Origin of the sequence: Nocardia mexicana NBRC 108244, assembly GCF_001613165.1 — a bacterium.
In the GTDB taxonomy this organism is placed as follows: Bacteria; Actinomycetota; Actinomycetes; order Mycobacteriales; family Mycobacteriaceae; genus Nocardia; species Nocardia mexicana.
Genome location: NZ_BDBV01000036.1, coordinates 115344 through 173014 on the forward strand (window position 1 = coordinate 115344; position 57671 = coordinate 173014).

General features: G+C 62.3%; 22 protein-coding genes and 2 pseudogenes (1 of these 24 only partly in view). 6 read left to right on the top strand and 18 right to left on the bottom strand.

Going from position 1 to position 57671, the window contains the following annotated elements:
• The 6 genes from NM1_RS15360 to NM1_RS41110 form a co-directional block, all read right to left on the bottom strand.
• Window positions 1–28666: the 5' portion of a GNAT family N-acetyltransferase gene (locus NM1_RS15360; RefSeq protein ID WP_068019996.1), read on the bottom strand. 3134 nt of this gene lie to the left of the window's left edge; 28666 of the gene's 31800 nt are visible here — the first part of the coding sequence; its start codon is at window positions 28664–28666; its stop codon lies beyond the left edge, outside the window.
• 144 nt (window positions 28667–28810) lie between these two features.
• Window positions 28811–29257 (bottom strand): YbaB/EbfC family nucleoid-associated protein, encoded by a 447-nt coding sequence (locus NM1_RS15365; protein ID WP_068019998.1) that lies wholly within the window; start codon window positions 29255–29257, stop codon window positions 28811–28813.
• A gap of 37 nt (window positions 29258–29294) precedes the next feature.
• On the bottom strand, window positions 29295–30950 hold the full coding sequence (locus tag NM1_RS42255; RefSeq protein WP_147289095.1) for a WXG100 family type VII secretion target: 1656 nt from the start codon (window positions 30948–30950) through the stop codon (window positions 29295–29297).
• Between the two features lie 223 nt (window positions 30951–31173).
• A complete protein-coding gene (locus NM1_RS41105) occupies window positions 31174–32445 on the bottom strand; it encodes a sensor histidine kinase (RefSeq protein ID WP_169814264.1) in 1272 nt (423 codons plus the stop codon).
• A 161-nt stretch (window positions 32446–32606) separates the two neighbouring features.
• Window positions 32607–33290 (bottom strand): response regulator transcription factor, encoded by a 684-nt coding sequence (locus NM1_RS15385; RefSeq protein ID WP_068020007.1) that lies wholly within the window; start codon window positions 33288–33290, stop codon window positions 32607–32609.
• A 62-nt stretch (window positions 33291–33352) separates the two neighbouring features.
• Window positions 33353–34498, bottom strand: coding sequence for an alpha/beta hydrolase (locus tag NM1_RS41110; RefSeq protein WP_169814265.1), 1146 nt, complete (start codon window positions 34496–34498; stop codon window positions 33353–33355).
• 827 nt (window positions 34499–35325) lie between these two features.
• Here NM1_RS41110 and NM1_RS15395 point away from each other — a divergent pair.
• On the top strand, window positions 35326–36252 hold the full coding sequence (locus tag NM1_RS15395) for an RNA polymerase sigma-70 factor (RefSeq protein ID WP_068020094.1): 927 nt from the start codon (window positions 35326–35328) through the stop codon (window positions 36250–36252).
• A 79-nt stretch (window positions 36253–36331) separates the two neighbouring features.
• Here NM1_RS15395 and NM1_RS15400 read toward each other — a convergent pair whose 3' ends face one another.
• The 6 genes and pseudogenes from NM1_RS15400 to NM1_RS41120 form a co-directional block, all read right to left on the bottom strand.
• Window positions 36332–37327, bottom strand: a complete 996-nt coding sequence (locus NM1_RS15400; protein WP_068020011.1) for a GlxA family transcriptional regulator — start codon at window positions 37325–37327, stop codon at window positions 36332–36334.
• A 535-nt stretch (window positions 37328–37862) separates the two neighbouring features.
• Window positions 37863–39119: a hypothetical protein gene (locus NM1_RS15405; protein ID WP_147289098.1), complete on the bottom strand. Its 1257-nt coding sequence runs from the start codon at window positions 39117–39119 to the stop codon at window positions 37863–37865.
• Window positions 39120–39124: 5 nt separating this feature from the next.
• Complete coding sequence (locus NM1_RS15410) at window positions 39125–40237, bottom strand: hypothetical protein (RefSeq protein WP_068020015.1); 1113 nt, start codon at window positions 40235–40237, stop codon at window positions 39125–39127.
• 227 nt (window positions 40238–40464) lie between these two features.
• Window positions 40465–42105, bottom strand: a complete 1641-nt coding sequence (locus NM1_RS41115; protein WP_147289099.1) for a hypothetical protein — start codon at window positions 42103–42105, stop codon at window positions 40465–40467.
• Between the two features lie 810 nt (window positions 42106–42915).
• Entirely contained in the window at window positions 42916–44619 is a 1704-nt protein-coding gene (locus NM1_RS42260) for a hypothetical protein (RefSeq protein ID WP_147289100.1), read from the bottom strand.
• 1060 nt (window positions 44620–45679) lie between these two features.
• A pseudogene (locus NM1_RS41120) lies at window positions 45680–46224 on the bottom strand (IS701 family transposase); the annotation flags it as partial.
• Here NM1_RS41120 and NM1_RS41125 point away from each other — a divergent pair.
• The 3 genes from NM1_RS41125 (at window position 46184) to NM1_RS41130 (ending at window position 50460) form a co-directional block, all read left to right on the top strand.
• Window positions 46184–46654: a transposase gene (locus NM1_RS41125; protein WP_084519658.1), complete on the top strand. Its 471-nt coding sequence runs from the start codon at window positions 46184–46186 to the stop codon at window positions 46652–46654. The pseudogene NM1_RS41120 and the gene NM1_RS41125 sit on opposite strands and share 41 nt — an antisense overlap.
• A gap of 407 nt (window positions 46655–47061) precedes the next feature.
• A complete protein-coding gene (locus tag NM1_RS15430; RefSeq protein ID WP_169814266.1) occupies window positions 47062–48186 on the top strand; it encodes a CHAP domain-containing protein in 1125 nt (374 codons plus the stop codon).
• A gap of 360 nt (window positions 48187–48546) precedes the next feature.
• Window positions 48547–50460, top strand: coding sequence for a type VII secretion target (locus tag NM1_RS41130; RefSeq protein ID WP_084519659.1), 1914 nt, complete (start codon window positions 48547–48549; stop codon window positions 50458–50460).
• A gap of 74 nt (window positions 50461–50534) precedes the next feature.
• Here the strand turns inward: NM1_RS41130 and NM1_RS42265 are convergent, their stop codons facing one another.
• From NM1_RS42265 to NM1_RS15460, 5 genes are all read right to left on the bottom strand, one after another.
• A complete protein-coding gene (locus NM1_RS42265) occupies window positions 50535–51653 on the bottom strand; it encodes a transglycosylase SLT domain-containing protein (RefSeq protein ID WP_114699766.1) in 1119 nt (372 codons plus the stop codon).
• 425 nt (window positions 51654–52078) lie between these two features.
• Window positions 52079–52309, bottom strand: a complete 231-nt coding sequence (locus tag NM1_RS15445; protein WP_068020032.1) for a nuclear transport factor 2 family protein — start codon at window positions 52307–52309, stop codon at window positions 52079–52081.
• A 173-nt stretch (window positions 52310–52482) separates the two neighbouring features.
• Window positions 52483–53631 (bottom strand): DUF2306 domain-containing protein, encoded by a 1149-nt coding sequence (locus NM1_RS15450; protein ID WP_169814267.1) that lies wholly within the window; start codon window positions 53629–53631, stop codon window positions 52483–52485.
• A 53-nt stretch (window positions 53632–53684) separates the two neighbouring features.
• On the bottom strand, window positions 53685–54638 hold the full coding sequence (locus NM1_RS15455; protein ID WP_068020036.1) for an NAD-dependent epimerase/dehydratase family protein: 954 nt from the start codon (window positions 54636–54638) through the stop codon (window positions 53685–53687).
• Window positions 54635–55099 (bottom strand): hypothetical protein, encoded by a 465-nt coding sequence (locus NM1_RS15460; protein WP_068020039.1) that lies wholly within the window; start codon window positions 55097–55099, stop codon window positions 54635–54637. The genes NM1_RS15455 and NM1_RS15460 overlap by 4 nt, the downstream gene beginning before the upstream one ends.
• 63 nt (window positions 55100–55162) lie before the next feature.
• Between NM1_RS15460 and NM1_RS15465 the strand changes: the two genes are divergently transcribed.
• Both NM1_RS15465 and NM1_RS43990 read left to right on the top strand, forming a co-directional pair.
• Window positions 55163–55801 (top strand): TetR/AcrR family transcriptional regulator, encoded by a 639-nt coding sequence (locus tag NM1_RS15465; protein ID WP_068020041.1) that lies wholly within the window; start codon window positions 55163–55165, stop codon window positions 55799–55801.
• Window positions 55802–56167: 366 nt separating this feature from the next.
• A pseudogene (locus NM1_RS43990) lies at window positions 56168–57214 on the top strand (transposase); the annotation flags it as partial.
• Window positions 57215–57346: 132 nt separating this feature from the next.
• On the opposite strand, the gene NM1_RS44640 reads toward NM1_RS43990, so the two are convergent.
• Complete coding sequence (locus tag NM1_RS44640) at window positions 57347–57664, bottom strand: TetR/AcrR family transcriptional regulator (protein WP_373864045.1); 318 nt, start codon at window positions 57662–57664, stop codon at window positions 57347–57349.
• Window positions 57665–57671 lie beyond the last annotated feature (7 nt).

Here is a 57671-nt window from a genome sequence, read left to right on the forward strand (position 1 = left end):
CCGGCTCGAATACTTCCGCAATCTGATATTGGGACTCGGCAACCTTCCATGCCGGCGGCGGTATTCCACCCGCTGTCACGGCCTCGTTGACCTCGGCCCGCGTTACCCGCTGTATCTTTCGGGTCTCCGCCGCGTATTTGAATGGTATCTCACCGATGTGGCGCACCGCACTGCCTGCCAATAGACCGGCCACCGCCCACCAGAAAGGACCGAGATCGAGATCGAGCAACGCCGACACCAGAGTTCCCGAGACGATTCCTGTGGTCTCCGCGGCCGCGATAATCGAATTGCGAAGCGCAAAAGCCTTCGGACTCGGCTGCCGAGACTTATATCCCTTGCTGAGGAGTGATCGGATTCGCTGGTCCATTTGATCGTGAATCTCTTCCCGGCTGGCATTCTTGCCGATTGTGAGAACATACTGCTCTTTCTCGATCCACTCGGCCCGCACTACCTCACCGTCCGGCAACTCTTCGGTACGAAGCGGTATCGTAGGCCCCGCCGTCAAGAACCAGCGGTCGGAAAAAAACGACACCTCGAAGGTGATGCCTTTCTCCGGATTCAGCGCACTCTGCGGATCGGGCTGCGGAAACTGATCTAGATCAAAAAAACGTGCGATCACAGACCGCGATTCAGTCAACCTGGCACGAACCCTTGTAATCTTGCGAGAAGGGGCTTGGATACCGCCAATTTTCGCATTATGCATCCATTCGATCGCATAGGCCAACGCGGGGTCCGAATGCTGGTCGAGCGCACGGTAGCCCTCGAGCCAGTACATCATCAGCGGGGTGAATCTCGGCAGCCTGGGGTCCCTTCCCATTCGCAGGCACCGGATTCGCCGCTCGGCTTCCTTGCCCATGACCGAATTCAGTTGGAGACCGTGACGCCAGCCCACCATCCGGCCGTCGACGAGCTGGGGTTTTCCACTCACGAGCTCACGGATTCGACCTTCGTTCTTCGCCAGGTCCGAGAAGCATCGCTTGACCTCTGAGAGTTCCGCAGTCTGGCTCACTCCGGATAGCGATTCGATGTGGGGAGCGAATTCCTTTGCCCACCTCCGTCTCACCCCGAGCGCTGTATTGAGGTCAGCTACGAGCGCTATGTTTTCCTCAATTCTGTCGGCCAGTTCCGTCAAGGCGTTCACATCCTCCGGATGGCCCGGCCACCTCACTGGCCCGCCGCCTGACAGTGCACGGCCGAAAGCACCGCCCGTGGCATATACCGTCCCGAGGGTGCGAGGGCTATCCGGGAGTAACAGCTCTCGCCGCCCTACCTCACCGTCCCGTCCTCGATCGCCAGAGACGTATTCGGCCTGTGAGGAACCTCCCCACGGCGATGGTCGGCCAGCTTTCTCCGCCGGTGGCTGCTGGCGCCTGTCGCCCGGTCGCGGAGGCACCAGCGCGCTGCCACCATCGCCGTAGGTGGAGTGAGCGTCACGACCCGGACCCTGTTCGGTGGCCGATGGTCCTTTGGTCTTCTCGTACGAATTCGGCTGCGCCGTGCCGCCGGGTGCGAGGACTTCCCTCCGCACATTAGACCAGGGCGTCGCGCCCGTCCGGGGGGAGAGACCGCCTCGGTCGGCGATCGCTGCCGGTGTGTCCGGCTGCGCAGATGCGTCGGACCCTGTCGACGCGCCCGGAGTCCACGGAGTCCGCCCAGTGCCCGCCGAACGGCTTGGCGTTGTAGTCGCCGAAACAGCATTCAGCGCTGGACCCGCACTGCCCCCGGCACCTGGACCATCCTGCGCCCCAGCTGCCGACGTCGCTACCGTATGGGACTCCGGGCCTGGTTCGCGGGAATCAGCAAAGTCGCCATCGTCCTCGTCCCGCCGCTGCAGCACAGCGGTGACAACGGTGCCGTCACGGATGCCAAAGGTTCCGATGACGATCTGCGTCGGCTGATCGGAGACCGCAGTGTCACGCAGTTCCGCAAGAAACATGCCGGTGAAGGGGTTCGTGGCATCGCGCTCGAGTACGATCTCGACTTGATCGCGGCGCAGCCGCTGTCCGGTCGAGCGATGGTGGATGTCAAGCGCGATGTCCTTGGCCGAAAGCGCAACCTGGTCCCAGTGCACCTCCGGGTTCTCCTCGGCAAGTTCGCGGATCCGAGCCTGCTCGTCATCCCGGATGGCGGCGGTCACCATGTGTTGCGGAACCGCGACATTCGGCTTGGCATCGAGACCAATGGTTCGAAAGACCGCGGCATCGGCGAGCGCAACCCCCGCGAACCCCTCCGTCCGGGCGGTCGCTCCGATCAGCCCCCGCGGCCACTGCGGTTCACCATCCGGCCCTATCAGCACCTTCCTCAGACCGAGATCCTGCGATGCTCGGTCGGCGCAGCTAGCCACGTCGCCAGCGGAACCGCTTCCACGAAGTTCAACGGTGTACACATAATCCGGGAGAATGTCTCGAATCAGACCCGTATTCGCCTGCGGCACTACATGTTCAGGACGTATCGCCGCCATCGCCGCGCCGGGGTCAGGGTCCGGAGACCCATGCTCATCCAAGCCATTCTCCGCATGTCGCGATGCCGACGGGACTGGCGGCTCAGGCATCTCTTCCGCTCGGAGTTCCGCAGCGGGCACACGCAGACTGATTTGGTCCGCTCGTCGTCGAGCCTCCCCTGCGTTGCGAAGGGGCAGAACCGAAGGCCCCGACGCGCCGGGGGTGTCCGGTCCCAGTTGCCGCTCTCGGAAGGCGGCGGCGAACCGTTTGGCAGCTGCGTAAGCTTCGGTCGCTGTTTCGTCTTCGTCGCGTCTGAGCAGTTGCCCACCAAGCCTGCGGGCCATCTGAGCGTTCTCAGCGCGGAGCTGGGGATTGTCCAGCGTCCACGTCGGCGGATACTCGTGGCCGGTGGCAGGGTCACTGAATCCCGCGTTCGCTATGAGTCTGCGCGCAAATGACTCCATTACCGTTTGCTCCGACGGTCTATCGTCGATCATCGGGCGATGGTCGGCCAGCTCATCAATGATGGCTATGCCTTCTTCAATGCTGCGAATGCGCCGGTTGGCGTCCGCCAGCGCACGGCCGAGCACTCGGCGACCCCTGGGGTAGCGTTCGGAAGTCAGGTCCTCGATGGCCAGCGCCATAATGCCCACCAGGTATTCCGGGTCAGCGAGCGTCTGCAGATCGACTCCGGCGATCGCTTGGACGAGTGGGTCCGGATCGTCTTTGCCACGTTGGCTTGGGGGGTCCTCATCGAATGTCGTGCCGACGACCATGGCATGTATACGGTCGGCTCTGCTCGAGTCGAAACCGAGAGTTCTAGTGTGCGCACGCGCCAGAGCGGCCGAACGTCCTTCGTCGACGCCCCGGCCGTTACCGTAGACAGAGTCGCTGTAGGTCTCGGCGATCACCGCATCCAGACATTCCTGCGGACTGAAGTTGCCAACGACCAGATGCCGCAACAGATGCTCTACATCGTGTAGCAAGTCGAAGCCGTTGTGGTAAGTCGCGGGGACTCGGAATTCTGCAAGTTCGAGATCTCCGATGATCTGGTTTACCCGCCCGATCCTCGGATCGCCGTACAGCGTGGACACGATGTGTAAACCGTTGGCCGCCAACTGGATCGCACGATGTGCGTCGGGATCGTCATCGAATGACACGTTGGACAGCACTCGCTCCACGGCCTCGACCTGGTGCACCAGGACCTGTGGGTGCAGCGGAGGTTCACCGGGATCGAGCAGGCGGCGCCGGATCTCGGTGGCGTCATGCCGATCCTGCACCGTGTCCCGCTCCTGCAGCTGGGCGTAGATATCCGGCAGTCCGGCGACATGCAATCCGCCGGGTGTGCGCCATGAGCGGCTCCGCACACCGGCGTGTGAGGGATCTGCTGCCGTACCCTTCACCACGGTGCAGTTGCCATTGACCAGACAGTCCGCACCGTCAGCCGACTGCTGCTTCGACCATTCCGGCTGTCTTGACAGATGCCGGTAGTCGGCGTCGGAGACAGAGATTTCCACACCCCCCGGTGCCGCTGGGGTACGGCCGAAAGCAGCGGCGACGGCGGTGGTTCCGAGCACCACACACTCCTCGGCGATTCGGTCGCCGAGCAGCGGACGAATATCGGCCTCCCAGTTGACGTGGTGCACGGTCGGCGCCGGTGCGGTGTCCGGGGAGGTCACCAGGTGCGTCAGCCGCTGCAACGCGGCCTCGGATTCAGCTGTCAGCTCGTCCTCGAGCTGTTCGAGGTTCTCGTAGAACAGGTGCAGGAACAGCCGACCGACGAGTCGGCAGTCACGCTCGCCGAGCGAATCCAGAGCACGATCCCAGTCCATTGCGGTCGCAGAGGTCAACCCAGTGGCCCACTCGTACCGATCCGCGGCCCAGGCGGCGAATTCCGACATCCAATGACCGTCCCGCCCGCTGCTCAGGACGTCGAAGGCCTGTGTGCCGTATTCACGCCAAACGCGCGCTACCCGCGCCGGCGTCCGCGCGTCGATGTCGGCTTTCACCTTCTCGAGAGCCTTGGCCTTCTTGTCCTCGAACGTCTGCCCCTCTACGAGCAACTTTGTCAGCTGCTCCCCGTCGAACACATTCTGCAGCAGATTCGACTGGTCATGCCGGAACACCAGCGGGAACAAGGTGCCGATGTAGTTTAATGCTCTGCGCGCCCTTTCGCGCATATGCTGTGGAAGGATTACTCCCTTACGGGCGTAGTCCTCCAGTCCTTTAATTTCGGAAACAATCGATTCGAGATTGAATTTCTGATCCGGAAAATCCTCAGGGTCGAAAGAATACGCTTTTGTGAATAGTCCGTCCTCCAGAAATACAGACAGAGGCGGGCCTGGCGTAAATATCGCAATATTTCCGATCGTGGGCGCATTTTTCTCAGCCATCCCCAGCACGCGGGGGGGCTGCACGTCGGTGCAGAAGACGGCAACGTTCACGGGGTCTCCGCCGCCCTCCAATAGCCTACTGGTGACCAGCAGTGTGCTGTCCTCGTACAAAAGATCAGCGATAGCCTGCCGTTGATCCTCGTCCAACAGCGCACCTACATCGATGAACTCCTTCTTCGCGAGGAAATTATTGATGTCTCCCAGCCTGCTGAGATCGAGGCGCTGTCCGAGCTCTATGACTTTCTGGAGGTTCGTCATATTTTGCAGGGTGGTCAGGGCTTCGCTGTCCACCAGAACCGTACCCTGCCACCGCAACCCTGCCTGCTCCGCTGTCAGATGCAACCACCAGCCTTCGCTGGGCGCCGGGAATTTGGGCGGGTCTATCCTGCCGTCCGAGAATCTCCGTGGCACCCCACCTGAGTCGATCAGCACGGCTTCCTGGAGTTCGCGAAGCGACTCGAGTGTGTTCGCAGCAAAGGTGCCCTTATTGGCCTCCGGGCTGCTCACCACTTCGACATATGCAATTTCGGTGTCCGGCTTGTAGATACTGTTCTCCGGAACCTTCTCGAAATACTCCTCCCAGATGATCCGGAGTTCTTGCATCAACAGTTCCGCATAGTCGGTCGGCTGATCGGTGTCCCCTTGCGCCTGTTCCCGGAACGCATGTGCATCGAGACGGTCGTTCAGCTCGTTCTTCCAGTTCTGCAGCCTCGGGGTGGCAACAGCGCCGTCGGTGTCGTGCACATTCGACGGCCGCCACCTTTCCACGGCTTGACCGGGCGGTACGGCCCCCTCCGGACGGCCGGAATCCGAGTCCGCGGAGTCTGGCGGCGCCTGATCGGAGCCGTTGACGGTGGCGGGTTGCGCTTCCACGACCACGCTGGGGTCCAAAACGTGCAGCGACTGGTGCTCGGGCCGGGCAGGATCGCCGATGGTGTAGCCGCGGTATCCCAGTGCGGCGGCGAAACAGTCCAGATCACTGTAGATCGTCCACGCGTAGCCCAATTGCCGTATCAGTGCCTGGTTGTCCGGTGCCGCCTGTTCCTGGGCGGCGATGATCGCGTCCAGGACCAACTCCTGCATGGCCAGGAGTGCATCGATATCGGGCAGTGACGCGATGTCGGCAGGACGCACCGCCACACCTATAACAAGGTCGTCGTTACCATCCGCAAGACGGAGCGCGCGTTCCCGAGACGCCCATACCCGCGTCCCGTTCTCGACGTTCCTGCGAGCATTCGCAGTCTCACCACCGTCGCTGTCGGATCGCGCTGTGCCGAGCGGTGTTTGGGTCGTTGCGGTCGGGACGCCAGCGCAACGATAGTAGATGCGGCCACCCGCAGCTTCGATCTCCTCGAGGTGCGCGGGATCGGCCACGCCCGGGTAGCGAGTGAGGCCCCGCGCGCGGCAGACGCTCGCCCGCGCCGAGTCCGGATCGTCAGTCAAACCGGACAGATGGTCGCTCAAGCGCTCGAAGTCCAAGCCCTCACCCGCGTCGGGATTGGGAACCGGGCCAACCTGTTCCACGATATGCCGCAAAGTCTGACGAGCCCGATCGATCGCCGCGAGCACGACTTCCGCCTGTGATCCCCTCATCTCATCGTGTGGCGCAAGAGCTTCCGTCTCCTCAGATGATTCGTGCGCCTTCGGCTCGGGCCTCGAGGACTCATCTGGACCGGGTCGGGGATGTCTTGCCGAATCACTGTGAGCTGCTCGGCGCTCATCACCCGATGGCGTGTGATGGGCAACACTCGGGGTCCGGTCGTCCCTCTCCGCGGAGGAGCTCGGAGTATCCGGGGAATCCTGTTCACCGTCAGGTCGACCGAGCAGTTGGACTGGGTGCTTGCGACGCCGGGATACGGGATCGTGTGCGGGCGCGAGTGTGCCATTTATTGTTGTGAAGTAGGCATAGAATGCTTTCTTATATTTTACATAGGAGGGTTGCCATTTGTTTTCGCCATTTTCGTCGCCGTCATAGTTGCGGACGTGGAGGAGGTGTTGCTTGCGTCGGGTGGCTGCTGGATTGTTGCCTGCGGCAGGGTCGGTCAGGTCGTCTATGAGGGTGTCGAAGATTAGGACCTGACCCTCGACCTCAACGACGTAGTGGATATGTCCGTCGACGGCGATAGCGGCTCGGTCGATATTGTTGTCCGGGTTGCGGATGGTCTCGACAGCAAGGCCGACGGGTTCCGCGCCCTTGGTCTTCATAGGACGGAGCTGGGCACCGAGGGTTTCTTCCGTGATGCGCCAGTTGTCCCGAGCTTTCCATCGAGGATCGGTGTCGACAGGTTGGGGTGCTCTATTGTCACCCAACGCCTTGTGAACTCGTCCGATGTGGATGGCGCAGTTCCTTATTACTTCGGGGGCAGGGGCTTCCGGTAAGCCATTTTGTATCGCCGGACTCTGCTGGGCGACATTACCTGGCGCCTCTCGTCGCAACATCCGGTCGGAATACTCCAACCATCGGTCATTGGACTCTAGACCGGCATCCCTGTGCAGCGCCGCTTCTTCCAGATCGTCGAGTCGTTGCGCCACCATATCGAGATATTCTGCCAGAGAATCCGTAACATCCTCTGGGCTCCATTGTTGCATCTGAGCGTGTAGGTACAGTTTGATCACAGCATCCAGGGAGACAACATCGATCGGATCCTCCCCATGATCTTCGGCATCCTGTTTCAGGATCGCGAGGTCTTCCCGCAACTGCCTCGGGGATAATCTGCAATTCAGATGCAGCCTTGCTGCCAACTGGTCGCCGCGCCGCTCTAGTTCGGCCAGAGCCTGTCCCTTCCTTGCGGTGTTCGGAGGCACGGCCACTTCCTGCGCGGACTGCTCCAGCAGCGTCAAATTGTCCAGTACCGTTCGGAACCAGTTCTGGCGGTTCAACCGCGCGAATTCGGGCTCCAGATCCATGATTCGTCGGCGGTCCGCCGCCAGTTCGGCCAGCGGTATGTCGTGCACGATCGGTGTCCTGCCGTCTGCGGTGAAGCGCGAGACGAACCCGTCGATATTCCAGTCTGGCAGGAAGAGAAGACTGTTGTCGTAGCCAAAGACGTCCGCACGGCGTTCACGGATCCCCCAGTTTTCGTTGCCGTGACGGTCGAATGCATGGATCAGGAAGTCCCCCTTTCCGAGTCTTCGCCCGCTCGGCGTATCGAAGTGGCGTCGCCATGCCTTCGGTTCCCCAAGCGAGTTCGCGTCGGTCCCCGGAATGAACTCCATGGCAATAACCTTCTCGCCGAGGCGCACCACCTCCGGCGCCGGTGCGCCGACCGCCCGCAGGACAGCTGCTCCCAGCACCTCGGCGTCGGCGTGCTCGATCTGACGAACTGTCTTCTGTATCTCCTGGAAGCCGTTGTGGTAGGTGACCAGTTCGATCTTCTTCGACGCGTTGACATGGTCGTTGATCTCAATCTCTTCACGTGGAAGCTCGCCTCGCCGGGCGGCTTCGGCCCTCTTCTGCGCGAAGCTACGTTGATCAGGGAGCTTGTTCATCCACGCGATATCCGCCCCGTCGATGTAGTAACGGATACCAGGATCGAAGCTGGTTTGCCTACCGGATACCGGTTCGACTGTCAGCTTGCTATACTCGTCGATCTGCACTCGCCAGTACTCGATCGGGATACCAGCCTGCTCCCACTGCTGCCGAAACCCCGGCTTGACCACATCCAGCAGGTACTGCTGATTACGTAGCGGGGAGGCAACCACGACGCGCGGCGACTCTCCGAAGACGAATCCAACGCCCTCCGCAATAGGTTCGGCATCCTCGGTCTCCAGCACCGTCCTGGCAACCACTATGGCCAATGCCTGACGCACCTGCGCCGCGTACCAACTGGCCGTATCGATGTGCTCGGTCGCCGTCTCGAACCGTTTGACCATGGTGCGCACCCGCTCGTTATCGAGGAAGACCCGAACGGCGGCGTCATTAACGGTGAGCCCCCGCAACACCGCCTCGTCACGTGCCCGCTGGCGGCGCACCACCTCCGCCACGTCGCGCGCGATTTCGGGCACGGACCGATTCGTCACATCGATACCGAGGTGACCGGCCGGGCGCAACGCATCAGTACGTACTTCGGCGGCATGACGCGCGGCATCCTCGACGACCTTGCGCACATCCGGCGGCAGCGGATCAACGTCGACGTTGGCCTCATCGATTCTCCGGGCTAGATCTGCCAGATATTGTTCGACTCGTTCCGGTGCCGCCCCGGCAAGGTCCTCGGCAGCATCCAAGGTGCGACGTTCATCCGCCTCGTCGTCCGCAGTGGTTTCCCCCAACCGCAGTGACCACTCCGGTGGGGCAGGATTCGGATCCCCAACCCCCTCCACCACCCGACCACCACGCCACACCGCCGCCCACGTCTCCACCGTCTCCCCCCGAGAACCACCCACCAACTCCGCCAACGACACCCGACTGCCCCCAGGACCGACGAACCACTCCGGCCCCTCATCGTCAAGGCCGTAACACGTGACCAGCCACCCATCAACGGTGAAAACCCAACCCCCGTCACCGCTCTCACCCACATACGTCAGCGCAAACGAATGACCACCCACACCACTCTCATCAACCGGCTGAATCACCCCTTCCCGGTCCACAAACACGCGCCGGTCCACAACCCACGCCGTCGACCCCGGCCCCGCACCCTCACCACGAACCAACGCCTCAACAAGCCGGCCATGACCTGTCATCTCGCCATCCCACGCAAACCCCTCCAACACCGCACCACGCAACGACGGCCCCAACGCACCCACCAACCACCCACCCGACAGCTCCAAAGGCCCCGCTGGCACCCCGACCACCTCAACACGCTGACCGTTATTCACCCACGCCAACGACCGCACACAACTATTCACTTCTTCGCCAGACCAAACACTCGGCGAAACAGTGGCCTGGTTTGATCCAGGCGGGGCCGAAACATAGCTGTTCGCGGTCAGCCGTGCGACGGTATCGGCGATCGCAACCAGCTGTCGTTGCTTCGCCTGCACTCCTATCCAGCGCAGCAGACCCTCATCGATGTCCGCATCCGGATTTCCCTCGGTGGCGTCCTCCCGCAATCCCTCGGCGATCAAATTGTCCAGCTCGAATTCCCACTCTTCGCGCCGTTCCTCGGCTGCCCGCAACGCTGCCGCGTCATGCTCGTCCGTAGCCGCGGACATCATTTCGACCTCGGTGGCCAAGAGACCATATCTGGCTATCCATCTCACCAGGCGCGCCGACCACTCGGAATTACTCGCCGCTTCGGCTATCGCCCCAAGATTTCTCTTATCCCAGTGCGACAGGTTCTCATTCACCAGTTCGACCGCCCGCGACAACGCATGCGCCGCAGGCACCAGGTCCAGTTCCACGCCGAGCAGTTCCGCCATCCGCAGCCGGGCCGGGTCGGCATGGGTGGTTACGCCGACGGCCTCAGGCACGGGGTCCACAGCCGCCACAGCCGCCAGCCAAGGCCCATCGGCCTGAACCAGACCAGGCTCGGCCCGCGTGGCGAAACTGTAACGGTATGGGGCACCATGCTTGTCGACGAATTCCCGCTCCTTATGACTCACCCACTCTCTCTGCACGACGAAGACGCTGCGTGAGGAGTCCCAGTACAAAGCTGTGCCTTCGGGGAAAAGCACATACTCGAGGTCCCCGGCATTCGGGTTCGGCGGCACACGATAGGCGATGGTGAAGCCACGGTGGAGTCGCGTGCCAAACGCGGTATCGAAGTCCTCAGTATCCAGTTGGATGGCGAGAACAACGGGTCGTGTCAGCCGTCCTTCCTGCAGCACGCTGTCGACTGTCTCGATGGCGCCCCGGATCGGATCGTCAGGTGTTCGGGCGCCCGGTAGTGTATTCAGATACGCGTTGGCAACGGCGAATCCACCGAACGGGTCATTGCCATCCCAGCCCCAAACCTGTTCCAGCGCTTCATGTCTCCCGGGTTCGAGCGGAGTCGACCGCGTGTAGTCATGTCGTGCCTGGGATTGTGCAGCGTCCTCGAGCCGATCGACATACCGGCGAATTTCGGCAAGCGCCACCACATGTTTGGCCGCCGTGGACAGTCCTGCAAAGACGTTTTCGCCGACTCGTAGACCTGAACTGGACAGTATCCGTGCCAGTCGTCGAACTTCGAGATCCGCATGGCGGGAAGCGTTGTGGAGAGGGTTCTGTGCGAGATCACGTTTCCGCACGGCGGCGTCTATTCTCGCGGCCAAGGTGTCGACATCGGCCTGGTCGGTGCGGTCGGCAAGGAGTTGCAGCGCGGTCAGCTGTGCGACGGTATCGGCGATCGCGACCAGCTGCGATTGCTCCGCCTCTATTCCGATCCTGCGCAGCAGACCCTCATCGGTAGCAACATTCGGATCTCCCTCGGTAGAGTCCTCCCGCAATCCCTCGGCGATCAAATCGTCCAGCTTGAATTCCCACTCTTCGCGCTCTTCCACGGCTGCTCGCAACGCTACCGCGTCATACTCGTCCGTAGCCGCGGACATCATTTCGACCTCGGTGGCCAAGAGACCGTATCCGATTATCCATCCCACCAGACGCGCCGACCACTCGGAATTGCACGCCGCTGCGACTATCGCCCCAAGATTTCTCTCACCCCATCGCGACCGGTTCTCATTCACCAATTCGACCGCCCGCGACAGCACATGCGCCGCAGGCACCAGGTCTGGCTCCACGCCGAGCAGTTCCGCCATCCGCAGCCGAACCCGGTCGACATGCACGGGTACTTCCTGCCACGGCACCTCGATCTCAGCAGCCAACAGGTCACGATCACTTCGCAGCCTTTGACGAATCCACTCAGGATTCTCGCGCAGCACGTAAGGCGGCTCGGGCAGCAACCGGGCATTCCTTGTAAGTAGGACATCAGCGTCGGCGATGATCAACATACTTTGCTCCAGCGCGCGGACGTATGCCTGTGCGGCGGTTGAAAGAACGTCGAGACGGGACTGCTCGACTGGTGCCGCGGACAGCCGGGTGAGCAATTGGCCGATATCGGTCCACGAGTGCAGTACCGAGGTCGGATCATCGATCAAACCGGCCGCTGCCGCGGCGAGCTGTTCGGCTCGCTGCCGAACTAGCTGGTGCATCTCCTCGGCAAGCCGTTGCAGCTCGGCGCGCGTCGCGTCAGGTATCGGTAGCATCGGCACCTTGTGCCTGTCGTAAACGACTGCCTGCCTGGATATCAAACTCCCCCCGCGTATTTCCGGCGGGAAGTCGTGAACGAACGAACCGTTATTTTCGACGACCACGATGTGACGATTATCGTTGATCAACACGTAGGTGTAGTAATTGTCGACGTCACCGGAACTGCGATAGGTGTCGGTGACCACCATCATGGCACCAGACCCCAAGCCATGCAGGACCCCTTCGATGGCATCGGGATCACGGAACACGTGCGGCCGGTGGCCGAGTGCCGCAGCCACCTCGAACGGCGGTATCACACCATCACCGGACATCCGCACCGGCACCAGAATTTGCCCGAGACCTCCGGGTCCGGGGACCAAAGAATCAGAAAGCCCGGCCGCAACTACAATCGCCGCAAGAGCATCAGTGGAGGCCAAACCGCCCGCGGCGACGGCGCTGCGGGCGCCCAGCGCCCGCTTCAGCCACAAGCCGAGATTCTGCAGGCTCGCTCGGGTCGTTTCGACGGTGGTCGATAGCTCCACCAGTTCGGTCAATCCATGATCTCGCAGATCCGCTGTATCGAGCAAGTCAGGATCGCGGCCCAACCGACCAGCCGCGTCCTGCAATGCCGAACGGTGACGGTGCAACGCCAGCGATTCCTTCACCAGTCGGCCGTTCATGGAGCACAGGTCACGTACCTGATCGACGACTTCGCCACTCGCCTCCACTATGGCCGAGTAGATCACCAAGAAATCCGAAAGCCTGGACTCCTGCGGTTCAATCCGTGAGTGCGGCATCACCTGGCCGCCCTCGATGGTCACCGCGAAGTCCCGCGCTTGCAGCGACGACGGCGCGTCCGCATGATTTGGGTATTCGCGTACCCGCGCGTCGATCGAGTGGAGCGGTCGGCCGGCGCGGTCGTAAAGGACAGCGTATACACGGGTGGCATCCGACCGTGTACCGCCGCCCGGTGCGTTGTCGGTGGTTGCGGAGGCCACCACACTCAATGCACCGTCTTCCCGGGTCACCTTGACAACCGCCTTCCGGCGGCCGGTCAATACGTACCTCGCGGTTTCACCATCCGGACCCTTCTCCATCACCAAGGCCGACCCTCCGGATTTCAAAGCGTCGACAAGGGATTCCAGCCGAACAGCCACCAGCCGCCCATGTGCGCGTGCCTGCAGTTCAGCATCGGAAAGGTGAGTAATCGGGCCCCCGATGGTGTCGACCGCATCCTTGCCGTGAAGATCGGCCAGGGTCTGCAACGCCGCGGCACCATCTTCGACCCCGTCGCCGGGCGCTCCTGCGGCGGGCAGCGCCTGCACAGTGGGTGCGGTGAGTGCTGCGTCCAGCTGGTGCGCGGCGCCGTTCAGATCGCTGGAAGCGAGCAACTCACTCAGTTCGAGCAGCAGTAGTCGCAATCGAGTTCCGCGAGCCTGCGCAGCTTTCGGTGACAATTCCCTGCCACCTGGCTGCTCCGCTGCTTGTTCCTCGTTGTGCAATAGGGCAACCACGCGTTCCCGGATCTGCGGCAAGGTCTGCACAGTGACCGGCATGTCGAGCCCGACGGCCGAGGCATTCTGGGCGATAGAGGCCAGACCAGAGACCTGATCCACCATCGCCGTGAGGTACCGGCTGCCTACTTCGTCCAGTGTCCGCAGAGCCTGCTGCATGGCGCCGTATGCCTCTACGTCACCAAACCGATCTTTCAGCCCTTTGATTTCCATGTTCATCAACGCTGCCGCTACCGACATCTCCGGCGAGAGCCCTGCCGCGTCGAAGGACCTCAGTAGCCGCGAAAGCCCGGCCCGCAGAGCATTTTGCCTTCCCGCCAGCTCCTTCAGACGCAGTGTCTCGATGTCCAGCGGGCGTGAATGTGGTGCAGGGTCAGACGCCGACAGGGCGAGGCCGGTCAGGTCGATAGCGACGGCCCGGTCGACACCACGTCCCTGCTGTACTCCCGATGCCGGGCTTTGCTCATCCGGGTTATCGAAGGGATCGGTCTCATCGCGCCCGAACCGGATCGCGACTGGGTCGATCTGATCGCCGGGCGTTGACCCAACATTCCGTTCGAAATGGTCAAGCGGCTCACTGTCCGCCGCTGTGGAATCGGTGTCCGCCGTCAGGTCTTCGAACAACGGCACCCACGGACCGTTCAACTCGGCGAGCGGATGCAGTACGGGATCAGCGGCAAGCCGCTCAGCGGCGGAGCGAACTTTTCGCGTAGCTTCGCGAAAACGCGTGTTCTCACGATGCGCCTGAGACGCAGTCCCCGATGACGCAGACATGTCGAGGGGGCGCGCCCTATACCATTCCCCCACCGCCGCCCCGAAACGCTGCAGGTGCTCGCGTTGACGAGGCAAAAGCCCGTCAGGCAGATCCCTGCCCAACAGATTGGCGAACGCGTCGACCTTACGCTCCTGGCTCCTCCAATCATCGACCGCCGACTGCGCCTCCGCCCGCGCAGCCTGCTCGTCCGGACCGGGCACGCCGTGCTCCGGATGCTCGTTGTCATCCTCCTGAGCAGGTGCGTACTCCATCTCCGCGTACTTCATCTCCGCACGGTTGAACTCCTCCAGCGCACGGTCTCGAGGGGCCTGCCGGTCCCGCTCACGCGCTTCCCGCACACGAGCGACCGCAGCCTCCATCTCCTGCCGGGCTTCGTGGCAAACGATCAGGGCGTCGAGCCCGTCCCACAGGAGTTCCTCTTCGATCGGCTCGGACGAGCTCGGTCCGACGCCGCCCTCCGACACCGACGGTTGCTCAGGAATAGGCCGGACCATCGCGATTTGGGGCGTGGTGATGCCGTTGAATTTTTCGGTGTGGGTTGAATCGCCGACCTGCCGAAAACCGTAGTTCTTGTATACTTCGACGGCCTTTGTCCCTAAAGTTGTTCCGACCTCGATCTCGACATCACCGAGATAGTTAAGCGCTCTGCGCATCAAGAGGCTTCCGACGCCGGCGCCATGCCAACGCGGTCGCACGTACCAAGCCTTTATCAGTCCGGCGACATCGTCTCGTGTGGCAACCCAGATAAATCCGACAATCTCACCGTCAGCGGTCTTCGCAACGAACAATCCCGGATCATCTCGTGCTACTCTCCGAGTCCACTGCCAAGATTCGGCTGGGGCGAACCGTTCGAGGAGAAATCTGTCGAGATCTTCGTCCGCACCGAGCAATTCCCCGAGGGCGGCCCGCGCCCCTAGAACGTGTGTGCGTGCGATGCCAGGTCCGTCACCATCGGCGGCCTGCTCGACAGTTTCCACAGGTGACGTCGAAATATCCCGCTCCAGCAAATATTCGGGCGAAAAGAGCGGAAGGGCACCAATCTGCAGTGCTCGTGCGACTGCCGCAGCTCTATTCGGAACATCGAGCAGTTCAAGGATATTTTTGATGTGGTTTTTTACAGTGTATTCCGACAGGTTGAGCTCTTCTGCTATTTCCCTATTCGGCATTCCTTCTGCAATCAGACTGAGCACTTCGACTTCTCTGGCGCTCAGCTTACGCAGTGCAGGTTCGCCGCTGTATGTAAGGTCTTCGATTTTGAGATGACCGGCGCGAAACGCACGGGCTACCAAGCCTGCTTCAGCCTTGATATCGAGCTTTTCACCGATCTGCGCCAACAATCTCCTGACGCCAATTCGTGACTGGTAGAGTAACGCTGCTATTTCGTTTTGGGTGTAGCCTTCCGCGACCAGGCGTATCACCTCGACCTCACGCTCGGTCAGCCGAGGGGCTGTGTCGTCCCGAGCTGGCTTGCCACCGCCATCCTCAGCAGCCAATGGACCCAACGCAGCGATCACTGGAGGATTCTGCCCAGGAACGGATACCGTCGCTGAACTTCTACGCCCAGGTTGGTGCACAGCTCCAGAATCATCGGTCGAGTCCCAGACGTCGTCATCCTCGTCATATGTCGCGGGCGGTGTCGTGCGCGGGGCAGTACCAGCGGCACCCATCTCGTCCCCGTCCCAGGGAAGTCTCCGAGACTCCCGCGCAATCATCTCTTTGACTGCCTCATATGAGCCCCACACCTCCGATGAAATCGAATCTGCGCCGTCCCGGTCACGCTTGTACTCCACATGTCGCAGATACAGCGTTGCCTCCCAGCCGCCCGGTACGCTGATTCGGGACCCACGCCACGACACACTATTGCCCGCATGCTGGAGATCTTGTTTTTGCCCGGAGAGCTCCAGCCATCGTTCGTATTCTACAATATCCTCGTCGGAGAATCCCCGAGCACGACTGAATGCTTTCCAATCATCGGCCAGAAGCATCTGCTCTTCATCACTCAATGGTCGATAATTGAGAAGATAATGTGGATCCAGACCGCCCTTCTTTTCCTTGGCCGCTACCGCCGCCATAACTCGATGATATTCGGCACGGAAATCCTCGAACATCATCGTCGCGGGATCGGTCCCCTGCGCGCTCTCGCTTTCGCCGTTAGGCTCCGGATCCGCCTCGGTCTCATCGGAACCGAACCGGATCGCGACTGGGTCAATGTGATTGCCGGGCGTCGGCTTACGTTCCCGGTTACTGGGTGTGGGGTTGGAGGCTGAATCGGTTGCGGTGCTGGGTGGTTCGGTAGCCGAAACATGGCGATGCCCTGGTGTCGAACCTTTCTGTACGTGGTCTCCGTGCCGCGGAGTAGCGTCCAGTGTCTCGCTCGGTACAAGGCGAGCCCACGGGCTAGCGTGGAGTCTTACCGTGACCTGATCGCTGGGACCTTTGATCTCGTCGGGTTCAGCTCGACTCATCCCCTCCCAGTCCGATCGATGGAGCTCGAACCAGACCGCCTTTCGCCAGCCTGCCGGATGGTACCGGAGAAGATCGACACCCGAACGAATCCAAGTCCAACTGTCGATTTCCTCGACCGGGCCGGGCACTGGGGCAAGATCGACCTCGGCATCGAAAATATTCTTCGTGTCGAAGACCGCGACACGAAGCAGATCACCGGTAGTTTCCGCCACCACCTGCACTTTGCCATTGGTGTATTGCCCCGCGTTTGCGACCATTTTGTAGAGCATGTCCTGGGCGTCAACCACTTTCCAATCAAGCCAGCCGGGCAGTTGGTCGGCCAGCCAGAGCGCCGCCTCTTCCTCCGACAGAGTCGGAGACCCCCGCTTCTCGCGCACAACCAGCTCTGCCCGCCGCGTCGAACCATCCGCCCCAGACACGCTCCTGGCTCGAGGCTCAGCGCTGTCCCAGGTAAGCGCAGCGTTGTCCTCGCGCCAGACTGCCCCTGACACAGTCATCCATGAGGTCAATCGGTCTTGAAGCTCCCGTCGCACGGCGGCCACCCGCTCCGGCTCTGCACCTGGATCGAAATCGCGGAGCCAGACCGTATCTACGCCACCCACACGCCTCATCACCAGTGTGACCCGGCCGGGTCGACGGGGATTGCTGCCGCCAACGAGGCCAAGTGTCAATGTCACCGCGACACCGTCACCTTCAGACTCCATGCCGACGAAGTCCACCCAGAAGCCGTCACCATGTCCGACGAGTAGCCGAACGAGGTCGCAGCCACGACGCCTGAGCACGTCGTCGAACGACACCTCCGCGAACTCGTCCCGCCACAACAAACCCTGCGGCGCATTGAACTCGATTGTCGCGAGATCAAAACCAGCCAGAGCAAGGTCGAACCGAATAGTCGCAGCGATCTTCGGATCGGGGGCCGCATTCTTGAAGAGTCCGCTGCCCACATCAATCGTGGTGGGCTTCCCATCGGACATCCACCATATTCCGAAGCCACCTACCCCCAGCCAGTGTTCCCCCTGCTCGCCTTCCCCCTGCTCGCCTTTCCCCTGCTCGCCTTCCTCCGACAGATAGGTTTGGTAGGCGCGCTGGTGCGGACCTCCGGTGTAGTAGTCATGAGCGGTCCGTCCAAGAATGAACGCCTCACCACTCGCACTCGCACGATAGGGCCCATCATCCGGATCCTGTCCACGGAAAAACACTCGGGGCCGCCCGTCAGGATAATGCCCATCCGAGTCCACGCGGAGTCTGATCGCCGTAGGGTCATGGTAATTCTTGAATTCCATTCGTTCGGGGGCCACGGTGTCGTACTCGACATCACTCGGCACGGGATTGCGCGGTTCACGTAGCATCTCGGCGATATTGCGGACCGCATGTTCGGCGATGCCAAAGTTCTCGCCGGTTTGCGCGAGGCGTCGTTTCCGATCGGTCGCAGCAGCCAGCACCGCGGCGGCATCGTCACGAGCCTTGGTCGCCGCCAACAACTCCGAGATCACGCGGAAGTGGTCGATCAAGAACGCCAGGCGCTCCCGACCAACCCGAACGGTGTCCCACCTCCCTGCCAGGACGAGCAGCTCCTCCAACTCCTCCAGCAACTGGGACATCTCCACCAGCGCGCCATAGCGCCGTGCCACTTCGGAAGACTGTTCCGGGTCTCTGGTTGTCACCGAATCGGCCGCTGCCGAGGCGGCCGCGACCTCCCTGAAGATTGTGCTGACTACGGCATGCAGCCACGCCGGCTCCTCGGGACGCAGATGGTCCGCGGGCCGAGTCAGGATCGGAATATCCGTGTGCGGGAGGGTCTGTGTCCAGACCTGCGCGACGGCGGCGAGAGCCGATTCGAGCCGGACCTCTGCAGCGTCCTGCCGAGCCTGCAGGACGGCCGGTGTCCCTTCCCGCAGGCCGTACTCGTAGGTGGCGTTCGCCTCGTCGGCATCGTCCGCGCAGGCCAGCCACGCAGACATCTGGTGTGCGAACTGCCCGAGCAGCCGCAGCCGCTCCGCCGAGACCTGCCCAGGCTCCCCTCGTGCGGCCACCAGCTCATCGATAAGGGCAGGTGCGTCATTCAGAACAGGATCATCCGCTGTGCCTTCCAGTCTCGCGGCGACCGCGGCACGCAGTGCCCGCAACTGTTGTATGTCAAGGGATTCCGCGTTGTGAGGGTGACGGTCTCTAGGTGGGTCGTCGCCGGGGCCGAATTCGATGGCAGTGTCGGGTCCGGGGGGGTCGTCCGAGATAGCGGCTCCGGGGCTTTGGGATCCCGCCGCAATGGTTTTCTCTGTCGCGGCGATTTCGCGAGCGAATCGGTCGTCCCATCCGTCGTCGGGCTGGGGCGTGAGATCGGTGACTCCGGCGCGTGGTGTCGCGAAAGCGGTCGATCCCGATGTCAACGCCTTGGTGAACTTGGAGAGCAAACCCTTCGATGTCCGTGCGCTCAGTTCGGAGAACCAATATGCGACGACGTTCTCGGTACTCCGGCCATCACTGTCGCGCGGTTCGGCAATCACCCAGCGCCCGTCGGCGTCCATCGCGACCGGAACGGTGATGCGCATGCCGCCGACGATGATCTCGGGCATCCACGTAGCGACTTTCCGTCCATGTCGCAGGGGGTAATGGGTGGCGGCAACCGTCCACTCCCGGGTTGCCAGACTGCGGGCGACCTCCTGTGCGCTCAGTGGTCCATTTTCTTCGAGCAGCGACGCGATCTGACGTTCGAGAGACTGTTCGTACCAGGATCTTTCGCGTTCGGCCAGGCGTCGTCCGATCTCGACAACGGCGTCGGGCTTCAGCTCACCGATGCGAGAGCTTCGGTGGCGAATCTCATCCGGCTGATAGAACGCATCCGGCCCGAGACCCGCGAGCCACTCCGGGAAGGTGGTACCTCCCAGCAACTGGCCCGGCTTTCCGGTGGCCGCATCGGAGTCCAGGTAGGACGCGCGCATATAGGCCTCGAGCAGTGCAGCCGCGGGCTCGTCGTGGTGCAATTCATCCAGCTGAGGATCATGAGAATCGCTTGGACGCTCGTACAGAACATTGTGATCCACCGTGCCGTCCGGCTTGGGTATCAGCTCGACGTACCTGAGCTTGAACCGCCGCCGGGGTGGATAGACATCCTGGAATTGCGGGTGATTTTGGGCGAATTCGCGCAGCACTCGAGCATGGCGACCTTGTGATGCCGCCACAATCAGGGTGCTGTGCCCGTTCCGACCGCGCTCCACCGCGACGTGCGGACTCGCCTGGAATCTCTCGATATCGAACCGCGCGTCATCAGCCGACCGGCCCTCGAAATACGCCGTCGCCATCGACGTGTCCAACTCCTCGGACATGGCCTGCATGCGCTGCCGCGCATTCCGATACCGATCGAGAGGTTCGCTCAACAGCCGAACCTCTTCCTCACCGCGTTGGATTCGATCCAGCACCACCGGGTCGGTCGACTCCGGTCGCGCGTCGTCCTCTGCCGCCGTTCGCAGCGCAGTGAGTTCCGCTTCGCACCGCGCTACGGTCCACGCGCGTGGCGCCGGACGTTCCGGGATCGGCAAACCCACTCGGCGCAGCAGCTCGTCCTCGGCCCGAATACGTTCGGCTGCCACCTCTTTCGTGACTTGCCCCAATTCGTACGCCAACCCGTAGACCTCATACCGCAAGGTGCCCAACTCCGCTATTCGCATACGAATATCGGCAGGCGATTGTTCGGCGGTCGCGGCGGCCTGCGCGAGCGTGCCGCGGTGGCCGGGCTCGGCCGGCATCGGCTCGCTGAAATCGGGGGTTCTGTTTGTACGCGGGTCTCCAGTGATGTTGTCGCCAGGGCGAATCGGTGACTCGTCGAGTGAGGCGTTCGGCGCATCTGACGCTGCGGGTGGGGCGGGGTTCCGCGTGCCCGATTCCTCGGAGGTCGGCTGACGGACCTCTGTCGCGGTGCCGTCGTCTGAGGATGGCCGCGCCGACGACTCGGTTGCGTCCGCGTCGGCGACTGGCGCGTCACTCGACTGCTCACGCTGCGGTGCGGGGTCGGACTCGTCGGGGTCGCCCAGGATGATGGGGAGTGGAACAGCCTCGGGCGCGCGGAGCTGGTCGAGTTGCTGCCAGAACATCGGTGGGAACGCCGACCTGCTGTCAATTGGTCCGGGCGGCACTGACGCTGATGAATTGTCGTGGGGCGCTTCCGGTTCGGGCGGCTCCAGGGTGAGGTCCGGGGATGATGCGGTGGCATTGCGCTGCGCGTGGAGCCGCACCAGCTCATCGAGCACGAAACCGGTGTCGGGATTCAGGTCTGGTGATTGCAGTTCCGCGTAGGCGGCGCGGTCGGTGGGGGACATAGCGCGCCATGCCACGGCCAGGGACGCGGCCGGGCCGCCCGAGACGATGCTGGGGCCGGACGCGGCCGGGACCGGGCCGCGATAGTTCAGTTCCGCCAGGGCATTGCGCTGTTCGGCTTCCTCCAGCACCTTGGCGTACGGGATGTCGCGAAGCAGGGCCTGCAGGACGTAGGCGGGATGAGTGGGATCGGCCGGTGCTGTCTTGCCGAAGGCGTTGTTCGCCTCGGCCAGCGCTTCCGCCGGATCGAATACCTTCTGTGCGCCCAGCTCGAGTTTCTTCGCGGTCAGCCCGAGCTTCGTCGCATCCGGGTCCAGAGCGGCGCGACGTAGTATGCGTTCCTCGCCTGTCTGTATCCGGTGCCGAGCGTTGTCGCCGTGTTGGCGAAACCATGCGTTGTATACGGTCTCGAGGTCAACCCATCCCCGTCCGTCTTCGGTTTCCGGACGACCGTTGTCGGCCGGGCGCCGCGCACTGTGAACCTTGGCATCGTCTCGACGTGAGATTCCGGAAGCCCGCAGCCATGCGTCGAAGTCCGCACGGTTCTCGAATCTGCTCAACCACGATTCGAAGGCCTTGAACAGGCGGTCTTCCTCTACGTTCCGAGGCTTCTTCCTGCTGCTGCTGTAGGCGTCGAGCTGCCCCAGCCAATCATCGAAGTCGGTGTCCGGCGGCAGCGACCCGAACCTTTTGAATTCGACGAAATGCGTGTACAGGAAGCCGAAAGCCCGCGCCTCTTTCGAGTCCTGGTAGTTCTCGTCCTCACCCTCGACAGCCCCGTCTCGCAGATGAGCAATCGGCTTTTTGTTGTAGAGCTTCTTCCGGGCAGCTCGATCTCGAAGATGCGCCATCTCGTGGCTGATGGTGTCGTAGGCGGGATCGCCGGTCGGGGCCATCAGGCGGCCCGCCTCGACATCTTCCCGCATGGTCTTTCGGAACTTCTCCGGGTCACTGAAGAGGGTCTCGTTCAGGACCATGAAGGTTGGTGCGGGGCCAAGTCCGCCCGGGGTCCAGATGCAGGCCCCTACCTTGCCGCGCAAGGGGGCCACGAGTACGACGTCGAGCTTGATCTTCTGGCCCGAGGCATACCCATCGACTATCGCGTTCCTGATCGACAGCGCCGTATCGACGGAGATCCCCGGCTTGTTCAGCCCGAGCACCTTGAGCCCGTATGGCTCCTTGGACAACTGGTCGGCAATGCGCTCTTTTTCCTTCCGGTCATCTGCGGCCTTCCTTTCAGGGTCTGCTCCGTCGCGGTACCCGGCCGAGGACTGCCGTTGCCGACCTGTCGAATCGGCCGCCCTCACTGCGATCTCCTGTGCGGCCCACCCGATCAGTTCGACCTGAGCATCGGTGAGGTCATCGCGGGACCGGGATTTGAGCGCTTCGGTGACGAGTCGGCGGACTGTGGGGTTGAGTTCATTGAGGCCGTCGGGAAGTACTTCGTGCACCGCCTTGCTGAGTAGCCGGTCGCCGACGTCCACGCCCGGGTCGAACTGCCACCCACCGGCATCGGCCGCGGCGAGCGTGGCGCGGGCGACGGCGTGAGCCAGGACTTGGACGGGAGCGGGTGGCGTACCGCGCTCGCTACCCCACAACACGCTGCTGATGCCTTGGGCGGTGAGGGGGCCGAAATGACGGTCCAACGTCCGAGCGGCGGCCCGGTCTCCCTGCTGCGCCAATTGCACCGTCTCTGTGCGGTCGTCGGCGGACCACTGGCCGAACGGAATGGGGGCTACCGGTGCGGCCGCGAGCAGGTGCTGAGCGGTGGGTACGTGTCCGACCAGCTCGGCCACCGCCTCGGTGATGGACCGCATGACGCCCTTGCCATGCTCGGTGTCGAGCTGACGGCCTTGCTGCAGCGCCTGTCCGGCGTCGGTGACCAGCTGACGCTGCGCCGGATCGAGTTGATTCAGACTGGTATCCAACAGGTTTCGCGCGGTCTCGCGCACGTGGTCGGCGACGTCGGTCCCGATCGGGATCCCATGCGACTCGATATGTTCGAACAGCGCATCGTGAACGGCCCGCGCCACGGGCATCAAGGGCGCGGCCGCCTGCCCGCCCGGTGCGTCCAGCTGCTGCAGGAGGTGACGGAGGGCGTTGTCGCCATATTCGTCACGCAAGGTGGAGGCTGCCAGGTTACCGGAGGACGTGGTGGTCGCCGTCGCGACCGCAAGGCCCGCGATGCTCGGCGCGGAGACACCGTCCACAACGGCGGGGGTGTGCTGTGGCTGCGGGGCTGTATGCGCGGGTGCCGTATCGGTAGCTTGGGAATCGGGTGGGGCGTTGGGCGGGTTCCCGCGCCGCAACGAGCGCTCCACGTACGCGCGGTCGGCAGCCTCCTGCTGCAGGATGGGGGTCATCTCGCGGATCTGGTCCTCGGTTGCTCTCAGATCCGCTTCGGCGTCAATGATCTTCTGTTGCGCGGCCTCGCCGACCGTACGGACATTTTGTGTCCCCTCCGGTGCACCATCCTTGTGAGCGACTGCTGCGTATTCGGCAGTGGCCTCGGCATGGTTGGCCGCCGCGGTCCGATAGTGAGTGACGGCGATCTGTGCTCGAGGGCTCGGCGCGGCCGCGTAAAGACCGTCGGTGACCGCGACATTGAAGCAGTAGCTGCCGTTGCGGCCGTTGCGCCCGGCGCGCGCGGCCCATTGATGATCCTCATCAGGGTTGCGAGCCGACCGGCCCAGCATTCGCGCGTGCAACCCGCCCAGCGCGTTGACCTCGTCGGTGATCGACACGTCGAAGCCCCGGCCCAGCATCCCCGTGCCGACGGTCACCTTCCTTTTCTTGCCCGCCTCGTCCTTGACCGACAACAGGTGTTCCTCGGCCGCATTGTTGTCGCGATGCTCGGCGAACCAGCGACTGTGGATGGCGTCGTGTTCGACTCCGGCTTTGGTCAGCATCAGCGAGAAAATCCTCGCGATATCGTTGGTCGGGCTGATCACCAAGACCGGGCGACCTTCAGCCTGCAGCTTCTGTACCTGCGCTACAGCATCTTTCAATTTTTCCGGCCCGGTAAGGAATACCCGGTCTTCCTCGCCGGTCAGTTTCGACCTGGCGAAATCCTCCACCCGCGCTAGGCCGCCCTCGACCGGGAAACTCCCCTTGATTTCCGCGGCGCTCCGTTCCAGCGTGCCCGACATCAGGCTCAATCGCCGATAACTACCGAACACATCCTCGACAGTGACCTGTTTCAATCCCTTCCCATCGGAATATACGGTGACACCGAACATCGACTCGATCATTTTGTGGCGGCCACCGAACCAGCGACTGTCGGTGCCGACCTTCGGGTTGCTGAGTGGTTTTCCGTATCCGTCGAGGATCTGGATGGTCCCATCGAATATCTGGAAATCCCGGTTCAGCTTCACCCGGCCCGCCTTGACATCCAAGAACGCCCGAGCCATCTCGGTTTCCTCCGCCGAGAACGACCGACCGGCCCGCTGCTCCCACAATCGGCTGGCCTTCGCAAGGCTCCCGTCCGGATCGGCGCGTAGATCCGCGGAGGTGAGCTCCCGTTCCTTCAATATCCCGCGCAGAAAGTCGCGCACCCGATGCACACCGGCAGCTTCGACGTCCGATGCGATTTCGCGCTGCCCGTCGGACAGGTAGTGAATCGTCTGATCGTGGATCAGCACCGCGTCCGCCTCGTCGATCGTCGCGGTGTCTCCCGACGGGGAACGCTCGAAGAGCTGGGCCGTCGCGCGCTCGCCGTAGGTCATGTAGTAGACCGTGGGCACCTCCGGGTCGGCCGGGGGATTGTTGGTGTCCCAGCGCACGGCGTCGTAGCCGAGATTGCGGAACATTGCGACAATCTGCCCGATCCCCTGATTGGCCAGCACCTCGGTCGTGGTGATCACGTGGTGTACCCGCACCAGCCGCCCGTCCGCGAGTTGCACCGGTTCCCCGCGCGACAACTGCCGCAAGCCGTCTATGGCGCTGACGATCGACTTGCCCTGCGACGTACCCATCTGCCGCATATACCCGTGCTCACCGAGCAGCACCGCCTCGTTCTGATTCCAGCGCGGCGTCAGGCCCGTGGCCTCGCGCACGGTATCGATGCACCACAGCATCGACTCCAGCTCGTCACCGTTCTCGATCCCCTGCCGGCGCTGCGCCCAGGATGCGCCGGCGAACTCCTCCCTCCGCAGGCGATACACGATCTGCAATACCTTCGCCGCCGACTTGAATTGCCCCTGCTGCTCGGTGGTGAGATCCGCCTTCACTATCGGATCTCCGGACGACAACATGGTCAGCAGATCTTTGGCCATCGCCGACGCGGCGTCATTGCGCTCGGCCACTGCCTCCCGGTACGCGGTCTGGCTCTCGGTCAGGTCCTCCCGCGCTCGGCGGAGCTGCTCATGTGCCGCACGCGCGGCCTCGACGGCCACCCGATCCTCCGCCATGCCCGGGCCGAAAAGATCGCGCATCTTCTCGCCGGGACTGAGACGGGTGGCCCGCTCGTGCGACTCCGCCACACGGACGGCCTTCTCCTGCCGTTTCAGCTCGGCATACGCGACCTGCTCGCGCTCACGCGCCTCTTGGACACGCTGCCGATGGTGCTCCCACACCAGCTCGTACTGCCGCCGCTCTCCGGAAACCTCGGCTTTCGCATTTGTCTGCGCGGCGGCGGAGTCGTTCTCGCCGACGGACGGAGGCTCCGAATCATCCTGTGTGCGAGCGTGTTCGGGCTCGGGTGTTGACGCAGGTGCGTCCGTGTCGTCGGGGGTAGCGGGTTTAGTCTGCGCGTGTCGCTCCCCCGCACCGTCGTCGTCCGCGCGCCCATCGGCGACGTCATCGGGTGTATCGGACTCGTCTGGTTTCGGCCCTCTCGTTCCGCCGGCGTCGTCAGAACGCGCCGCGGCGGGCTGTTGCTCATTCGTGCGGGCGTCACCCACACGGCCCTGCTCCGGTTCCGTCCCTTGGTGCGGAGTCTGTGCAGTCCCGTCGCGTGTCGCGTCGGCACCGTCCGTTCCGCGGTCGTGCTCCGACCCGACGTCCGGATGCGGCGCTCGTGCGGTCCCATCTCCCGTTTCGTCGACACCATCGGCGACGCGCTCGTGCTCCGGTTTGCCGACGGCAGGCGATGTATTCCGGTGGTCGTTCTCGGTGGCATGAGCCGCCGCCGATCCCGTTGGGACAGAACCGTCCTCGGCCCGCCCACGCGCGGATCGGACTGGTTCGACGGCCGGCGGGCGCTCCGCTGCAGCATTCTTCGGTGCAGCCACGCGCGGCACCCGATTGCCTACGGGGCCGGGCGGCCCACCAGCGGCCGTGCCCGTCTGTGTGCCGACAGCCGGGCGCGTGGGGCCACCTGTCGGCTGCCGCTGCCCGGTCCCATCCCCGAGCCTGTCCCCGCCGACAGCGCGCGGACCGGAATCACCGCGTTGTACGGCAGGTGCCGGATCGGTCGTGACCGCCATTCTCGGGGACGCGCCGTCGGGTACTCCGTCAGCCGAATCCTTGTGCGACTCAGCCGATACCAGCTCGGGCCTTGCCCGTTCCAGCTCGGCGGTTGCGTCAGAAGTCCGTTGTGCCTCTTGATGTTCGGTCGCCGCGACCGGACTCTGTTGCGCCGCCGAGTCATTCGGCTCGGCCGAGACCGGTCTCGGGCCCGATTCCCCGTCGGGTGCGACACCGCGTTGCCGAGCCGATGGCGACGACCCGGCTGCCGGATCGTCGCCGCGAGCATCCGCGACGGCGCGACCTCGGCCGGGCTGCCCGTTGCCCACCACGTCCCGATCGGTGGGATGCGGACGCGCCGAAGCGGCAGCGTTGTCCGGAACCGCCGCGTGTTCCGGCGTGGAAAGCGGTGCCGCCGAGGCATTCTCGGACTCGGCCCGATTGCCGTCAGCCGACCCGGATACGACCTCGGCTGGTCGCGCGCTGTCCTCGCCAGTATCGGTGGGATGCGGGCGCGCCACGATGTCCAGGCCGGTCGCCGGGCGTTCGTGTTCGGAAGGCTGCCGCGCCACGCCAGCGTTCCCGGCCTTGCCGCCATCAGAGTCGTGTGGCGCGGGTGGCAGTCCACCGTCGGCGGGAACCGCTGTGGCACTGCCGGTCTCGGAATCCGAGGGTGCGGCAGCGGCATTCCGTGACCCTGGCCTCTCCGCCGACATCGGATCCGTCGTCCCGCCGCTCGGCGTGTCGACCGGGTTGGCAGCGGGCGCGACGACGGCCGCGGGGAACGCAATGCTCTTGACGGGATTGACGTTGTCGATCAGAGCGCCGGGCATGTCCGCAGGCGGCCGCCAGTCCATGCTGTTGTCCGGCACGGAGATCGGCGACTCCTCCGGTGGCTTGTGTTCCTTCGACGGCGCCACCTCGGATGGCAGATAGCCTCCGTCGGAGTCCGGCGTTGCTCCCGCGGGAATCGGATCCGCAGGTATTGCATCCGCGGCCTCGGCGCGTGACTGCCCCACAATGCCCAGCTCGGCACCGTCCGTCGGGTCGAAATATGTTACCGCATAGGAATTTTCGGTGATGCTGTCGGCTGTCGGCTGGATGTCCGGGAACTCGACGGACTTGACCGGGTTGATATTGGCGGTGGGTGCCACGCCCAGATCACCAGAATTCCAGTCGGCCGGGTTGATCTCCTCCGGAGAGGAGTCCCGCTGTGGTACCGACAGCACGTCGTCGAGTTGCCGCAGGAGGGTTCGGGCATTGTTCGAGACGTCGGCGGTGGCGTCCGCCGCCGGTGCCGGTCCTGCGGCGCGGAGGCCGGCGGCGCCGTACGCTGCGGCCCCGAGGAACCCGCCGGTCACGGACGGGAGAAGGATCTCACCGAAAGAATCGGCCGTGAATGCCTGGCCCGACAACCCCAGCGACACCGCCGCTCCGGCGAGACCACCGGCGAGCCCTCCGATTCCGCCGATGAGAACCGTGCCACCCAATTGAAAGGCGATCCGGCCGGAGACGCTGCTGGCGCGTTCGGCACGGGACACCGTGTAGGGAATAATCCAGCGATCGCCGGCCAATTTGCCTGCACCCGCGCCAACAACGCCGCCAACCCCACCGGAGATCGCGGCGATTCCGGCTTCCTTCCCATCCACCGAGTCGCGCTGGTCGTAGGCGACCTGTTTCGCCTGCACCGCTATGTTGATGCCGCCCATCTGGGCGGCCCCGACCGCCCCTGCGCGGCCGGCCAGTACCAGCACGCCGCGTTCCGCGGCCGCCTTCGCGCTTTGGCCTGCAAGATATTCCAGCAGTTTGCGCCAAGCGACCTGCAGGGCGGTTCGGGTCCGCATCTCGGCGATGTAAAGCTCCAGCGCGCCGCCCGCGCCGAACATGATCGCGGCATGGATCAGTGTCCATGCCAGGATCACCGCGAAGCCTACGGCCGTCCACTTCTGCATCTCGAAGCTGTTGGCGCCCTCGTACTGCTGTTCGGCCAGGCTGTCGTTGTAGTCGGCCTGTCCGCGATACTCGTCGGCCAGTCCTCGATACTGCTTCGCGACCTCGTCACCGGTGGTGCCACGCATGGCCTCGTGCACGCGATCGGCTTTGTGGCCGAAGTGCTCCGCCTGCTCGCGACACCACTCGGCCTTATCAGACCAATAATCTCCCGCCCTCCGCATTGCGTCTTCATCGGCAATCGGGAAAAAGCCGATCACGCATTCGACGACCCGGGCCGGCAACCACGTAGGAAGCGAGAGCGTCACGTGTCTCCTGCTCCTTCGAACGCCTTCGACAGACCGACCGGTGAGATCGAACCGTCACGCGGCCCCAGGTAGGCTGGTCGCGCCGCCCGAGACCATCGTTCCGGCTCGACGGAGCAGTCTCCGGTCGCCTGCGCCACAGCGATCTCAATCAGGGGCGGGTCCGTCCGCCGCGCCTGCGGAGCCCTGGACGTGGGCACGAATGTCGCGGAGCGGGGACGCATCGCCCAGGATGTCGGTGAGGTCAGGCAGATCATCGAGATCGGTGGCGATGGATGCCGCGAGCGCATCGCGCTCCGCGCGTGCGCGGCGGACCGCTTCCTGCGTTGCCTCGACGATAATGCGGGCGAGTTCATCTTTCGTCTTACGAAGCGCGGAGGTCGCCAGCGACAGGTCGGTGAGGACACCGTCGGAGTCGACAGTCGCCTGTACGGAATGGTCCGACGAATCGGCCTGCGAGCGGAGGGCTTCCATTCGCCGAAATGCCTCGGTCAGTTCTGGCTGCGCCTGCAGATAGGCATCCGTCAGATTCTCGACCTGATTGCGTAGTCCGCTGTTCGCCGACCGCAGCCCGTCTCGCGTCCATCTGTCCACTGTCGAGTCCTTCCTAGGATTTGATATTCCGTTCTGCTCACCGCGTATCCACCCGCGCCACGCCGATCAGCAGGCGGTGCAGCGCCTTCGCCGGAGCCGATGCCGCGCCTCCATACAGTTCGACCGCGGCGAAACCTTCGGCCAATCCGCGGCCTGGATCCAGAACGCCTCTGTCGAAGCAGTAGTCGCTGAGCTGACCTCGCCAACCCCGGTAGCCGGAAACAACCCGCGCCAGCGTCTCGTCCCCGCCGTTCGCCCGCAGGTATTCGGTAATCAGCGCACGCTGCGCCGTAGGACGGGCGCGGCACTTCCCCATCAGATCGGCAATGTGTCCGAATTCGCGCAGCATCGTCACGGTGATCGGCCGTTGCGGCCCGGCACGATCAATCCAGCGCGTCGACGCTTGCGCCTGTCCGGAGCGAAGCTGGGCGGGATCCGCAGCGGCATGGCTGTCCAGAACTATCCACAGTTCCGGAGCCTCCGGCGGCACAGCTTCCGATGCCCCTGCGTGACTTCGGCTTTCGGCACGTGACACCTGGCCGCCGAGTTCGGTGATCTCGATACCGTGCAATTCGATCCGGTACTTGGTCAGGACCATATCCACGGCGCGGGAAATCTCCTCGACCGTTGATGCGGCGATCCCCGCCGATTCGAATCCAGCGATCTGTATGTTGTGCCTGACCGCCATCTCGTGCGCGATACGCATCGCCTCGTCATCGGTGGCCCGCCGCTGCGCCGGACCGGATGCCGCCGGAGCCTTCCGTTCTGCCGGTTTGGCAGGGTCTTTCGGTTGGCTGGGGCGGGCGGGCGGGGACACACGCGGTGGTGTCTCCGACTGCGGAGGCGCCGTCACACCGGGCGACTGCGGCCGAGACGTTCCCACCGGGTTCTGTGGACGTGCATTGCCGCCAGTCGAAATCGCTTGTGCAGGAGCGGCCGCCGGCCGCGCATTCTTCGAGGTAGCCGCAGACGGGTTCGCAGCGCCACGGTCGGTCACCGAAGATGGCGTCGGAGGCTTGGCCGCATTCGACGCCGAGGGCGAGGTCGACGTTCCGGAATCCGCCGGTCGAGAAGGTACCTGGCCGTCGGACGGATTGAGACTCTCCGGGGCCATGCTGTCGGAGTCGGTTCTACCCGGACCGAAACCATCGCCGCTGTCGCCGGGCGCACCGGCCGACGATGACAAATCCGACTGATCTTGTGTCGCAGGGCGTCGCGAACCGGAAGCGCCCGGATCGGCTGCTCGGCTAGGAACCGAGCCCGTGACACCGTCGGGCGCCGGCACTGGACCCGCCGATTGCCACTCCGGCTCTTCGCGACCGGTCACTGCCGGATCGACATATCGGCGTGCAGCTTCCCCCAAGGTACTGTCGGCGACCCGATCCGCATTACCGATGGCGGTACCGCCAACGCGGTCATGATGCTCGAAGGCGTCGACGGCGTTTCGGAGGCCGGACCCGATGGCGCGAGCCTTCTCCGCCAAGTTCTCGAATCCCTTCAGCGCCTGCTCCGCACCCGGGACATAGGATTCGGCAAAGGTCCTACCAGCGTCGTCGTCCCCCCAGCACTCACCTTCGCGGGCAAGGTCAGCCTTCAACTCCCCGACCATTCGTGCCGTCTCGTCCGCGAGCAGCTCCAGCTCTGCCGCCACATCGCGCGACTCACCCGGGTCGACCCACAACGGTTGGCCCATACGATCTACCGTCCCTGCAATCCTCAGCTCCGACGCCGGTCCGAGAGGCTCGAAGAGCTGTACGACTCATTCCTGGAATCACTACACTTCGCCCGCATGACGAATCCACCTGCTTGCTCGAAACACGTCAGGCGAATGTCGTGTCTGCATTTGTATTGTTCCAGCCCCACGGCACACGACCGCAGGAAGAAAGGTCGAGCTTCAGAAATTCTTCATGATCGGCTCAGTTCATCGCTGACCCAAGGCGTTGCATCGGAGATACGGACTCCTGTTCACCGGACAATTCCGCCACGGGCAATAACAGGTGAAATAGGCCGCCCCCTTCACTACCTTCACATTCATGACACGTCAAATCACCACCATGTGCCCGCGCCAGCCCTCGCGAAACAGTTAGACCGAGCCCGGCTCCCATCGTCGCCTCGTCCGAGGATTCATCCAGCCGCACCGCCCGATCGAATATGCGCTCTCGCTCTGCGGCCGGCACCCCGGGACCGTTATCGGATACCGTAATCACGACTATGCCGACATGTCGCACGATATCGACGTGAATGCGACCGTTCTCAGCCGTCGCACGGCAGGCATTGTCGAGCAGGTTTGCCACGATCTGACCTACTCGGACCGGGTCGGCATCCACGACCACGGGTTCTGCGGGGGCGATCTCGATCTCGCGGTCCGGGTGCAGTAGTCGCGACCGATCCACCTGTTCGCCGACCAACTTACGGATATCCACCAGTTCTCTTTGCAGCTCGAAATTCCCCGACTCGATGCGTGCGAGGTCGACAAGGTCCTCGATCAGCCGCCCTGCCCGGTGCGTCTCCCCCATCATCAGCATGTGCAGGCGCAAGAGTTCCTCGCGGTCGGCGTCGAGTGGATGAGCCAGCACCGCCTCCGACAGTGCGCGAATCCCCGTAATCGGTGTCCGTAGTTCGTGAACGGCGGACGCAATGAAGGCGCGGACAGACTCCTCGGACACGCGAGCCGCCTTTTCCGCTCGCTCGAGATAATCGAGCATCTCGTCGAATTCGGAGGCGATCTGATCCGGTTCCGCATCATCCTTCGATGACCCTAGTCGTATACCTCGTATACCTCGCTTGACCTCCCGAGAAACTCTCACGATCGACTCCAGCGGCGTCAACACACGACGAATCGCCGACCCGAGAAATAGTGCAGCGGTTACAATACCTGCCAAGCCGGTAAGGAACGTTACCCCGACCATACGGGAACGGATCTCGGACAATGAGCCGGTACTGACGGCCAACGTCAGGTGCGCACCATCCAATGAGCCGCCATCGGCGCGCAGCTCCGCTCGCCTCACTTTCATTGTGTTATCGCGGTCACTCCGAGGATCGAAGGTGCCCAGCTCGCGACCATCGGCCAGCTCCAAATGCGCCAGGAAAGCCCCCGTTTCCAGATGGGAAGTGAGCTCTTCGGGGCCGATCCCCTGATCGACCAGCTGTTGAGCCAGCAGGGCGCGCTCACGGAGAACCTCATCCATTCCGCGGCCGAACGCCTCACCGAATATTGCGCTCGTCGATACGATGAGGAGGACGACAATAGCAACCAAGACCGTCGACGAAACCAGAACGGTGCGTAATCGCAAAGACTCCGTCGCCACCTGCGGCCGCTGGGAAGAGGAACAACAGCGCATTTTACCTGTCAACCCTCTATCACTGCTGGAGACCGCAGAATGTAGCCGCGCCCCCGTACTGTGTGGAGCAGCCGAGGGCCGTGGGCTTCGAGCTTGCGCCGTAGAAGACTCACATAGACGTCCACCAAGTTCTGGTCATAGTCTTCGTATCCCCAAACATTAGCCAGTATCTGATTCTTCGAGACGACGCGATCCCGATTCTCGGCGAGATAACGCAGGACCTTGAATTCCATAGTCGTCAGATCGATGAGTACGCCGCTCCGCATTACCGCACTGGCGTCGGAGTCTATCATCAAATCGCCGACCCTAACGGTCGCGGCGATCCGGCCCATCCGCCGTAGAACCGCGTTCACGCGAGCAATCACCTCCGCCAATACGAACGGCTTCACGACGTAGTCATCGGCGCCCACGTCGAATCCTCGCAATCGGTCGACCACCTCGTCGCGTGCGGAGACCATGACAACCCCAGCGGGGGACATGCGGCGTACGACGGTGAGCAGCGCAAATCCATCCCGACCGGGCAACATGACGTCCAGAACCACGACATCCGGCCGAAACAGGGCGATGTCACGCTCGAGCTGGGCGCCGCTACTTCTCGACGCTACTTCATGCCCGGCGATCCGAAGTCCTGATGCCAGAGCGTATTGCGTCGCCTTGTCATCCTCGATCACAAGCACGCGACCACCGGTCACGACCGCTTCTCGCTTTCTCGCCCGTTCAGGTCGTTCTGTTCGATCTTTGCAATCATGAACCGCTATTCGAGCTTCGCCTCGAGCTCCGACAGGGCCCGCATATATGAATCAGGATCTTCGAAATGAACCAGGTGACCGGATCCAACATTTACGACAGCGACATTGGTTTTCAGAAGCGAAGTAGCCTTGGCAACGTCATTGGCATCCATGGCCGCCATCAATATGCCGTTCTGGTCATAATAGGTACCGTTGCGCTCAAACCAGTAGTCGGTGTGGATAAGAACCGACGGAGCGGCGATGGCGGACAGATTCGCCTCGGTGTCGAAACCCTCGTACCAGGAGTTGTCATACCAGCGCGCACCGAATACGGGGTCGTAGTCGACAAGGCCGCGGAAGAATATATTCACCTCCGGTGGCATGAAGGGGACCTCCAACGGCTGCTCCGGGTGGCTATCGATATATCCCGACGAGTACATGGCCACAAGTGGCGCTGCGAGACCGAGGAATGAGAAGTAGTTGCTCCTCTCGACATAATACTTCTGAAAGTCCTGCTCACTGTCCTGCGACACGAAGTCGTGGGTCACCAATGCCAGGTTTCCGCCGACGGTCTTCGCTGCACGAGGCATGATCGACGAGAACAGTGGTGGATCTTCCAACACGATTCCGCGAACCAGATCAGCACGGTTCGCAGCGACCCATGCGGCGATCAGTCCTCCGGATGAATGGCCGGAGATGACCACGGGTTCGCCGATAATGCCGTCGATGAAGCTTGCGGTCAACGCGCCGACCCGGCGGTTGGTGTATTCGGAGGCAGGCAACCTGTCGGACTCCCCATGACCGTAGACGTCCACAGCGAAGACATGAAATCTGCTCGCAACTTCGGGAAGTACCCGCATGTAGTCTTGCCATCGCGAGCCCTGTCCGTGGATGAGCAGCAATGGCCGACCGTTATCCGGGCCCTCAGCATAGTTTGTGGTATACCCGTCGATGACGGTCTGCTTTTCCACGAATCCTGCCGCATGAACTCGATCCATGCCCTCCTGGTAATAGGAGGGGTCGGGTGAGGCACTGCCTGGACCAGAAAAAGCGACGACCGCTGCAGTAGTGAGCGCAATACAAATCGCAGCGCGCCACGCTCGCAACCGCAACCGCACTGTGGACAGGACCGACGAGAACTCACCAGATACTGCCGACATGACGACGATCATGCCGCACAGAAGACCGGATCCGAACAACCGTGGCGTGTTCGGTGCCGACCCTGTCGCGTATAACGCCATGGGGCCCGACGGTGTGCAACGGCGCGCCGGAAGCGGCATGCTGTACGCGGGCGACAACCCGAGACCCGCACCACTATGATCAGCGCGCACCACACCAACCACAAGGACACTCGGCTGCGCTACTCCGCCCACGCACCCGCATCGGCGTGCTACTGGGGAAATCTGTCACAGAGGCTCACACCTGTACTTCAAAAGACGATGCCTCCGTATCGACCAGCCCGCGAATCCGCCGATGCACCGATCAGCACTACCACCTCGTATCGCATGTCCGGCTCGCAGCTCTCGTCCATGTTCGCGATGAGCCATCAACGGGTCCGCGCTCGACTCACAATGCCATGTCATCCGAATAGACACTCCCGTTGACCACCTTTGTTCAGAATTTCTTCAGACACGCCTGGGATTCATGCACCGTAAATGAACCGTTGGGGTTCGACAGGGTCACAATTTCGCGCGTGATATACCGAACGTACGAGTTCGTGTCGCGCTCGACCGAAATACTGATCTCGTAATTTCGGTCGGGTCGAAGGATTGTCTCGGCACTCAAGGGAACCGCGACCGGCAGGACGACCTGCTACCGAGCAGACCACGGCACATTCGTCGTCGGACTGGCTCAGTCGGTTGCTCGCCGCTGTGAAGCTGCGCGGGCAGCGCCACCACCTTCGGGCGGTCGACCACGGCTGTGCCCGCTCCCGATCTCGTAGACTGTGTGGCCTCGTCGACACCGGTCGGCCCCGCCGACCAGAAAGATGATGGTGGACATGACGACGCAGGATGCGGAGTTCGAAGAGCTGCGGCCGCTGCTGTTCGCTATCTCATACCGGATCCTCGGCAGCGTGGTCGAGGCGGAGGATGCGGTCCAGGAGACCTGGATGCGCTACGAGACCTCTCTGACACAACCCAGGTCCGCCAGGGCGTTCCTTTCGACCACGGTCACCAGGATCTCGATCGACGTGCTGCGGTCGGCGCGCGTACAGCGAGAATCGTATGTCGGGCCGTGGCTCCCGGAACCACTGCTCGACGACCCCTACTCGGATCCGCCACGATCGGCGGAGCTGGCCGACACCGTATCCATGGCGGCACTATTGCTGCTCGAACGACTCAGCCCACTCGAGCGAGCGGTCTTCGTGTTACGGGAGGCGTTCGGGTTCGGTTTTCCCGAGATCGCTTCTGTCATCGGAAGATCCGAGGCGGCGTGCCGCCAGATCGCGGTCCGGGCGCGACGTCATATGGACGACGGGCGCCCGCGATTCGAAACGAACCGGCGGAAACGCGAGGAGCTTGCCGAGCGCTTTTTCAATGCGCTCCACCATGGTGATGTCGACCGGCTCAGGCAGCTGCTCGCCGCAGATGTCCGGCTGGTCGGGGACGGTGGCGGCAAGGCGCCGGCGCTGGCCAAGGGCTTGACCGGTGCGATCGGCGTGTCACGCCTGCTCGCATCGAACTTCCCACTGATGACCAAGATCGGGGTGACGACGGAACTCCGCGAGATGAACAGTCAGCCCGGAGCGATGCTTCAAGATCGAGACGGCAGGGTGGTCAGCGTCGTGATGCTCGATGTGCTCGACGGCCAGATCCAGACGATCCGATCGGTGAGCAATCCGGACAAGCTCCGGCACCTGGGACCGGTCGGGGATGCATGGGCAACCACACGTGACACGCTGCAGGCTCGCCGCCACAACGACTGACGCCAGATTCACCTCCGCTGCCGATCTGCGATCACCCGCAGCGCTCACCTCATGTCGATCACTCAGTACCGTCGAGAACCTATCGTTGAGCAAGCTCCGACTCCCAAACCAACGGTGTGGCCCTCACCTCGGCGATACTGCGGCCGCGGCGACGACGAAACAGCGAGCGCAACGTGCTGGCGTGCAGATACCCGACCTTGGCCGCGACCGAATCGACGGTGAGCGAGGTGGAGTGCAGCAGCTGAGTGGCCCGTTCGAGCCGGATCTCGTTGACGAGGTCTCTCGGCGCCATGCCGATCTCGGATTGCGTCGCCCGCTGCAGGCTCCGCACCGTAACTCCCAGCGACCGTGCGGCTTTGGTGAGATTGAAGGGCTCGGCAATGTGGTCCCGAACCCAGCGTTCGAACTCCGCGACCAACGAATCACCCCGCGAAATCACCTCCGGCACAACGAACTCCGTCTGGGTTCTGCGCCCACCATCGAGAAAGTAGCGGGACACCAGGGCAGCGAGCGCTGGACTCTGGGCCGCAATGAGCATCAGTGCCAAATCGAGATGAGCCAGCGAAGCAGCGGCAGTGACAATGCTGCCGGAACGGCACAGCAGGCGACTGTCGTCCAGATCGATCCGCGGGTACCTGCGTCGGAATGTCGGTCCGAGCCACCAGCTGATCGTCGCCTTGCCACCGTCGAGCACCCCGGCTTCGGCCAGAAAGAAGGTCCCGGTGCATGCCGAGGCCAGGTGCACACCGTCGGTATGCGCGGATGAAATTCGTTCCAGGACCGGCCGATTGGCACGGGAGGTCGCCAGTTCGATCAGTTCACGGCCATCGAGACCCAACACCGCAGGCACGATCATCAGACCGACATCCGACGGCAAATCGGAGAATGGCGTGGTCGGCACAACAAGTCCGAGTGAGCTCTGGACGCTGCTGCCGAGCGAAACCGGATGTATCCGCCACCCATCCGGAGGACTGTCCAGCTCACCCCGTAGCGCGTTGGCCGTCGCGAAGGCTGCCAGCACGGCAGTCAGACCGAAATCGGCAACGTTGTCCGTTACGAAGACTGCAACGTCCATGCCGCAAACTGTACTGAACGAAGGGATACGGTCACTCTGAAGAAATCCTTAGCATCGTTGTGGGGAACCCGGATTGATAAAGCGGTTCTTCGTCAGCGGTAACAGATCTCTGCACGTCCGTGCCAGCGATCCCGGCATGCACCGTCACACGATGATGCGAGTTCGACAGGACGGAGGGGATGCCAAGGCTGCCTGCCCAGCCACCAAGGCCACCCATCGTGAGCTCCTCTCCGGTATCGCTGCGATTCCCCACTACCTAGACGAGTCAGCCGGCCGGATTGTGACACGCGGAGGAGTGCCCGCCTCCGGCCCTGAGTGCGGGGCTATTGATCAGCGATACGAGCAGGGCCCGCCCGGCCGACGCCCATGCCCGCTGACCCGCGCGTCAACACGTCCAGAACCGACGCGACACTGCTTCAGCGGCTCGGCCGCCGCGTGCCCACAACGGGCCCGACGCGACCACCCGAACATGCCGGGCTCCGTCTGCACTGCGCCAAATCCGACACACCGGCCCAATTCTGACGAGTTCCCGAGACTAACGACGCAGTTCTCTCGCTGCCGGCAACATACCTTTCCTGTACTTCGCCACCCATTTTGCCTTCGGATCTGCCGGCGACGGCGGCGTCAGCTCGCTCCCTTGCGACGCACCGACCCCGGATGTGAAGCGATCCGTCTCCTGAGCGGCAGCCGCTGCCGCTCTGACGGCTCGCATATTGTGAATATTCGTAGGGTCCGCGACCAGCTTCTCAGTTGCTTTCATGACTTCAAGGGATTGGCGGTCCCCGATGTACCGAAGCACACGCCGGGCACCGACGTCATCGATGCCCTTGCCGATCAAGTACCTGGCCCGCGTCCCCCACTGACCACCCAGATCCGAATCCATCTTCTTATCAATCACCGCCTGCAATGCCTTGACCTGGTCCAGAGTAGGGTCGTTCAGATACGCTTTGGCCACATTCTCTTCGTTAGCGCTCAACCGCAGGCTACTCCGGCTCTTACCCTCGCGATACCTGAAAACCTTTGCGTTCAGGGTCGCGATATCTGCAGCTGCTACCGCGGCGTTACCGCTCCCCTCCACCAAATCCAGTGACGACCGTTCAGCATGCCTGACCGCCGAGACAACGTGAGCGAGGTCGCCGTCTTTGAACATGTTATTCTCTGCACTCTCCTCGACCTTTCCCCAAGAATTCTTCATAACGCTGTGGAGTTCTTCATCTCTACCACCTGCTCCCATGAACGCGCCCATCATGTCTCCGCGCAACCCACCGGAAACTTTCACAAGGTCCATTCCCAGGGCCGCCCCCATATAGCTGTCGACACCATGTCGACCCGCCCCGCGACGCATTGCCTCCCCAAACTCCTTGTACTTCAACATCGACTGCGTATAAATGCCCCTTTCCCCGCCGATTATGGACCAGGGCCCCTCCTGTCCGTCCGTAATTTTTGCCTGCTTTTTCTTCATCCGCCTTCCCAACCATGCCTGCGGCTGCCCAGCATTCGGCACTCCTCCTGCCAGCCATCCGGTAATGGGCGAGCCGCTGATCGTGCTCGCCGCAGCAAATCCGGCGAGTATATGGGTCGGCATCGAGTTCGAAGCACCGACCGTACCCATTCCCAAGGCGCGAGCACCTCCACCTCCACCTCCACCACCGGTTCCGGAGGAGCCCTGAGCTGTGAGCCCGAGCCGGTTGGCGATCCAGTCACCACCACCGTGCATTGCCCGGCTCAGGTGGCGAACCTGGACGATCGCGACGACATTGAAGATTGCGGAAAGAAACAGGATCTGCATCATGTACGCTAGCCACCCGCCTGCAGAAACAGATTGTTGAGAAAAAGCGTATACACACCGAGAAATATGGTGAATGCCGACATTCTACCGGCGGCCACAAACGCATCCACGACATTCCTGATCAGGAAGTTTTGCGTTGGTCCGTAAATGAACCCGCCTGCGGCAAAACCGAAGATCATCATGAATCCGTGGTAGATCGCATAGCAGCCGTCTCTGACAATCATGAAAGAGAGGATCACCAGTACCAATGAGGCAAGAGGGGACAGTAGTATGATCACCAAGCCGGATCCAACTTGGCCCCACGATGGTTCGGAGGCCCTCGCATGGGCAGCCGAATCGCCGCAGTCACGCATGGCTTCCCTGATATCGGAACCGTCGCCCACGACGACTGCCGCCGACCATGCCTCGCGACAGACCGGCGACCGATCGACCACGTGGCCGAAATTCCAGGTCTGCAATGGGTGGCGCACCAAATTGTCGACCAACCCGGCCTGCATGACCTCCACCTGATCTGCAGGATTCGGGTTCGCGTTGCCATTGAGCCCCGCCGCGACCGAAATCCCTAGATCGCGCCCCTGGGCCAAGAGGCCGTCGGGAGACAGCACCTCCGCCAGCGGCTCCGCAAGAAACACCGGGCTCAGCACCGCCACCAGCAGCATGAAACATATCTGCGTCGTAGCCCGGGAATAGAATCCCCGGGCAATGAACAATGCGACGATAAGCGAACCTATTGCGGCCGCGGTGATAAGGACCAACGGCGTTGCCACCTGCCTGGTTATCCCCTCCGCAACACCGATCATGGCACGGTGAAATGGATCCAGCCATTCATACCCCGCCGCAAATCCGACGAATTCGCAAGCGGGTATCTGCAGGAATAGCCAGATCTGGAGCTCGATATGGATCAGGGCAGATCTCATGGTGTTACCCGGCTCGAAGAGACTTCCCTCATCCGTCGAGAACTGGTAGCTCGTTGCTCGCACGCCGTCGGAATCCCGGATGTCCATGAAATCGAGAACGCCGATACCGTTACCGCCAGCATCCCCGGTCTGACCGAGTGCCATTCCATCGAAGATGCCCGGTATCGCCAGGAACGCGGCAACGGCGATCAGAGTCCAGACCACCCGACGTCGTCGGCGACCGGCATTGACCCACCTGATGCCTCGCCGTACCAGAGTTCCAGGCTTCCACCGTTCCGGATCCCAGAACTCTTCGGGATTCCACCCCGGCGAGCACCGCCGTGCTGCCGACGCCTGCGCCCGCGTCCGGCTGCCTCCCAGTCGCTGAGCCGACGACGCGGCGAAACCTCGCCGCAGACGTCGCACCGATGCCACCATGGCCGCCCGCTGCTTCAGATCTCGACCGGCGCGGCAGGGCCGGCGGGCTCGTCGCTGGGAGGTACCGTGGCGGGGACACCCGAATCCGATTCGGCGGCTGCGGTTTCGAGACCGCGCGGGTGGACAAAGCCGGCAAAGGGTCCGAATTCGCCTCCGCTGTCGGTGATCTCGTCGATCTGCTCAGCCACAAGGTGCTGCAGTTGGCCCTCTACGATAGCCTCCACCCTGTCACCGCCATCGGGACCCAGGACCCTGAGCAGAGCCGTTCTGTTCTTCCAGTCCGCCACGTCACCGGTCTTCAGTTCGGACGGACCAACTCGGTCGCCGATCTGCTTCTTGTCCGACCACTTGGCCGGTGTCTGCGCATATGCGGCCTGCGCATCTGTACCACTCGCGTTGCTGAACGCCGAGTCCAGGGCCTGCGCGACCACAGCGGGGACCTTCTGCACTTCTCCGTCCGGGAACGTGTAGTCGATCGCCCCGTCAGTGCCGGGTGTCCGCGGCGGCATACCATTGCCGGCAGGCTGCGCCGGCGCCCCGCTGGATGCAACAGCCGGTTGACTCGGAGGGGGTACCGGAGCGGCTGGGTTCGGCGGCGCGGCCGCCGGCGCCGGAGGAGGAGGTGCAACAGCCGGCGGTGCGACAATGGTCTCCCGCGGTTCGACTCCTTCCGGAGGGCGCGGCGGGTACTGCTCGTAAGGCTGCCTCATCATGGGGTTGTTCATCCCTGCGATCGCGGGCCACAGCGAATTCATCAACCCCGCCGTCGAGTCAAAGGCAGAACCCATCCCTTGACTGGATGGCATTGTCGGTTCCGACGGATCGGCCTCGAATTCGTCCGGCACCAACCCGAGACCGCCAGGGTCTTGCTCGCCGATTGTCTCGTCCGTAGAACCTGAATTCTCGTCCAGTGAACTCAGTTCATCGTCCATCGCCCAGTCATCCGATATCGCCGACCCACCTGATGCGCCCAGGCCGTCCTGCACGGGCCAGTCCCCGAGATCTTCCGGATCCCAAGAGGGTTTCTCAGCCCCACCGTCACCACTGGATACCTCCTCCAGCTGCTGTCTCGTCTCCTTCAGCTGTTGCGTCACCTTCTCGAGCTCGAGTGTCCTGTTCTCCAACTGCGTTGTCAGGCGGTCGATCTCATTTGCTTCCTCCTGCTGCTTGTCCTCGTATCCTGGCATTTCCCTATCGGCCTCTGTCACAGCCTCGTAGATCAAGTTCAGGCAATGCTCATTAATTCCGATACCCGGTTTGGGCCATTCACCAACCAGCGAGTTATGGTTTTCGATGACCGCCTCCACCCAGGTTTTCGCATTATCCGAATTACGAAGCGAGTTACGAACCTTATCGGGCACCGGAGTATGGGACTCATGAATGTCACGCCAAGCTACATCAAGCTTGTCCGCGAGGGCAGTGTAGCTGGGGATACCTACGTCTTTCTGCGGCACACTGGTGTCAACCTCCGGAAGTTCGGGCGGTGGTGGGGCCGATTTTCGAGCCAGTGTACGGAACCAATCACGCAAGAACACCGCAAACCCCTGCGATCCTTCATAGTAGGTCACCACAACCCGATGCAACTTCACATCCGGATGATCAGGATCTGGCATATATACTCGAGGCAACTCGCCTTCCGGCCACTGCGGTGCCATTTCCTAACCTATCAACTGGTTGGGTTCACAGCAACCAGAGGAACCTCCGGAGGACGAGAATTTTTCACATTTGCCGAACTCTCCGGCTGCCGGTTTGTGTATGAACCCCATAGTGCGTTGGCCCCAAATACCGCCCCACCACTGCCACCCCCCCGGAGAATACCCGCTTTAACCAGGTTCTCCCGTTTCACCGAAACTGGAAGCCCGCCGCCGGAATTCTTACGAGGAAACTTTCCCGAATACTTTAGAGCACTTCTTAAGCCAGCGGACCCCAATTTGCGCCCAAGAATGCTAGCACCCCATCCTCCACCGGCCCCGAGCGCAGCGCCCGCCACGCCCGCCGCAATGTACTCATTTACGCCGTGAAGATTTCCGTCAGTCGCACCATTGAATATTGTTGCGCCGGCGCCACCAATAGCACCGCCGATGTAGGCACCAGCAGCAGTACCCACGCCAGGAAGCAACGCGCTCCCCAGCGCTCCCCCAATCACCGGAGCCGCAATAGTCGAAAAATCAGCAATCCCACCAAGGATACCCATCAGTCCAGCCCTTCAGAAATCCGGCAGCCAGCGCTATTCGACCAACCATTGCCCGCCATCTCGACCTCCAATTGAGTCGCGTTGACCTAACGTGGACCTTCAGGACTTCGGGCAGATTAAGTTCCTACTCTTCATCTAACGTCTCTCCATCGCCAGACGAAAGCATCCAGATGCGATCTTCAGAACTCCCTCACAAAACGTCCCCAAGCATCATCAGCCAGCCAACCCGAATAGCGCCTGCCTGAGCAGTTCATCCCGTGGTCAATCCGGACTACACTGCCGCTGCTGCTGCGGGCACCGGTCCACCGTCCACCTCGATACCCGCGCCGCTCGGGCGGAAGAACCCCCGAAACTCGCTACGCCAGCCCTCGCCCTCGATCGGTGGGTTGTTCGTGTCCAACGGGACGAATCGACCGTTCACGACTATCTGCCGGCCAGCGTTGGTGTCGACGACCAGCGCCGTATGGTCGGTCTGTACGGTGGTGTCATCCTGCCCATTCGAGTTGTTGATCTCCGCCCACTGGAAGACATCGCCGGTTCGCACATTCGCGGTGTCCACTGCTGTCCATGGGCCTGCTGACGTGCCTGTATACGCCGCGCGCGCATCACTGCCGTTCGGATTGTTCAGCTCTTTGTTCACTGCTTCCGATACAGCCGGTGACACTTTTTGCGTCGAGCCATCCGGCAACTTCATATCCACGGTCCCCCACGACATCGCTGCCGAAGGTGGCGGACTTTCCGGCTGTCCGGCCGCGGCCGCATCCGCTGGCGGCGGTGCATCCGGAGGTGGGACGGGCTGCGGGGATGGTTCGGGTGGGGGCGTTTCCTTCGCAGTCGGGTCGGCATCGTTGTTCTGTTGGTCCGTGGGGTTCATGAGGTCGGCAAGCACGGGTTGTATCGCCGAGACCAATGCCGACAGCGCCGTCATCGCCAACATGGGCACCATCTCCAGTCCACCGCCGGTCCCGCCCTGCGGCACGGGCGTCCCGGAAGGCATGTCGGCATCGCCTTCGTCGTCCTGGTCCGGCTCGGAACCTGATGAGGACGATTCCTCATCTGCGCCCGAACCATCGGCATTGCTGCTGTCATCTCCGGCGCTGCCTTCGCCAGTACCCGATGCCGAAGACCCTTGACCTTCGGGCTGTTGCGCCTCCAGGATCGCAGCCACGGCCTTCTGCGCGGCTGAGGCCGCCGCTTGTTCTGCAGCTGCCGCCACGACCTCCTCCGGGGGTGTTGTCGAGGCTTCACTTGCGGCCGCCAAGGCCTCTTCCGCAGCCGCAGCAGCTTCCTCCGCAGCTACGGCCGCCTCCTCGGCCGCCGCCGCAGCCTTTTCCGCAGCCGTCACAGGATCTGTGGGTGAATCATCCCCCGTATCCGAATCATCGCCATCATTGCCCCCAGGAGATTGTCTATTGATACCTAGAGCGGCTTCTTTGGCATCTTCGGAAGCCTTACGAATCTCGATCGCTATCTCATCGACAGCATGAAAAAGCGAGCCCAGGATCTCGCCTTCTCTTTTAGGTGTCATCCTATTGAATTCTCCATCACCTATTTTACCCAGCCCTTCGTCAGCCGCCACCTCGAGAGTCTCGCCTAGGTCATTCAGAGTATTCTCCACGCGACGCCTGGCTGACCGAAGCTTCTTCGGAAGGTCCTCGGTGGATATGTGCTCCACACCCGTATCTCTGTATTCCAGATTGGATTCTATCCTGGTCAGTAAGTCGGCGTTGTCCCTGTATCTTTCGAGAGCTTCCGATACCCCAACGTCCTCGGGGTGAGGCAGATCTCTCTTTTTCAAAAAGTACTCAAGGTCTCTGAGGTCTTCGGTTATCCGATATGAATCCTTGATGCCTATCAGGCCGAGGCAGTTCTCTCCCCATTGCTCGACCACATCTACCAATGCATTCACACCATCTGAAGCACCACCCAACCAAGGATAGTGGACCCGGAAGGATCCGTTAGGTAGCTCGGTCACAAAGTCGTGACCGCTGCCTGACCCTCTAGGGCCGACGTCCGACCATCCTGAAGCAGGATCTACATAATTCCCCCCATTCCCTGACGAACCACCACCGGACTCACCCTCCCCACCAGACGAACCACCACCGGACTCACCCTCCGACCCCTTCGGACCGACGTCCGACCACACTGAAGCAGGATCTACATAATTCCCCCCATCCCCAGACGAACCACCACCGGACTCACCCTCCCCACCCCCTCCGGTCCCAGCGTCGCTTTGGGACTGATACAACGGGTCGTCGCCAGAGGGCTCACGAGGCTGATACAACGGATTATCGCCAGTTGGCTCACGAGGCTGAAACAGCGGATTATCGCCAGTTGGCTCACTAGGCTGAAACAGCGGATTATCGTCCGTCGTCTCCTCATCCGAGCTATCGGGCGGAAAGGAAGGGTTACCGAGCACACTCATCGACGAGGACCTTCCACGCACGAACCAGGACTCCGCACTGCGGGCATATACATGCCGGTGCGCCGCGACCATCACCAGCTTCGGCCCACCCGGACACCGATGGACCGAGCACGCGCTCAGCCGAGAGAATAAGCTGACTCATCGGACACCGATTTCTTAATCGAATGACAGACCAGACAACCATGACCAAGCCGATTGCCTCTCGACCGAGTACAGCTTGGTTCGATACTAGATGGCAAGAATTCGCACCGATCTTCAGAATTCCTTCAGGCCACTACAAAATACGGTGTTCGATCCACTGCCGGGGTCTGCACCCTGTCGGCTGCCAGGAGAAAGCATTCTGGCGCACAAAGCGTGACGTCGCTGGTCGAGATTTTGCGATTGGACGCTCCTGCTGGTAGCTATTCCGGACGTGCGTTGGTGATCTTGTGCGAAAGTTGTTGCCGCACTTGGATGCTGTCGTTATCGGCGATGTCCGCAACGAGGGCGAGTCGGTGATCGTGGCTGGCCGCGCCGGAGCGAGGCTGGCGCGCCGACTGGGACTGTCGGCTAGTCGGGACACCCTGGTGCGCCTGGTCCGTGCAATGCAGCATCCAGCGCATGAGCCATGCATCTGTTGTGCCAGAACCTGTTTCGTGGCGAACTCGACCGCGTCGGGCACCCCGGCCTCCCGGCAACGGTCCCGATCGGCGGTCCACGACTTGGGCCGATACAACTCCCCGGTCGATCAGCGTGCGCCCCTTCACGGTCGTGTACGCACGGAACACGCAGAGCTGACAGTTCTCCACCCGGCCCGCGGTCCCCAAGTACTACCGCTGCAACCCCAGCCGATTTCGTTCCCTTCTTCAGGAACCCGGTCTCGTCGACAACCAGCGCACCATCCGCATCGCCAAGATGCTCGGCATGCGCGCGCGCCTCATCGTGGACTCCGTCGACGCCCCACGCCACCGTGTTCAGCAGCCGCTGCATCCCATTCGGCATCAGATCGTCCGCGGCCTCAGCCAAGATCCAGCCGTTTTCCCGCCAGCGGAGCCAGCAAGCCCCGCACATACGCCTGCGCCCGCAACCGCGGCTCCACCGCTGAAACCACCCCGCAGCCCGCGCGAATAACTCCTTGAGCCCAGCCGACCACGCAGCTAGATCCTCATCAACCAGCACGAAACCCTTCGGCGCTCTTGACCTGGCCACCGGTGAGCACTACTACCGCATCCGAGACCGCAGGCGCTGGAGGGAGTCTAGATCCTTCCTCCAATCACTACGGCAACGTCGGCCAGGCGAGAAGCTATACGTCATCGTCGACAACTTCTCCTCGCACAAGCGGGTCGAGGTCCGCGACCGGTGCGCGCTCAATGACGTGGAACTGGTGTTCCTGCCGACCTACTCGAGCTGGTTGAACTGGATCGAGTCCGAGTTCGCCGCGCCGCGGTACTTCGCGCTCAACGGCACCGACCACCGCAGCCACGACGAACAGGACGACGCGATCGGCGCCTACATCCGCTGGCGCAACCAGCACGCCGAACCCAAACGCGAATTCGCCGTCAACTCGAAGATCCGACTGCCGGATTACCTACCGTACGTTGCCTGACGGAGCACTAGCGTCAAACATCCAAATATCCTGGATCCAATCCAACCCGAATCGCGATAGCCAGGCGAGTGGCAAGGGGCTATCTTCAGAACTTCGTCACGATAGCTGCGAAATTCTGAGGGAATTCTGAAGATGCCGGCCCAACACTTGCGTATTTCTTTGTACAAAGACTTAATAGTCCTATCGGCTGGGTACACAATCCAGCGTTGTCCCTCAAAGGGTAGATGAGCACGAGGATGCACAGCGAACGCTCCGAGAGATTTAATCTCCCAACGGCATCGCCGTATCGAAATCGGACACAGCCTCCGATTCCACAGATAGCCCATTCTTCAGGATAGAGGTTGGCCATGGTGGTCGTGAAGCTCCTGAAGCACGGGACCCGATGCGCGTAGATAGAGGGGATGAGTGTGACCGCTACTCGCGATCAGCTGATCGGCTTCCTCGATAGCTTATATATACCCCAGGCCCCCAGCGCCGGTCTCACCAGCACGATCCACGCGGCACAGAAAGCCATTGCGGCGTCGATTCTCCTGTTCGCGTCCGGGGACGGTGAGCAGCAACCGGATCTCGTGGGTTGGCTGGACGAGCAGGATTTGCTCAGCGATGAGGGGCTGGATGAGCCGCCGGGTGAGTCCGTGATGGCCGAGAACTACGCATCGCACCGAAGCCAGATCAGGGCGAAGTCGGCGGAAATGCAGCGGCAGAATCGGCGCGTTGATGACTCCGTGTTCGAGACTTTCAATCTCGCGAACGAAACCTATATGTCGATCAGGGACCGGGTCGGCAAGCTCGACAATGATCTTCGTCAGATCAATCAAAGAATGGACCAGGAGGGAAACTATCTGCCACTGACGGCTGCAGAGGAAGGACGTGCGCTGTCGTTCGTTCTGCGGACGGTCGACGATGTGTACGACGCGGTAGATGCCGCATCGACCCAAGTCCAGGCCCAGGCTGACGGTATCGACAGATCGCTCCCCTTAATCCAGAGCATGGCTGGTGATAGTGGCTCCTCCTCAGCAGGTACGTGGAGTCTCGTGAGCCCAGCCGGCTCGTTGCCGATGGAGAACGGTGCCATCTCGGATTTGATCGTCGGAATCGCCCAGAACGAGCTGGATATGGGGGTCCGCGAAGAGTATGGAAACAATGTTGTCGACCGGCCATACAATATCAACGCCCCTTGGTGTGCATCTTTCGCCACCTGGGTGTGGGAGAAGGCCGGATATCGAGTAAACTGGACCAATAAGAACTACGTACCGGATATCCTGTCTGACGCGAAAGTGAACGGTTGGTGGTCACCCGGCGTTTCGAATGCCAGCCGCGGCGATATGATAATCTTCGATTGGAATGGCGACGGTGAACCGGATCATATCGGAATAGTGGAATCCGTCACCAAGGACTCGATAACCACAATCGAAGGGAACACGCCTAACAACGCGGTGGAAAGCAAACCCTACACCAGAAATAATGCGGATATAGTCGGTGTGGTAAAGCAACCATCAACAAGCTCCCCAGCACAATACGTAGCTGTCTAGAGACTAATTTCATCGGTCCTGCACACCGGAACTGGCATCGCGATACTGAAGGATATCTGAAGATCCAGCGGACCGCCTTCTTCTCCGCACCTCACAAGAGGTTGAATAGCCGAGAATCTGGCTTCTCGCTTCCAACACGGGATGCGTTAGAGCAGCTGGACTGGATCGGCCGATGACACGGAGATTGATTTCACGGTCAAGATGAAAGAGGGAGCTCTGGTGATGATGGAAGTGATCTCAGTCGGCCTCTCTCACAGCCCCTTGACCACGTCTATATCACCACGGGGCGTATCTCGAATGACATCGCACACACCCGGCTCCGCAGGTCGGCTGCCGACGCCGGACAGGGAGTGATCGAGGATGCCCGACGGACGAGACAGAATCAATATCGATCCCGCCGTGCTACGCGACCAGGCAGAACACCACAAACGTGCGGCCGACAACATTCGAAAGTGGGTTGAACCGCCTTCGGAGTGGCTGAGAACCTTCCCTGATCAATATGGCCGGATCGCCGATCCTGTGCATAAGTCCTTGGAGAACTACTACAAGGCTAGGCAGAGAGTGGGCAACGCGCTTGCCGACAAGCACGTCGAAACCTCGAACGCTTTGCGCGATGCCGCCGACGCGTACGAACTGGCTGACAGTGACGGCGGTTCGAATATTCTCCGCGCCTCCGAGGGATTCGAGCGGGGTTTTCGGACTCCTGGACTGCAATCTCCTGTCGACGACATACCCCCGAGCCCGCAGTCGAGTGCCGTTGCACCGGATGGCGATAGCGCAGCGCCCGCACTGAATGGTTCGACTGCCCCGCCAGGTTCGTCGTCGCTCGAAGGTGTCGACGCACCCGCCCCGGGCGACGCAGAAGCTCCTGTCCCCAACCTGACCACCGGACTGTCGACTCCGGAGACTCCGGACGACGACGCAAACGCAGCCAGCTCCGCGGCTGCCGCAGAGACGCCACCGCCTCCGGTCGCCGTGGGTTCCACGCCTTGGTCGACGCCCGTCGCGCCGGGCCCAGCCGTTCCGGCGAACGGGCTGACAGGAGATCGTCCCGGTGCGGGGAGCGGTTCCGAACGGATCGGTCGGGCCCAGCCGCTGCCGGCAGCGGCCTCCACCCCGTTTGCCGCGGCAGTCGCAGCCGCGAACGACAAGGCCATGGACGACGCCCAGGAAACGGGAGAACTGGTCAACGAGGACTTGATAGCCGCTCGTACGCTCCTGAGCGGCGTCCTGGCCGCCGTCGGCTCGTCCACGCCGGGACCGTCCTGGGCGGTATCGGTGATGCGAGATGCCACCGGCCCTCGCCTGTTCATCACCTCGAACGAGGGGCGAGGCTGGCTGCCTGCCGGATTGTTCCTGCCGCAAGAGGTGTCGACGCCATGGGTCTGGGCCGAGACCATCGACCTGGGCCCGGACGGTGCAGGCTCTTCGTGGGAGGCAATCGCCGATCCGGCACGAATACTCGCGGAATTCGGGCTGAGGCGGGCAGCCAGCGGTGCCCAGCTGTCGGCATTGGTTTCGTCGGGGCCGATCGATCCCGCATTGCGTGCGCAGCTCGGCGACGTGGCGATGGAAGGCTCCGTCCAGCCGTCGTCCGGAGTCGACCTGCGCGTGCCCGGTCCCGAGACCGTGGATCGGCTCGGCTTGATCGGTTCCGCGGACGCCTCCGAGCGGCTGACTGCCGTCACCAACGCACAGATCCGATCGCAATGTGTCGAGCTGGCATTGGACGCGCATATGCGCGTCGGCCGGTCTGACTCGAGGCCAGAGCAAGCCGACGACCTGCCGGGGTTGCGGGACCGAATCCTGGCGACCATCCAGGCGGATTTCGAGGTGCTGCCGCACTGGTGGGAGGAGCTGCGGAAAGCCGATAATCAGTTGGCAGCCCGCATAACCTCGGGCGGAATCGGTCGGAGCCAAGTAGCTGTCGGCGCGTCGCAGACGGACGACAGCTCGGCATTGCGCGGGGCGATGTTCGAGCGTCGATGTAACGAGCTGGTTCTGCTACTGGCGGAGCAACCGACAACACAGCGATTGCGTGATTCGATCTACGCGCATGAGCAGATTGTGAAGCATCCACTGTTCGGCATGCCGCGAGCCGCGGTATCGGCGGCGCCACATACGGGCTATGCGGACAGGCCTCGAATCGCTGATCCCTCCCACACCTCAGCGGTCACCGCTACGCCCCCGACCGACCCCGCTCCCGCAGCCAAACTCCCCCGAGCAACGGAGTCATCCGTCATTTCGCCGGACCAGTCGGACGGTGCAAGGTAAATCTGATCGACAGGCTGTCAAAATTCCAACGACATCTTCTATATCTTGCTTCCGCAAGCCACGGTACTGAACGGTCAGTAGCCTTTAGGAGACCGGTACGGGTCGGCCTGTTGCACATTGGAAGCCAGGTTCGACCCATCCCGGGACACCTCATACCGATTCATCACGTAGTTCATGCTGGCCGCGATGTTGGCGGTCGGATCAGTGATCGACCTGGAGGTTCCGGCCACATGGTAAGCCTCGAAAGTGCTGGGAATGGTCTGAGTGAGTCCTTGAGATGGATGTCCAGCGGCCGCATTCGAATCGGAGAGATTTATTGCTCCAGTATCACCGCCGGACTCGCGCTTGATCAGGGTCAAATAGCCTTGTGTCCAGCGTTCACGCGCTCGCGGATCTGTGATACCCAAAGAATCAAGGGCCTTGCCAATATAGTACTCAAGCTCGGCGTGACTGAGAGTATCGTGTTCGGCATTGCCACCCAAGCTGTCAACCGGTTGAGTATAGGAGCTGTCGTATCCCCCCGTACCATCCACGGGTTGAAGTGCGACGGGACTACTGTAATTGGCAGGTATTCCTCCAACAGAGTTGCTACCATCACCGCCCGAAGAATGCCCGTTTCCCGTGTCCGACGGAGTCGACCTGCTGATTGCCTCGGCCTGCCGCTGTATGTCCGCCTGGGCCTCGGCCACTCTGTCGTGGGTCTTGTCGACGGCGTCGGCGACAGCCGACATGAGCCTCATCTCGGTACTCGCCGTCAGGTACTTCGGAGGGTTCGGCCGCTCGGGTGTGGGTTCATCCTGAAGCGGCGCAGGGGCATCCTCCAACGCTCTTCTGAGTTCTTTGGCATAGCTCTTGACATCATCGAAAGCATTGTCCGCTATCCCGGAGGTCGCAAAAGCCGAGGTGTCCACGCCTCGATCGCTCACTCGTATCGATTCTTCGGCCGCGCTGATGGTGGCGGCCAATTCTTTGTAGTTGTTGACCGTCACCGAGTTCGACTGATCATCGATTTCAACGACACGACGATCTCCCTCCAATTCGTGCGTGTAGTCGGGAAGCGTGGCGTCGCCCGAGCCGAGAATGCTCAATATGGCCTCGATCACCCGGCCGCCCCAATCGATGAAGTCGTCGAGCGCCTCCGAGGATCCCTCGGGATGCGGCAGCGGTTTTACCTGATACCACCGCTCAGCCATCGTGACCCGCCCGCCTGGTTCGTTGGACGTACGCTTCCCGAGGGCGGAGCCCGGAGGACAGATCGGTGGTATGCAAGTCGCAGTCGCCTTCCAGAGAGCCGGAAATATCGCCAGCGCCCGAGGGCCACAGCTATATGCAGAACCCGCTCGGTATCGAGGCGCCGACGGCGCGTACCGACGGAAGCCAGCGACTGCCCTCGGCACCCTGCCGCTCCGGCACCTTCCAGTCAACGCCCGAATGCCACGGAAGCGAAGCTCTTCTCGTCCATCTTCAGGGTTTATTCACCATCCATCCCTCAGAACATCCCGCTCGGAATCTCATCGGCCTCCGGAACGGGCTGGAAGGCATCACAATGTTCCACGATCTGCCCGGCCGAGAGCCGCCAGATGTCCCCCGGCGAGCTCGCGCTCATCATTCCTCGGCATCACGCGGTAATGCATGACCACGTAGTCACGGCGAAGACCCGCACGAGGTCCAGGCGCGCGCCGACGACCGGGGCGGTGACGATGTACTCGATAGATTGGTCTCGTCCGCTGGGGTTGCCTGGCTTGTGCTCGATGAAGTTCTCATGCAGGAGTGTGCGGAGCACGTCGATGTTTCCCGACGCGAATGCTCGGAATACGTCGATAGTGAGTTGCTTGTTGGTCTTGTCCATGGAGATGACTGTCGCGGATATGTGCCAGGCGCGTCGATTACATGCCGGGTAATGGCTACCGATGTACCCGCTGCCTGGCACCCGAAGCCGGGCTGCGTGCGAATCCGAAACATACACGCTCACAATTGCCCACCGAAAAGTGGCAACAACGACGCGGTTCTCCTGCGCAACCGTCAGGGAGTCAGCGTGAGAGTCGACGGCCGTGAGGTGCTTCGCGACTCATGTCGGCCTGCGCGCTGTTTTGCAAAGAACAGCAGACCGGCAAATATCGGCAGCGGAGCCGCGCCCATAGCGGAAATGTAGTAAGCCTCGGCCGAGGGTACACCCGAAATCTCTACTACTGTCATAGCGACGTTGACCACTGTCGGCACCAAGGCTATCGCACAGAAATAGATGGCGTTCTGCCACCGATGCGCAGACAAGCTGGTCCGCTTCGTCGCGTACATCACGCCGAAAACGATCGATAGGACGGCAACAGGCAACAACTGACAAAGGATTAGCCGACTGTCGAACCCAGGGATATTTACAATTCTGAAGCCCAGGATGAACGAAGCTCCGAGGCCCGTCACGCCGGTCAGCACCATGACGATGCGGAGGTCTGGGAGTCTTTCCGACAGACGTCGTGCTTCGGCACCGACGGGCAGGACAATTTGCTGAGCGAGCGCGGCTCCCCCGGTGGACGCTACCGCCAGCACCACCGCGCCCCACCACAAAGCCTCGACCATATGGACGTCATTCCAGACAAGCCCGAACATCAGTTCGAAGAAACGGAGAAGGGGTGCGGTCAACAGCATGGAGAACATCAAGATCATCCATGCTTGATGGGAAAGGTAGTCCTTCCTCCGGGCAGATACGTAAGCCAAGGCGGCGGATCCCGATGTCGCCGCCCACAGCAGCCACAGTTGGGCGGTATTGCCCGGCGAGCCCGTAAGACTCATGTCCGGCGGTGACGTACACAGTTTGACGGCGCCGAAGACCATGCTCACCGCTACCAATACAAGCGTCGACTGCCCGAGCCGACGGTGCAGAGCCGGACGCCTCCGTCGAAATTTTCCCATGAATTGCGGGACACACAGCATCAACGCCAACCCCCCGGCTACTGTATGCAGGAGCATCACTTCTCGCTGTGCTGAGAAGGTTCCGCCGGCAACCTCGGAGACCGAACCGTGTCCGTAAGCGAAGTCCGCTGAAACGACCGCGGAATACAACGAGTCTTGAATCCGAGGAGAGCTCGGGACAAAATCCTTCCACATATATTCGATCGCAACCAGGCCGTACGAAACGGCCGTGAGTGAAATTATCACCCATATCGCCAGCTTCACGGCCTTCCCAAATCGTGCCGTAGACTCGCCTGGGCGCGATCCACTCGGTCTCGTCATCGCACGACCCGATCACTCATGGTCGCGGCGAAGCCCTCGCGCCAATTGGCATATCTCGGAGTCCAATCGAGTTCGCGACGCGCTCTGGCATTGGATGCACCTCGTAGCGACGTCGCATAGTGCACGGCGACCGGCCCCGCGGCTACCCGCGCCAACGCGACCGGAATCCGGTACGGCCTTCCCGCACCGAGCAGGTGGGCCATCTCGGGCAACCAATCGTCGACACGCGCCGGCTCGTCGTCACAGATGTTATATATACCGCGGACGCCTCGAGTGATTGCGGCAATTGTTGCATCGGCGGCGTCATCGACATGAATGAATGAAAACTGGCCGTTGCCCGATCCGATAATGGGATATTGCCTCTTCCGAAGCATATCGGCGACATACCCGTCTCGGGCGTACCCCGTACCGGGTCCGTAGAACCATCCGTACCGCAGCACGATTCCGTTCAGCCCGTCGACCGACAGTGCCGACTCCTCGAGAGCCGAACATGCAAGGATTGCCGGCCGTAGCTGCCTGGGGGCGTCGAAGTACAGCGGAGCGGATTCGTCACATACCGGCATCTCACCGGGCGCTGTCGCAAAAGCTATGCTCTGAACGGCTACGGTGTGCGACTCCGCCATGCGCGCGGCCTCCACAATCCTCGGAGCGACCTCTTCGCGCAAGCGATTCGTCTCGCGGGACCATTTGTCGAAACGACGCACGTTCAACGGTGCCGAGAATGCTGTCAGCTGGTTGACCACGACGTCCGGCCGGGCAGACACTATCGCATCGCACAGCGCATCGAGATCGAACGCGTCGAGCACGACGGGATCGACTCCCTCCCCCGCCAGCTCCTTGGCCCTCCATGCCGATCGGGTCGTTCCGACAATGGTATGCCCACTGTTGATGAGACGACGTACGAGCGGCCTGCCGACAGCGCCGGTCGCACCGGCCAGAAATATCTTCATTTCGGAACTCCTCTTCGATCACTCCCCGAACCGTCGGCGCGACGCACGAGACAGAACACGAACAGCACCAGAACCATCGGGACGGCGAGGGTGGCCTGGCCGAGAAGGCTGTCGACCGCCGGCAAGGCGTGCAGGTGCCGCAGGTGGTAGACGAAGTGCGACGTGGACTGCACGAGAGTCAGCACCAGTACGACCAGGGTGAGATTGCGCTCCAGAAGCACGGCCGCGAGCCACAACGCCGCCGACACGCCCAGGAGCGCCCCGCCGAGATCGGTCACAAGATGCTCGTTGTAGGGCCCGAGCGGCGATACCCAGTGACGACCCAGGCCGGGGAAATCTCGGTAGAACGAGTGCGGAAAGAACAGCATCCACACTGCGGTGATGGTGTACATGCCGGCCAGTGCCAGCAGGCCCGCTCGCATCAGCCCGCGATCGCGGGTCTTCCGTCCGCGCCGATCCATGGCGCCCTCCTCGATCCTTACCGAACGGTGATTCGGTAAGGCCGATGCTAGCATAACCGAATCATGATTCGGCAAGACTCGAACCGGAACCCGACACGGCGACGGCGGCTGACCGCGGCGCAGCGACGCACCATGGTTATCGACGCGGCCGCCCGGACATTCGCCGACCACGGCTTCACCGCAGCCTCGATACAGCAGATCGCCGCGCGGGCCGGAGTGGTGCCCTCGGTGGTGTACGACCATTTCCGGTCGAAGCGCGAGTTGTATCTCGAGCTGCTCGATACCCGCGGCAGTGCCTTCATCGAGCGAACCGTGCGCCCGGTCGAATCCGGCGGCGCGGAGGAGCTGGTGGCGCGCAGCGTCGATGCGTTCTTCCTCGCCGTCGAGGAGGACCAGTTCATGTGGCGCGTCCTCTCCCGGGAAGCACCTCCCGACGCGGCGATCGCGGCCAAATACGACGAGATTCAGAGCAGCGCGACAGCGGCCATCTCCGCCCTGGTTCAGTCGTTCCGACCCGATAGCGAACTGATCGAGGGAATACCGCGCGCAACCACCAATGCCCTTGTCGCCCAATCGGTCAAGGCGACCATGAACGGAGCCGCGAGGTGGTGGTTCGACAATCGCGACACACCACGCACGCACGTCGTCGCCACCGTCAACGCCCTATTGTTGTCCGGTTTGTTACCCCTCGCCAACCACTGACCTCAGTCGTCCCTGGTCGACCGATACCCCGCGACCAGTCAACGAGGCGACCGGCCAGTTCTCGGCCGAGCGGCGCGTCCGTCTGTCATCCCATCGGCGACTGCCGCTCGGCGCGACGGCGGTCAGGTGGTGCGACGGTCAGCGTCGCCCGCAATCCCTCGGGCTTGATCGTCAGCTCCGCCAAAGGTCGTGTCCCTTAACCTGCCGCTTTCACGGAAGTGAGGGTCGGTGGTGGGCCGTTAATGAAGAATGGCGCTCTGAACTGCGATAATACGGCTTTTTCGAAGATCGAATCGGTCGCAATTTCAGGAGCACCTTCGGGTGGGTCAGTGTAGTTCGCGGCTGGCCGCGGACGGTTCGGGTGTCATGTCGCAGGCGCGGCGGTCTTGCTGCTGCGTGCCGCCGAAACGGTGGGGCTGCCCAGCGGGTTGCCTGAGGAGTTGGCGCCGTGGCGCAAACAGCTGGCGGTGCATGATCTGGGCAATGTTGTGCTGGATCAGGCGATCGCCGGTCGCGCCGGGCGGGGATTGCCTGGCCGATGTCGATATGCTGCACACCGAGCCGAGCGTGTTCGGTGCGGTGGCATCCGATCCGACGGTGTCGCGCATCATCGCCGCGCCGGCTGCCGATACGCCGAAAGCTCTGTCCGCCATACGATCTGCCCGCGCGGCCGCCCGGGCAGTGGCGTGGGACCGTACCGGTCACTGTTCACCCAATCACGGCATCGATACCGAGCATCCGCTGATTATCGACCTGGACGCGACCCTGACGATCGCGCATTCGGACAAAGAGTTGTCCGACATCAACATTCAAGATGACCATCGGGCATCACCCACTCGGTTCCTGGGTCGACCCACGGCGCTGGCGGCACTGGCGAACCCTGGTCATGATGCTGTGAGCGGTGAACGCCGGCTCGAATACAGCCGCCGATCACAAGCAGGTCCTAGCCGAGGCGTTGCGGCAGTTGCCATAGCAGCCGGGCTATCGAGCCGGGCGGAAGGTGCTGGTGCGTACCGACTCCGGTGGCAGCACCCCACGAATTCCTCGACTATCTCACCGCCCGGCACCTGCAGTACTCGGTCAGGTTCACGCTAACCGAAACCATCGCCGCAGCAGTCGATCTCATCCCCGACACCGCGTGGGCCGAAGCCTACAACGCCGACGGGAAAGTCCGCACTGGCGCCCGGGTGGCCGAACTGACGGACTGCTCGACCTGAGCGGATAGCCGCTCGGCATGCGCGTCATCGTCCGCAGAGAACGCCCGCCCCCGGCGCGCAACTGCGGTTCACCCACCGAGACGGACACACGCTGACCGCGTTCGCCACCAACACCCGCAGCGGTCAGTTGCCAGATCTCGAAATGCAACACCGCCACCGCACCCGCTGCGAGGGCCGCGTCAGAAATCGCGAACTACACTGATCCACCCGAATGGTGCTCCTGAAACTGCAACCGACACGACCTTCGACAAGCTGCATTATCGCAGTTCAGAGCATCATTCTCAATTAGCGGTACACCGCCGATCCGTCACTCCATGAAAGCGGCAGGTTAGCGGCACAATATTGGGTTCGAACGCGACGAACTCTTCTTTCCCTGCGAAGTAGCGGAAACTGTACTCGGTGCAACCTCCGCAGACGTCGCGATCTGTTCGATTGTCGTTGAGGTGTAGCCTTGTTCCCGGAATAGCCGCGGGGCGTTCTGTTGAATAGCCGCCTTGGCCCGGGCCTTCTTCCGTTCACGCAGGCCGTCGGGCTTCTTTCGGGGTTGTCCAGGTACTGCAACGTTCGGGGCCTGGTGATCGCCGGGATCCGGTATCGGCATTTCGTAACCTCGGTATCTGAAGCCGAAAATTCCAGCTTTGCACATAAGGGTC

Coding starts and splice junctions, on each gene's coding strand:
- NM1_RS42255 (WP_147289095.1), bottom strand. CDS start 30,950: ATGGGCCAACCGTTGTGGGTCGACCCGGGTGAGTCGCGCGATGTGGCG.
- NM1_RS41105 (WP_169814264.1), bottom strand. CDS start 32,445: ATGGATGAGGTTCTCCGTGAGCGCGCCCTGCTGGCTCAACAGCTGGTC.
- NM1_RS41110 (WP_169814265.1), bottom strand. CDS start 34,498: ATGATCGTCGTCATGTCGGCAGTATCTGGTGAGTTCTCGTCGGTCCTG.
- NM1_RS15395 (WP_068020094.1), top strand. CDS start 35,326: ATGACGACGCAGGATGCGGAGTTCGAAGAGCTGCGGCCGCTGCTGTTC.
- NM1_RS15400 (WP_068020011.1), bottom strand. CDS start 37,327: ATGGACGTTGCAGTCTTCGTAACGGACAACGTTGCCGATTTCGGTCTG.
- NM1_RS15405 (WP_147289098.1), bottom strand. CDS start 39,119: ATGATGCAGATCCTGTTTCTTTCCGCAATCTTCAATGTCGTCGCGATC.
- NM1_RS41115 (WP_147289099.1), bottom strand. CDS start 42,105: ATGGCACCGCAGTGGCCGGAAGGCGAGTTGCCTCGAGTATATATGCCA.
- NM1_RS41130 (WP_084519659.1), top strand. CDS start 48,547: ATGCCCGACGGACGAGACAGAATCAATATCGATCCCGCCGTGCTACGC.
- NM1_RS42265 (WP_114699766.1), bottom strand. CDS start 51,653: ATGGCTGAGCGGTGGTATCAGGTAAAACCGCTGCCGCATCCCGAGGGA.
- NM1_RS15445 (WP_068020032.1), bottom strand. CDS start 52,309: ATGGACAAGACCAACAAGCAACTCACTATCGACGTATTCCGAGCATTC.
- NM1_RS15455 (WP_068020036.1), bottom strand. CDS start 54,638: ATGAAGATATTTCTGGCCGGTGCGACCGGCGCTGTCGGCAGGCCGCTC.
- NM1_RS15460 (WP_068020039.1), bottom strand. CDS start 55,099: ATGGATCGGCGCGGACGGAAGACCCGCGATCGCGGGCTGATGCGAGCG.
- NM1_RS15465 (WP_068020041.1), top strand. CDS start 55,163: ATGATTCGGCAAGACTCGAACCGGAACCCGACACGGCGACGGCGGCTG.
- NM1_RS44640 (WP_373864045.1), bottom strand. CDS start 57,664: ATGTGCAAAGCTGGAATTTTCGGCTTCAGATACCGAGGTTACGAAATG.